We start from the raw sequence: 57,671 nt of genomic DNA, 5'->3' as shown, positions 1-57,671 counted from the left end.
AAATAACATCTATAGTTTAGTGGAAATCGAAAGGACCATTATTTATGTTGAAATTAAAGAACTTAAAACTAAGCACCTTACCTTTAACTAAAAAAATTCATCTTTGGATTATTTTTTTAATTCTATTACCGACAGTTCTACTGGCATTACTTATTCCTTTCACGTCTATTCAGCAACAAAAAAAATTACTTAATGAACAATTACTAGATGAATCGATATTATTAGCTACGGTAGTATCTAATGAAAAGTTTATGGATATTTCTTGGGAAATAGATCAAAAGCTTGATAAAGAAGAGCAAATCCACTTGCTAAACCAAAAGCTCCAAGGGATTTTAGAAATGTTTCCAAACGACAAGATAGGTCGGGGTTATTACTCTATAGCATTAGACTCAATCGTGGCAATTTCTCCTAATTTCTCCAAGGACCTACTTGTCTCCATATCACACGATCATCTGCCCTATTTTGAAGTCTATGACAGCGGAGAAGTCGCTGTAGGTACTTTTGAGACTTCTTTAGGTTGGGATGGTAAGTCTATTACATATGCTGTTGCTCCAATTATCTTAGATGGGCAAATTGTTGGACACAGTTGGGCAACTACTACTCTAGAGCATATCTATTTGACGGCTTTAAAAAATGGCAGTTTTATATTACTAGTAGGTCTGCTCCTTTACGCTCTGCTTTTTTTAAGTAGTGTTCATTTCATAAAAAAAATAAAAAATGAAATGACTGATTTTGCTGAAACAGTTATAAATAAGGGAAAAATAAACTCAGAAGTCAACGTTATGCCTGAGCTTAACCTTGTATTAAATAGGATTCAAAAACATGATGCCTGTCTAAAAGCATTACTTCACATACACACAAATGATGAACAAGATGTCATTACCAGCACTAACTATATTATAAAAGAGATTATGAAAATCACTAAAAGTCCTTTATGCACAATTGGTTACCTTGAAGAAAGTGAAGGAAAAATTATTAATTATATATGGCCTGAAGAAGTTGCCATACAATGCAAATTAAAAGGCACACATGGAAGGCGCTCTCTACGAAATGGAGGTATCTGGACAAAGGTAATTAATGAGAAAAAGCCTTTGCTTATTAACGATTTTGAACAATCTAATAGCAATAAAAGTAGTTATCCCCAAGGGCATGTTGCCATTAATCGGTTGATGGCTTTTCCTGTAATGGAACAAGGAAAAGTTGTTATGGTTTCTATGGTAGCTAACAAAAAAGAAGAATATACAGAAACAGACTTTAAGATAACAGAAGCGATACTTATTGGTCTTTGGAAAGCAATCAAAAGAAAAGAAACAGAAGAAAAATACAAAAAAATATTTAACAATTCTTCAGCAATCATGTCTTTGCGTCGTCTTAGCGATGGAAAAATCATTGAGGTTAACGATCAATATTTAAAAACTCTTTCGTATTCACGAGATGAATTGATTGGCAAGAGTTATAGCGAAATCGAAGGAGAAGACGGTAGCGAAGAAGTCTTCAAAATATTAAAGCATAAGCAACAGATTGGAGAACCAATCAAAGAACAGGGCAATAACATCGAAGTAATACTAAAAAATAAAGCGGGAGAAAGCTTACAAGGGATAGCTTCTTTTGACGTAATTAAAATCGCTGAACAAGAATACTTGCTAACTATTGTTAAAGATATTACTTTATTGAAGCAATATGAAGAAGAACTGAAACGATTAGACAGACTCAACATAATTGGTCAGATGGCCGCCGGTATAGGTCATGAGATTCGAAATCCTATGGCTACTGTGCGAGGATTTTTACAGCTATTACAGCGTAAAGAAAAATATGCTGATGAGAAAGCTTACTTTGATTTAATGGTTACCGAGTTGGATAGAGCTAATGAAATCATTACAGAGTTTCTTTCTTTATCAAAGAAAGAGCCAGATAGTCTAGAACTAAAAAGTCTTAACGAAATATTAACGACAATGTATCCACTTATAGAAGCTTATGCTTTTCAACAGGATAAGCAAATTCGACTAATAGCAGGAAATATTCCACCTATTTATGTGAATGAAAAAGAAATTCATCAACTTTTGCTAAATCTAGTTCGCAACGCTTTAGAAGCCTCACCGTTACGTGGAATTGTAACGCTAAAAACAGAAGTACTGCATGATGAAGTAATCTTGACAGTAAAAGATCGCGGTAAGGGAATCGACCCTACCATTCTTAAAAAAATAGGAACACCTTTTTTTACAACAAAAGAAAAAGGAACAGGCTTAGGATTGGCAGTTAGCTACAGCATTGTGGAGCGACATAAGGGAAAAGTCTTTGTTGAGAGCAGTGAAAAAGGAAGCGTCTTTAAGATCCACTTTCCTCTCCCTGCAAAAGTGGATAAACTTGAAAATAGTGCTTAAAACATACTAGATACTAATTTCTTTTGCTGAAACTCTCAGGGTCTTCTAACTCAGAATAAAGAGGAGTTGGAAGCACACCCATATTCGTTTTGGCAACAAGTTCGGAGTGATAAGGTGGTATAGCATCAGAATCTTCCAACTGAACGGCTTGATCTTGCTCAATGGAATCTTCTAAGCTCTCTGGAGCCTCTTTAATTTCTTTGTGTTTTTTTTCCTCTTCCTTATGCTTTTTGGATTCTTTTGTCATCATAAACATCCTTCCGTCGATGTAAGTCCCTTAATGACCATTGATTGGTTGTCATTAAGGGACCTTTTTTTTTGCTTACTCTTGGTTCTGAGGTAAGTTACGAACTTCTGGCTCTCCTGGGCTCTGGGTGTTAAGTTGCTTTGCTTGGTCATTGTTACGGTTCTTTTTAGCTTTCTTATTCTTCATATCTTTTCACCTCCATTAAAGATGGTAGATTGAAGCGAAACCATGTTTATTATGCCCCGCATGTAGACTCTCTCTGCAATTTTTGAAATAGTCTCAAAGAAGCTTAAAAAAGGATTTTAACCATTAGGTGGCGAAAAAGAAAATCAAATGTAAAAAGCCCAAAGATTAAACTAAAGACTACAAATCAAGTGCTCAAAGACTAGGAGACCGGAAGGTTAGAAGACCTGAATCTAACAAATTCTAACAAAGAATTTAGAGGGGAATTTTTATGACCAAGAAGTTAAGTGCCCTGGCTTTGTCTCTGCTACTCATAGCCACATCTTGGCTAGTCCATATTCCTGTAGCACAGGCTTTTGAGAATTTAGCTATACCAGCTTTTCGTCTTCAAGAGACTACACCTGTTGCTCCTGGCACGACTTATAAGCAATATCAATGGTCTTATGAACAGGGAAATACAAAAATTAATCTTTTAGAAATTGATCTATCGAACCCTTACTTAACAATTGACGTTATTGCAGGGAAAGGGAAGGTTGCAGAAAGATTAAACGTTTCCGCTATGGCTCGTGAACAAGGAGCTGTAGCCGCAATCAATGGAGACTTCTTCAATATGCGAGGCGAAGGTGCACCTTTTGGCCCTATGGTTCGCTCTGGTGAATTGCTCTCTTCTCCCATAAATCATAGTGGCCTTTATGCTTTAGGTCTCTCTAAAGATGGAAGAGCGTATATTGATCTTTTTCATTTTGAAGGTCTCGTTGTTGCACCTGATGGAACTTCTTTTGAACTAACTGGTTTAAATAAAGCTTCTTTTCTTATGAATCCCGATAACCGAAATGGTCACGTAGATCGTTTACATCTCTATGATCATAACTGGGGATCTTTGACTAGAGGACAAGGTAGTGGAATTGACCTTGCTGATACAGTAGAATTATTGATTGATAATAACCTTGTCTTGGCAGTATCAGCAGGCGCTCCTTTTGAATTTGCACCACCTCTTGGTCAAAAAATTTTACGTGGTCATGGACTAGCCGCTCAATATCTGCTTAACCATTTTCAAGTAGGTTCTCCAATAAGTATCGATTATAAGATGATACCTGATCAGGAATGGCAGATGGTGATTGGAGGGCACAGCTTACTAGTGCAAGCAGGAAAAGCTGTACCTTATGCCAGAGAGTTATCTACCTTAGACGGCTTGCGAGCACGGTCAGCCCTAGGAATTTCGCAAGATGGTCAAACTTTATTTGTAGTTGCTGTGGAAGGAAGAACGGAGCAGAGCCTCGGTCTTCGTCTTGGAGATTTGTCTCGTTTCTTTGAACATATAGGTGCTTGGACAGCTCTTAACTTAGATGGTGGTGGCTCTACAACAATGGTGACTCGTCAGCTAGGAGACTGGCAAGCAACAAGGCTTTTTGCTCCCGAACAAGCCCAAGAGCGTTTAGTACCTAATGCGCTGGCATTGTTCGTAAATGCACCGCAAGGAGAATTGAAAGGCCTATTCATTCAAGGACCAGATCTCTTGTTGCCTGGTGAAACAGTAGCTTACACGCTTAAAGCTTATGACAGCTACTATAATCCTGTAGATGGCAAGACGCTTTCAGTGCAATGGGCTTTATCAGACCAACTAGGTGAACTTGATCAGAATAAATTTACGGCGCAACAGGCAGGCGTAGCTAATATTCAGGTACTGGAACAAAGTAATAGTATTACTGCGACTTTTCCTGTTATAATTCTCAGTCAGCAGGATTTACTCGAAATTGCTATCAAGACAACCGTAGAAGCTTTTGAGTTAGGCAAAGCAGTTCCACTTACAGTGCAATTAACAACCAAAGCAGGTCGAACTAGATCTGTAGAGGCCTCTCAGCTACAATGGCAATTTGAAAATGCTCGTGGCGATCTTTCTCCACAAGGTATGCTACGGATCGATCATATCGATGGACCAGAGGCTCTCTTACGTGCCAGCTATGGGAATGTTTCAGCTGAACTGCCTATAGGTTTGCTTATGAAGAAAGAGCCTGAAGAACAATACTTAGCTACAGCAACCGTAACAGGCAATATCGTTAATGTTCGTCAAGGTCCTGGTACTGATTATGATGTTATTGCAAGCATAGCCAAAGGAACTAATCTTCCTTTACTAGACCTTAAACCAGGCTGGGCTGAAGTACTTATAAACGACAGTAGAAGTGGTTGGATTAGCAGGGAATGGAGCGAACAGTTTCTATCAACAGGTGTTATTACCGGCAATATTGTCAATCTACGCTCAGGTCCAGGTCGTGATTTTGAGATATTGACTACCTTGAAGAAAGAAGAAAAAGTATTTTTGCTCAAAGAAAGTGATAATTGGTATAGAGTGATTACTGGTGAAGGCAATAAAGGCTGGATGTCAGCTGATTATGTAGAGAAAAATATTTTGCCATAAAAAAGATAAAAACTAGACATCTTAAACAAAAAAAGAGATACAAAAAAAGAGCCTGAGCAACCTGTTAAGGTTACTCAAGCTCTTTTTTTGCTTCTTAAATCATTCATCAACTTTAACCAGCGATGAAGGTAAACTGGTGTAATAAAGTTTTGTCGTACATGCTCTTTCGCTTGCTGACCTAGTTGCTGTGCCAAAGCAGGGTTTTGCAAAAGCTGTAAGAGAGCTTTCGTTAACTCTTGCACAGTGGGAGCCATAAGACCTGTTTTATCAGGTATTACCTGCATACGAATGCCGCCTACAGGTGTGGAAACAACGGGCTTTTCTTTCCACATAGCCTCTGTCACAGTAAGTCCAAAACCTTCACGACTAGAGTTTTGGACGACAATCGCCGCGGCTCTTTGCAGTACATTGATTTCCAGATGACTAGTCGGTGCTAAGTTAAGAACTCGGATAGTGCTGTGATCTTTAGTTAACTCTTTTAACTCATTGTAAACATCGAGTCCTTCGGGATCATCGTCTGCAGCACCACCAGCAAAAATAAGCTGACAAGGAAAGACTTTGAGCAATTCTAAATAGGCGTGTACCAGTCCGAATGGATTTTTCAATCGATCATAGCGAGAAACTTGGAGAATATAAGGTTGATCTGTAGAAATACCAAGCTCTTCTAGAACCTTTTCTTTTTCCGTGTCTGTTACTTCACGGTTTTTATCACTGAGAGGATCAATTGCAGGCGGTAAGATAAATTGCTGATGAGGAAGATGTTTGGCATATTCATCAAGGTGATAAATAGCGGCATCACAGCGTCTCGCATAGCGACTTAAAAAGTTCCAAACGCGAGGATCAACATCAACAGGATCAATGTGACAATACCAGATCCAATGTCCCCGATGTTGGTCTTTTCTTTTTACCAAACCGAGTGGCTGTTGATCGTGAATAATAACAAAATCAGCAGAATCATCAATCACAGCAAGGTTCTTTTGGGCCGTTTCTTCATAAATCGTAATCATTTCTTCACGAAAATTGATTTTCTCTCCATGAAAAGCATTGTGAAAAGCTTTAGTGACTTCAAAAAAATCGCTTTGAGCTGATAATACATCCCAACGAGCATTAAGTCCAATCGATTTCATCAATGGAAGTAAGCTCTGCAGTATCTCAGCTACACCACCACCGACGAAAGTTGAATTGATATGCTGTATTCCTGCGCCTTGAAGTGGTTCTGCTAGCTTTTCAATTGTTTCTAAGAGAGAGGGATCGACAAGATTTTGATAAGAAGCAAGGGTTCTAGAACGTTCAAGTGGAGACGGGAGATTGATTTGAACCATCATTACACCTCATAGAAAGGATTTGTAAGAACTGAAGGACTTCTTGGGGACTTTGCAAGCAGTATTCAGCATAGGTAAGCTTTGGAATATCAGAAACGAGCACAGTAGTTCCAAGGCCATGGAGGGCTTGAAAAGCATCTTCATCGGTCCTGTCATCTCCCAAATAGAGGGGATGGTACTCAGGATAGCGTTCCAAAAATCTTTTTACACTAGACCCTTTATTAATCCGAGCAGGACGTACTTCTACTACCTTTTTACCTTCTACCATTTCTAGCTTCTCTATTTCTAACAGTCTTTGGATCTTATCTCGATAGCTTTGGAGAACAACAGGTACAATAGAAGGTGAGGCAAGTCGATAGTGGAGTGCAAAAGACGTTTTTTTCCTCTCCAGAAGAAATCCTTCATGGGATCCGATACAGTAGCAAGCTTCTTGATGCAAAATATCTATCCAACCAGCTGGAGAAGCTCCGCTGGTAAGGCTGTATCGATTCCCAAGAAGGTCTTCCATCTCTGCTCCGTGACCTCCTACATAGTAAATCCCTTCTAGAGATAAAAGACTTTTGAGGTCAGCAATATCTCGACCAGATACAAAAGCTATTATTAAGTTTTTTTGTTGGGAAAGTGCTTTTAAGGTGGAGCGAAGGGAACTGCTAGGGCGAGCAAGCTCTGGCTTATCTTGAATGGGAACAACCGTACCATCATAGTCAAGCATTAACAGTAAAGGAGTAGTCTCAAAAAGATTTAAATCTTTCCATAGAGCTAGTGGTGGAGTCAACGAAGGCTTTGTTAAAGATGCTTTAACTGATTGTTGACTCATGGGAATCCTCAGCCAAAGTTGCTTTGGGGCTTACTGTTATGGTTGAGCCCGTGAGCCAAGCTTGCTTTATCCTTTTCCACCACCAACTTATATCTTGCTCTTTTACGCTTTTATAAAGACTATGAAGTCGCCTTTTTTTCTCGCCTTCTGCCATTAGTAAACCTTTGAGAATCTGCTCTGCTGTTTCTTGGGGGCTATAAGGGTTTGCTTGTAAAGCTTCCTTGAGTTGGTTAGCGGCACCAGCAAAAGGACTTAACAAAAGAGTACCTGAATAATTGCCATTAGTGGCTACGTACTCTTTAGCAACAAGATTCAGGCCATCGCGAAGGGGTGTGACAAGGCACATGTCGGCGGCAAGATAATGAGTCACCAAATGATCTTTTCGTAAAGGTCTAAAGAGATAGCGAACGGGAATATGGTCTTCTGTGAATCGTCCGTTAATGCGCCCTACAGTTTCTTCGACTTCTCTACGTAAGCTTTGATAAGCCTTTACTTGCGTTCGACTGGGGACTGCAATTTGAATAAACGTTATCTTACGTTTATACTCTGGATGGTTTTCAAAGAGCCATTCAATAGCTTTTAAGCGCTCAGGAATTCCTTTGGTGTAATCAAGTCGATCAACACCGAGAATTAAATAGTCGCCGCCAGAAGCTTGCTTTAATTGATGTGCTTTTTGCCGGATTTCTGGCTTGCTAGCTAAGGATTCAAAGTCTCGCCAATCGATGCCAATAGGGTAAGCGGCTACAATAATTTTTCTTCCGGCCCAAAAGATAGAGCCTGTGACATGATCTACTTTTGCACCAAGCAACTCCTCTGCTGTTATCAAAAAGTTACGTACATAACTTTCAGTGTGAAAGGCTATTAGATTACAATCGAGTAAGCCTTTCAACAACTCTCTAGCCCAAGGCAAAGTAGCAAAAATCTCAGGGGCAGGAAAAGGAATATGCCAAAAGAGAGAGATTTGTGCTTGTGGTCTTTCAAGGCGTATAGAAGTAGGAACTAATGCTAGATGATAGTCATGAATCCAGATTAAGTCGCGAGGTTGACTTTTCTGGAGCAAAGTCTGAGCATACTTGATATTTACACTGCGATAGTTTTGCCATTGCTCGGCATCGAAGAGAGCTTTTTCAACAAAATTATGACAAAGAGGCCAAAGGCAACTGTTAGATATGCCTTCATAGAAAGCTTCAACTTCTTCTTCAGTCAGAATTACTTCATGAAAAAAAGCATCATTGCGATCTGTGAGAGGGAGGGTTTTTCCCATAATCTCATCAGGTTTACCTAAGCGACCACCCCAACCAACCCAGGCTCCACCTTCTTGGTCAATGATTGGATTAAGAGCAGAAACAAGTCCGCTGACAGAAGGGGTTATTTCTAATCCTTTACTTCCACTATCCCTTAAGGTAAGAGGACCGCGGTTTGAAGCAATGACCAGTCGCCTATCTCTATATGATAGAGGCTTAAGTAATCCCATATATCCAATTCCTCCTTTTCTCAAATATCGCTCAATCACCAGTCCTTTCTCTCAGTACCTCTCAATACTTTTATCATCAAATAATATTTAGAGTCACAAGTAATCTTTGATCATTTTATGCGAAAAAATGAATATCTGTTAATCACTTGAGAAGAATGTTAGGGTTTACAAAAGAGTTATTGCAGAAAAAAGTAAAAAATAAAAGATATAAATATTATTTATAAGTTTTTTGTTGCTAAAGTTCTGAGCGATACAGTATAATAATTATTTCACATAAAAAAAGGAATTGTCAACCTAGACAATTCCGATAGAAACTTAACTATTTTAAAGTTTTTAATAGATATAATAATTATTCAGTAACTTTTCAGCTAAATAATTAAATGAAAAAGACTATTTCATTTGCTATAAAAAGTGCTTTCACCTTTTTGTCTTTGTACAAGCCTTAAAATATATGCAAAAAGGTAGAACTAAGTTGCTTTCATAAAGGTAATAGATTCCTTTGCTTTCATAAAAAATTATTTAGTAATAACAGAGAATCCCTTTCCTATGGTAAAATAAAAAAGTGAATACTAAGATGTAAGATTAACAACATATTTCCAAAAAGGGCAGGTGGTACTCGTAGGTATGGATCTAGAGAGAGAATTTCAACGTACCCTTCACGATTTTAATGAACTAATGATGCAGAACATGTCCAAAATGAGTCAAAAAACATCGCTTACGCATACGCAGTTTCTGCTAATTTATCACATTAGTCACCGAGGGCTTGCTTTGCAAAAAGATATGCGCAAACTTTTTCATCTGACGCAGGGCGCATTATCTACAGCACTGAAAGATTTAGAACAAAAAGGTTTTATTACAAGAACACAAAGCCCTGTAGACCAGAGAGAGTGGGTTATTGCGCTCTCCACTGAAGGTGAAGATTTACTGAAAAAAGTAAGTCTTTCAGCTTTTTCTCCAATGCAAGAGCCTATGATACAAGAGCCGGAAGAGGCAAAAAAATTTATCGAAGCATTGCAGTGGTTTAACAAGTGCTTCGATAAAGACAAAGATAAGCATAAAGATTCTGAGGCTAAAGGTAGCTCAGGTACTTAGTTTCTGTTTTTAAAAGTCTGACAGCAAGTTTCATCAGTATTATTGGCAGGTGTGGCAGACAATTGATTCAAACTAGCATTAGGTGAAAAGCCACCTTGTTGATCGTTTTGTACAACAATTTGCTTAGCGGAGCACAAGTTACCGTTTTCCCAGTAGGTACAAGTGTTTACAGTACAATTTACATCAGGCATAGTAAAACCTCCTTGAATTGCTTTTGAACTTCAACAATCTTAATTTGCTAAGGTACAAAAGAAAATATGCTATCAAATAAAGAGGGAAGAGCTGGGAAATATCCACAGCCCTTCCCTCTTTATTCTGTTACCCCTAATTATTGCATTCTCCGTCGCCACTACAATGACCAAAACCATGATCACAAGCTAAAGCACCGCAACCTGTGTTTAAGGTGGAGTGAATAGTGAAACCTACTTCATCATCGTTATCTTCATAATCTATCGTTAGACCCTGGAGATAATCTTTCGTAATATCATCAGCTACAAAAGAAATGCCCTCTACATCAAAAACAAGATCAGTCCTTTTCGGATTCCACTCAAAAGCTAGTTCATAAGTAGAATGAGTACGATCGAGAGCATAAATGCGCATATGGGGAGCCTTATTTTCTGCCATAATCTCTTTTAGCTTACCTTGTGCTATCTCGGTTATATTGATCAAAATGACCACCTCCCATCTTGATTGTACCTTTTAGGACAGAAAAATCAAGTAAAAAAGCAAACAAAAAAGAAGAGCTTCCCTACTTTACTTAATAGGGAGGCTCTTCTTCAGTTAAAGTAAAAAAAGTACCATCATCGAGAAAGACGCCTGTTCCTTGTGGTAAGGTGCTCTTTTCTGAGGCCTTAGTAGATGTTGATAAGGAATCGTTAGCAGAATCAGTCATTCCAAAGCACTCCCTTAAGACTATACCAAGATGGAGAAGATACTTGGATTGCTAATTATATTACCCATGAATGCTTTGTAATATGCATATATTTTCTCTTAACCATGGGTGAATGCCGCCAAACCCAGCGCGATAATGAACAGAACCATGAGAGACAGCAATTCCAACTCATGGTAAGATAGTTTTAACTTATTGCATAGGGCTTTCAATCGGCTTCACCTCTCTTCCTAAGGGAGAAATAATGATGTACAATAACTATAGCAATAAAAAATACTGCCTTATCTGGCTCTCCCATCTTCCTATAGGTTATTAGACACAGAAAAGGCAAAGAAAGTTTCACAAGAGGAGGCAGTTTTTGTGACAGAGAAGCTCTGGGGTGGACGTTTTCAGAAGGGAACTGACAAGGTGGTAGAGGATTTTCATTCTTCTATTCGCTTTGATCAACGTCTGTACCGTCAAGATATTAAAGGCTCGATAGCCCATGCTAGAATGTTAGGTAGACAGGATATCATTTCTCTTGATGATGCTAGTGCCATTGTCAAATGTTTAGAAGATATTCTTGCTGACATTGAAGCTGGCATTGTGGAATTTGATGTATCTGCAGAAGATATTCATATGAACCTTGAGAAATTGCTTACAGAGAGAGTTGGAGAAGTAGGCAAAAAACTTCACACAGGACGAAGTCGCAACGACCAAGTCGCTCTCGATATTCGTCTTTATCTTCGTGATGAGATAGAAGAGACTTCGGAACTTCTACGAGACTTGCTCAAGACACTTTTAGAGCGAGCTGAGGAAAACTTAGAAACAATAATGCCTGGTTACACGCACTTGCAAAAAGCTCAACCAATAACGCTGGCCCACCACTTAATGGCATACGTGCAGATGTTTGAGCGTGATCTTAGCAGACTTCAAGACTGTGCACGCAGAATGAACTTATCACCACTGGGGTCAGGCGCTCTAGCTGGAACTACTTTTCCTTTAGATCGCGAAGGTGTTGCTGAAGAACTTGCTTTTGATGGGATTACGGAAAACAGCTTAGATGCTGTATCAGACCGAGACTTTGCCATTGAATTCTGTAGCTCTGCTTCCTTAATCATGATGCATCTCTCCCGTTTTTGCGAAGAGATTATCCTCTGGAGCAGTCAAGAGTTTTCTTTTATAGAGCTAGACGATGCCTACGCAACAGGCAGTTCTATGATGCCACAGAAGAAAAACCCCGATGTAGCGGAATTGATTCGCGGCAAAACAGGTCGTGTTTATGGATCTTTAATGGCACTATTAACAGTGATGAAATCCTTACCTCTTGCATACAACAAGGACATGCAAGAAGATAAAGAATCGCTTTTTGATGCTATTGATACTGTAAAAGGTTGTCTTACCGTTTTTACTCCCATGATTGCTACTATGACTGTGCGCAAAGAGCAAATGAAAGAAGGCGCCAAAGGTGGCTTTACGAATGCAACGGACGTAGCGGACTATCTTGTGAAAAAAGGACTCTCTTTTCGGGAAGCTCATGAAATAGTAGGCAAAATGGTCTTTTTATGCTTAGAAAAAGGATTGTCTTTAGATGAACTATCTTTAGAAGATTACCAAAAATGTTCACCTATCTTTACAGAAGATATTTTTGATGCCATAGATGTGGTCCGTTGCGTAAATGATCGCCAAGTTCCAGGAGGCCCTGCTGTACAAGCTGTCTTGAGCTCTATCAAAAAAGCTCAAGAGCGACTAGAACGTTAATTATCTAACATCTGAGAAATTTTTCTTGAAAATTAATTAAATTTAGTTATTGAAGCATTTTCATTTCCATGATATTGTAGAAGTGGAGTGTCCCACGAGTTAACAGGGGGTGAGTCAAGAGTGGCCTACGTAATTTCCGATGCTTGCGTTTCCTGTAGTGCTTGTTTGGATTCTTGTCCAGTAGATGCAATTAAAGAAGGAAACCCTTATACCATCGAGGATAGCTGTATCGATTGTGGATCCTGTGAAGATACCTGTCCTGCTGGTGCAATTAGTGCAGGTTAAGCTTTTTTCTCTTTGCTGTACTTAACATTCGTAGTATAATTATCATGAGAAGGCAGGTGAAAAAAAGAATGGCACATACAATTAACAGTTCTTGTACATCCTGTGGACAATGTGTTGACGCATGTTACGTTAATGCGATCGTAGCTGGTAACCCTTACAAAATCACTGACGATTGTGTAGATTGTGGCGTATGCGCAGACGTATGTCCAGCTGGCGCTATCGAAGGCTAGTTCCTGAGAATTTTTAGTAAGTGCACCGACCCTTTGGGTAAGGTGCACTTACTTTTTTTTATTCAAAAAAAATATTTTTACTAGACGAGAGACCTATTTTTGAATAAGATATCAGTAGTGCTTTTTTGGGGGAAGATTCTCGAAAAAAGTGGTTATTTCAGGAAGTATAGAAGTAAATGTAGAAGAGTCTCTTTTAGTAGCTGTGCTCTGTAGAACGGGAAGGACGGTAGAAAATGCTTCAATGGCTTATGCTGGGGTTATTTGTAGCCATTTTATTAGGTAGTGGCTATGTAGCCATGAGAAAAACTAAAACTGTAAATGATTTTTTTCTGGGCAATCGTAACGTAGGTCCGTGGATGTCAGCATTTGCTTTCGGCACGACCTATTTTTCGGCTGTCCTTTTTATTGGTTACGCCGGTAAAGTTGGTTGGGGCTTTGGTCTCTCTGCACTCTGGATTGCTGTAGGGAATGCGCTTATCGGTTCTTTATTGGCTTGGTGGATTTTAGCGAAAAGAACAAGACGCATGACCGTGCGTTTGAATGCTCGTACTATGCCAGAATTCTTGGAAGCTCGCTATGGAAGTAAGAACTTAAAAATGTATAGCGCTATCATCATCTTCGTCTTCCTAGTGCCTTATTCTGCTTCTGTCTACATGGGCTTAAGTTACCTTTTTCAAGAAGTCTTAGGCATGGAATACCTTGTGGCGAACCTTTTGATGGCCGGTTTAACAGCCCTTTTCCTCGTTATGGGAGGTTACCTAGCTGTAGCTATTACAGACTTCATTCAAGGTATAGTTATGCTCTTTGGTGTAGCCATGATGTTGTTCTTCGTCTTTAACCATGAGAAGGTAGGCGGCATATCAGAAGCTATCACTAGGCTTAACGAGATTAACCCCGCTCTAGCGTCGCCTGCTCCTATGACCTTGCCAGCAATTATTGCGCTCATCTCTTTAGTCTTGTTAACATCCCTAGGGACTTGGGGTCTTCCTCAGATGGTGCAGAAATTTTATTCCATCAAAGACGAAGCTTCTATTGGTCGAGCGACCTGGGTCTCTACTGTTTTTTGTATCATAATCGGTGCAGGAGCTTATGGTATTGGTGCTCTTTCACCACTTTTCTTTGAGCAGATTCCTCTTTTAGACGGACGGCCTAATCCTGATTTGATCATTCCTCAGATTTTGACAGAAACCTTACCTCTTTTTGGATTGACAGTAATCCTACTACTAGTACTATCTGCTTCTATGTCTAGCTTAGCTTCACTAGTTCTTGTATCGGCTTCCGCCATTGCTATCGATTTTGTAGGTATTGTTAAACCTCAATGGGGTAAAGAGTATGGCGTTTTCATGATGCGTGCTCTCTGCATTATTTTTGTAGCTTTATCGCTTATTATTGCTATTGCTAAGCCAGCTATTATTTTAGATTTAATGGCTATATCTTGGGGAACAGTAGCCGGTACTTTCCTGGCACCTTACTTATATGGGCTTTTTTGGCGCAAGACGACCAAAGCAGGTGCCTGGGCTGGCGCCTTAACAGGTCTAACTATTTCTGTGGGCTTGTCTTTCATTGCTCCTCTCGTTGGATTTACCGAAGTGGCAGGGATCAAATTAGAGACGCCTCTAGTTGGAACTCTGGCCATGTTGATTTCCTTGGTTGTTGTGCCTGTGGTAAGTATATTTACAGCACCACTTTCAGCAGAAAAAGTAGATCAAGCATTCGGAACAGATGAGCAAGGAAAGTCAAAATATAAACAGCAAGCGATCGGGGAGGAGATGAGCACGTGATATGGAACGCCGAGGCCGAATGTATGGAACGGGAGGCCTTGAAGCGACTACAGCTACAAAGGCTAAAAGAAACGCTCCATCGCGTTTACGACAAAGTGCCTTATTACCGCCAGCGTTTTGATAAGGCGGGAGTACATCCCGAAGATCTCAAAAGCCTAGAAGATATCAAGATTTTTCCTTTTACAACCAAAGATGACTTAAGAGAAAACTATCCATTTGGTCTCTTCGCAGTACCAAAAAAAGATATAGTACGTTTGCATGCTTCTTCAGGAACAACAGGCAAACCTGTTGTTGGAGCATATACCCAAAAAGACCTAGAAAATTGGTCTGAGATGATTGCTCGAATTGTTACTATGGCTGGTGTGACTAGCGAAGATACGGCACAAATTGCTTTTAACTATGGTCTTTTTACTGGTGGCTTTGGCCTCCATTATGGTTTAGAAAAAGCAGGTTGCACCATCGTACCTGCTTCTGCTGGGAATACACAGAAACAACTTATGTTGATGCAAGACTTTGAGACAACTGTCTTGGTATGTACTCCCACTTACGCTTTACATATGGCCGAAGAAGCTAGAGAAATGGGTATTGATCCCACCAAGCTTCCACTGCGTATCGGTCTCTTTGGGTCAGAGCCTTGGTCGGAAGGCATTCGACGACAAATAGAGAAAGACTGGTCTATTCAAGCTACCGACAATTATGGGTTAACTGAACTTATGGGTCCCGGTGTAGCTGGTGAATGTGGCGCACTTGATGGACTACATATCCAAGAAGATCACTTCTTCGTAGAAGTGATTGACCCAGATACGGGAGAAGTAAAAGGTCCTGGTGAAGAAGGAGAACTGGTCTTCACTAGCTTAAGCAAAGAAGCTTTTCCTGTTATTCGTTATAGAACGAAAGATATCAGTATGCTCAATGATTCACCTTGTTCTTGCGGACGTACTAATGTACGGATGAAGCGAGTTACAGGGCGGACTGATGATATGCTAATCATCCGCGGCGTTAATGTCTTTCCTTCTCAAATTGAGAGTGTGCTCATGGAGATCAAAGGTGTGGCACCGCACTATCTCTTGATTGTGGACAGACAGGGTTATCTAGACACACTAGAAGTTCATGTGGAACTAGAAGAAGCTTACTTTCAGGATGCCTATCGTGAGCTAGAAATCTTAACTGCGAACATAAGGCAACAACTGAAAAATGTCTTGTCCGTCAGCGCCAAAGTGCGTCTTGTCGAACCACGATCTCTAGAAAGGACAGTAGGTAAGGCCAAGAGAATCATTGACAAAAGACCCAAGGATTGAGGGAAGCCTTTCGAGGAAAACCTCTGGTACAATCATGTTGGAAAAACTAATTTTGGAGAAGTAGGAAGGGCGGGGACTTGACTTTGAAAGCTTTACTAACAGGAAATGAAGCTATCGCTCGGGGCGCTTATGAGTATGGTATCTCTGTAGCCGCGGCCTATCCAGGAACACCGAGCACTGAAATTCTCGAAAATATTTCTAAGTATCCAGAGATCTATAGTCAATGGTCCCCTAATGAGAAGGTGGCCTTAGAAGTTGGCGTTGGTGCTTCCATTGCTGGCGCTCGTACCCTTGTGGCAATGAAGCACGTAGGGGTGAACGTCGCGGCAGACCCTCTTTTTACAGTGGCTTACAGTGGTGTTCGCGGCGGATTAGTACTAGTATCAGCCGATGATCCTGGTATGCATTCATCACAAAACGAACAAGACAATCGTCATTATGCACCTTTTGCAAAGATTCCTATGTTGGAACCTTCCGATTCTCAAGAAGCAAAAGACATGGTCAAGTTAGCTTTAGAAATATCAGAAACTTTTGACACCCCTGTCTTATTGCGCATCACCACAAGAATTGCTCACTCCCAAAGTCTAGTAGAACTTGGCGAGCCAATGGAGCGAGTAGTAAAGCCTTACGAAAAAGATGCCAAAAAGTATGTTATGATACCAGCTCACGGTCGGACCAGAAGGGTTTTCATTGAAGAACGTGATGCTAAGCTTGCCGCTTTCTCAGAGCAAGTGTCTGTTAACTTTACAGAGATGAATGATCCCTCTTTTGGTCTGATTACCTCTGGTGTTTCTTATCAATATGTAAAAGAAGCTTTCCCAACAGCTTCAATATTAAGGTTGGCAATGACCCATCCTATTCCGAAACAAAAGATTACAGACTTTGCCAGCAAAGTAGATACACTTTTCGTAGTAGAAGAACTAGAGCCTTACTTAGAGACTCAGATTAAAGCGCTGGGCATCAAAGTAATTGGTAAAGAGCTCTTACCTCCTTACGGTGAGCTTTCCGTAGCACTATTACAGAATAAACTGGGTGCTTACCTGAACATATCTGCTCCAGTTGCCGCAACTTCCGAGCAAGAGGCTACTTCTGAAGCAGTAATACCTTTTAGCGCTCCCGTTCGACCACCTGTAATGTGCCCCGGTTGTCCTCACCGCGGTGTTTTCTATGTCATTAAGCAGTTAAAGCTTGTCGTCTCTGGAGATATCGGTTGTTATACCTTAGGAACCATGCCACCGCTTGAAGCCATGGATACTTGTATCTGTATGGGTGCTTCCATCTCAGGAGCTCTCGGTATGGAAAAAGCTAATCCCGAATTAGCAGGTAGACTCGTTGCCGTTATCGGTGACTCTACCTTCATGCATTCCGGTGTAACAGGCTTAATGGATATTGTGTATAACAAGAGTGCCGCTACAGTCATCATCCTAGATAACTCCATTACAGCTATGACAGGACATCAATATCATCCAGGCACAGGAAAGACCTTGATGAACGAAGATGCACCGAAAGTAGACTTTGTTGCTTTAGCTAAGTCTCTAGGAATTCGTAGAGCTGTAGAAGTTGACGCCTTTGATCTAGAAAGAGTCAAAGAAGTCATCAAAGAAGAAGTAGCCGCTCCAGAGCCATCGGTTATCATTACCCGTCAGCCTTGTGCACTTATGCTAAAAGGACCTAGTACACCTGTAGTCTGTACAGACTGCAAAAGCTGTCGCGTCTGCTTACGTCTAGGCTGTCCTGCCCTTTCTTATGATGAAGCAGGCCAGACCGTCGTTGTCAACGGAGCGCTTTGCACAGGTTGTAATGTCTGCATTCAAGTATGTAAATTTGATGCACTGCATAAGGGAGGGGCCTAAGATGTCAGGCGTATTGAATATACTCTTTGTCGGTGTAGGTGGCCAGGGTGCCATCTTAGCTTCCAAGATTTTATCACATGTAGCCTTAAGCAAAGGCTGGGATGTAAAGCTATCGGAAATTCATGGTATGGCCCAACGAGGCGGTTCTGTAGTAACCCAGGTTAGAATGGGTGAAAAAGTATACTCTCCTACTATTGAACAAGGTGAAGTAGACATTTTTGTCGCTTTCGAGCGTTTAGAAGCTTACCGCTGGGCACACATGTTGAGAGAAGATGGTAAAGCTATCGTTAACGATCAGGCTATTGCCCCCCTAACAGTGCTTATTGGTGCGGCTAAATACCCAGAAACGATTCTTGATGACTTGACAAAGTGCATGAAGAACTTAGTTATCGCACCAGCTTTAGACTTAGCGCGAGAAGCTGGCAATGCCAAAGCAACTAACGTTGTCTTGATGGGTCTCTTAGCGGCTACGATGGATATACCCTTGGAAAAGTGGATTGAAGCATTAGAAGCAAAAGTACCAGCTAAGCTCTTAGAAGTTAACAAAAAAGCTTTTATGGCTGGTTATGAATTTGCACAGCAACAAGCTTAATAGAAAGAGCTTAAGAGTTAATAGATAAAAGAATGCGATTGTAGCCTTTAGTGGTTACAGTCGCATTCTTTTTGCCAACCTAAATAAGTAGTCAATAAGTAAAAATCAAATGTATGTATAACCGAGAGCAAGCGAGGTGGTGTTTTTATTGGCTTGGTTTTATCTATTTATAGCTGGCTTATTCGAAATTACTTGGGCTATAGGACTAAAAGTATCAGAAGGCTTTAGTCGTTTGTGGCCTTCAGTGGGAACTATCATAGCTATGATCTTAAGCTTTAACTTTTTAGCGAAAGCTCTTGTCACGTTACCACTGGGTACTGCTTATGCCGTATGGACAGGCATAGGAGCAATTGGTACAGTTATTCTAGGTATTGTACTTTTTGGAGAATCACGGGAGCTATCTCGTCTTTTCTTTATCTTATTAATACTAATCGGAATTATAGGATTAAAAGTCACAACACCAACATCTTAATGGTAGACCATGGAAGGTATGAGGGAGCTCAGTCATTCATAGCTATGAATGAAGCTTACTCTAATAAGGGCAAAGCAATGGCGAAAAAGGGGAGAATTAACCCATGTCCAAAAAAAGAGTACTCTTTCATCTGCGTGACTTGGTCTTAGCTTCCTTTCCAAGTGATTCTCATGGTAGAACTATTCCAATCAAAGAGAAGATACTAAAAATAAAAGCCTTAAAAAGACAACCTTATTTATTAGAAGCTGAAGAATTAGCAATCATAGAAAAGGAAGAAAAAACTACTTCTTCTTCACCTTATCAGCGAGATGCGGCTGTAGCATATGCATATCGACATTGGAACAATCCTAATCGCGCTTATCCTTTTTTTGGTGATCCTGGCGAAGGTGGCGATTGCACTAATTTTATTTCCCAATGTCTCTATGCTGGATCTATGCCTTGGGTAGAAGGACCACTAGAGCGATATACTTGGGCCCAATACTGGTGGTGTAAGCCTGGTGCAACAGATCGAGATGGGGATCGAAGAATAACATTAACCTGGAAGGTAAGTTCAGCTTTTCGTAATCATTGGTCCAAAAGAGCTACCCAATACTCTGTCCATACACCAGAAGAGATGGTTGCTCAATGGTCGCAATGGTGGGAAAGACTGTGGCGAGGCGATGTAATTCAACTTACCTTACCGGATGGCCGTCCTTATCATAGCCTTCTAGTTGTAAAGTATATTGATGAGGACTTTCATTTGGCAGCTCACACCTATGACACCATCGATCGATCCCTTTATGGAACTATTCAATCTTTCCTTGGCACAGGCCGCAAGATTATAGTTTATCGCATATGATCGATAATTCACATAAGCAAGGTAAAGGAAGGGTTTTTCCCCACCTATGACGAAGATAAAGAAGGAAAGTGGACAAGCACCATTTTTTGGATTAGAATGGGTAGGAAATCTCTTTGACTTTCAGGAAACTTGATTTAGTGACGAGGAGGAAAAAGAATTACATGGCTAACTACAAATTTGCTCAAGTGCCCGCACAAGGCGAAGCCATTCAGTTTGAGAATGGAACGTTACAAGTGCCTGACAAGCCAATTATTCCTTTTATTGAAGGTGACGGAACAGGTCCAGACATCTGGAATGCTTCCCAAAAAGTTTTTGACGCCGCTGTTGAGAAAGCTTATGGAGGCCAACGTGCCATCGCCTGGATGGAAGTCTATGCAGGTGAAAAAGCAAAAAATGAATGTGGTGAATGGCTTCCCGAAGAGACAATAGAAGCATTTAAAGAGTTTCGTGTGGGGATTAAAGGACCTCTGACAACACCAGTAGGAGGCGGTTTCCGTTCTCTGAACGTGACTTTGCGACAAGTTCTTGATCTCTATGCTTGTGTACGCCCTGTGCGTTATTTTAATGGTGTACCTAGCCCTGTAAGAGAGCCTGAAAAAGTAGACATGGTCATTTTCCGTGAGAATACGGAAGATGTTTATGCAGGCTTAGAGTGGCAAGCAGGTGCTGAAGATACTGAAAAGGCTGTTGCCTTTTTCCGCAACGAATTAGGTGTAAAAATACTTCGCGATGGTACAGCTCTCGGCTTAAAACCGATGACTGATTTTGGTAGCAAACGTTTAATTCGCAAAGCTATCCAATATGCAATTCAGAATAATCGCAAAAGTGTAACCCTCGTTCACAAAGGTAACATTATGAAGTTTACTGAAGGTGCTTTCAAAGACTGGGGTTATGAACTGGCGAGAGAAGAGTTTGCCGATCAAGTAATCACAGAAGATCAATTGTGGGATACCTACGAAGGTAAAGTGCCTGAAGGTAAGATCGTCCTTAAAGATCGCATAGCTGATAACATGTTCCAACAAGCCTTGTTACGCCCTAATGAATACGACGTTTTAGCTTCTCCTAACTTAAATGGAGACTACCTCTCTGATGCACTAGCGGCACAAGTAGGTGGCTTGGGCATGGCGCCAGGTGGTAATATTTCTGACCAGTATGCTGTCTTTGAAGCAACTCATGGTACGGCACCAAAGTATGCAGGTCTGGACAAAGTTAATCCAAGCTCTGTCATCCTCTCCGGTGTTATGATGTTAGAACACTTAGGATGGCAGGAAGCGGCTGACTTAATCATCGCAGGTATAGAGAAGTCTATTCAGGAAAAAGTAGTCACATACGACCTAGCTCGGAATATTGAAGGTGCAAGTGAAGTAAAAGCTTCAGAATTTGCACAAGCTGTAATCGAGCGTATGTAAATTGAATCGACCATAAGAAAGGGGTTCTAAAGCAATATGGCTCGTAAAAAGATTACCATCATTGGTGCTGGTAATGTCGGTGCAACTTGTGCTCACTGGGCAGCAGCGAAGGAGCTTGGTGACATAGTATTACTAGACGTTGTGGAAGGCGTTCCACAGGGTAAAGGCCTTGACCTGATGGAAGCATCCCCTGTCGAAGGTTTTGATTGCTACATCAAAGGTACTAATGACTATGCCGATACAGCTAACTCCGATGTGATAATTATCACTGCAGGAATTGCACGCAAACCTGGCATGAGCCGCGACGACTTGGTGGCAACAAATAGCAAGATCATGGCAGACTGCGCAACCAAAGCGGCACAAGCGTCACCGGAAGCTCATATCATTGTCGTCTCCAACCCCCTTGATGCAATGACTTATGTGGCTTATAAATGCTCTGGATTCCCAGCTCATCGTGTATACGGTATGTCTGGTATCTTAGACTCTGCTCGATTTAAGACTTTCATAGCTATGGAAATGGGATGTTCCGTAGAAGATGTAACGACTTTTGTGCTAGGTGGACATGGCGATGACATGGTACCGCTAGTAAGCTATACCTTCGTTGGTGGTATTCCCATTCGTCAACTTCTTCCTGAAGACAGAATCCAAGCTATGGTTGACCGCGCCAGAAAAGGCGGTGCAGAAATCGTTAACTACCTAAAAACTGGCTCTGCTTACTACGCACCAGCGGCCTCAACAGTACAAATGGCAGAAGCTGTTCTTAAAGATAAAAAGCGCATTCTACCCGTGGCGGCTTACTTACAAGGTGAGTATGGTAACGAAGGTCTTTACACCAGCGTACCTGTTATGTTAGGCGCTAATGGTGTTGAAAAGATTTTTGAGATTGAGTTGACTAATGAGGAGAAAGAACTCTTAGCTAAATCAGTTGACTCTGTCAAGAATGTAATGGCTATTACAGGTTACTAATACAAGTTATAGCAATACAAGAAGACGTAAAAAAAGTGGATCCTTTGCGAAGGAGTCCACTTTTTTTACGTCTTAAAATAATACCCCTATGTAAAAGCGATTTTAAAAAAGAAAAATACTTAATGAATAGTTAGACAAACCTATAAAGAAAAAGCTACTAAGACAAAGCAAGCTCACAATAGGTACAATTATCACTCTGACTTTTCAAAACGGTAATTTCGGTAGGTGAAAAGACACTTTCATAGAGACCAGCAATTACAGCACGATGAAGTCTACAAGTTAGAGAAGATTGCTCAATAGCTACTTCCCGAAAAGGACAATTAGTCATTCTAATCATCTTACCCTTATCTTGCTTAGTAATAGTAAGACCTACACCTTGTCCTGCTAAGATTTGAACGAGCAGATCGTCCTTCGCAGAATCATCGGGTGAAATAGATGATATATTACTGTAATTGTTTAGAGCCTTTTGACTTAAAGTTTGGCCATAACGATAGCCAACTTTTTCTACTACTTCAGGTGCATCACTGAAAGAAAGGAGACTTTCTAATAAGAGTCGAGAAAGAAGCTCATATCTACGAGGAGGAAAGGTTAATGATAAAGCTTTAGTGCAGAGGCTATAAACTCTACCAGGACGACCTGGTGTAGCTTGATGATCCCAGTTAGAATCAAGTAGGCCAATCTCCTCTAATTTAGAAAGGTGAAGACGAGCTACGTTAGGATGAATAGAAAACTCTTTGGCAATCTCTTTAACATTACAACTTTGGTTGCGGTGATTGACAATAAATTGATAAATTGAAAAACGAGTCCGATCAGCAAAAACAGCACTTACTTTCTGGGCGTCTTCAAACACCCGAATCACCTCTATTCTCAAATGTTAAGCAACATGGGGACAGCAAAATGCAACAATAATATATTTACCATAACCATTATAAAGTAGAAGATTATATGGGAAAAGCAATATCATATTATTCGGAGTGAAAAACATTTTTGAGACCTAAGCACTACATACTTTCCATACAAAACCAGTGTTTTTTGCTGATTTATATTTTATAATTATTTGTGCCAAGTTATTGCAAGTAACATAGAAGCAAATTAAAGGGGTGTACTTTGGTGGCTTTTGATGAAAAAGGATTCTATAATATAAAAGCAGTAGAGAATATGACAGGCATTGCCGCAGGAACCCTTCGTGTATGGGAACAGCGTTACAGGGTAATCAGGCCAGAAAGAAATAGAGCAGGTTACCGCGTATATTCACAAGAAGATGTGCAAACGATTCAATGGTTAGCACAACAAGTAAAAAACGGTGTAACTATAGGGCAGGCTGTAAAGATGTTACATCAGCGAGATAGTCTTTTACCGATTAGTCCTATTCTCGACACCGGAAAAGATATAATAGTAGATATCAAAGAAAGAATTATTAAATCCCTTAATGAATACGATGAGCAAAGCGCTGGTTTTGCTATGGAAGAAGCATTAAGTTTATTTAGCATGGAAAGAGTGGCCCTTGATATTACCCTACCAATCTTACATGAATTAGGCGAACGCTGGGCTCGTCAAGAAATTACAGTAGCGCAGGAACATTTTGCATCAAACTTCTTTCGCGCTCGTTTAGCAACTATGTTGGGAGCTTTACCTGTTAATAGAGACAGACCTACAGTAATGGCCGCTTGCGTACCTAATGAACAACATGAAATAGGTCTTTTGATTTTTTCAATTTATATGAGACGAAGAGGCTTTAGAGTTATCTATTTAGGCCAGAACCTTCCAGTTGACGACTTGCTAAGCTCCTTCGATGAATTACGCCCTCTTATTGTAGCCCTATCAATAGGAAAACCAGAGTCTTATGAACTCTTATTAGAATTTAGAGAGGCCCTATTAGAGCGAGCTGAAGCAATCGATTTGAACTTGAAGCTAGCTATTGGTGGTCGTGTTATTGACTTTTCTACAGAGAAGCAAACAGAAATTGGAAATGCTTATCCAGGAAGAAGTATTAATAAGTGGGATGAATGGTTACGTAACTTGAATAAGTAGTATGGTGAACAGTGACTAGTAAATAGAAGTACTTTTTGGTTGAACCAAAATGGAAAGGATGGATGGGTTCATTGGAACAAAGAGAAAGAGTAGCTCTTGTAGGAGCTGGTCGGTTAGGTGCTCTAGTGGCCAAGCGATTACCACGAGAAACAGATCTAATTATCATTGATACAGAAGAAGTAGTTGCTCGTGACGTTGCCGCCTTCACTAAGGCTGACTACAGTACAGCCCTCAAAGATATTGAGGGTGCAACAATAGCAATTCTCACTGTACCAGCACCAACTGTAATTCCTCTCTTACAGACCCTACAGTCCCAAGAAATTGGTCGGGACACTCTCTTTCTTAACATGGCCACAACCATTACTGCAGAAAAAATACAAAAAGCAGCTATTGATTTATCTGTGTTAAGCGTAAAAGTGATTGGCCACTTTCGCGAAATGGAACTAGGTGAAAGAGGCTTATTCGTCCTTGATGAAACAGATGCGGAAACTTTCCAGAGAGTATCGAGCTTACTAGAAGAAGTAGCACCTTCTGTACAAGGTTTTTCTGATCAGGTTGCTTTAATCAACAGCATTTCTGCAGAAGAAGGAATACGCACTGCTCTGCGTGTAGAGAAAAGACTTCGACAGGCAGGTGTGCCCGAAGAGTGGATTGGAGTAGCCTTGCGAGTTCCTACCGCAGGAACGATGAAAGCCTATTCGCTTAACGACTTAGGTCCTTTTGCTAGAGACTTAGTGAAAAAGATTGGACCAACAGTACAAGAAGATTAAACAAAGAGAAGAAGCTTATGAAGTATAGCAAAAGAAAGCTAAGATATGAGAAGATAGACGCCTATAAAAAGGTGTCTATCTTTTTTTTACACCTTGTGCTTGACACCGCAAGGAATTAGCATCCAAAAAAGGAATTGTTGCAGGAAATTGAGAATATAAGGAGAATACTAGTTTGGTCAGTAAAAGAGTGTATGCAGTATTTTTCTGGCAAATAGACGTTGCTTAAATCAAAGGGGATTCAAAAAATGTACTAAGTAGATAAGGAGTCAAGACAGAAGTGAAGACAGCAGAAATTCTCATTTTAGGTGCAGGCTATGGCGGCATTATGACGACATTGCACTTGCAAAAATTGCTTTCCATTCAAGAAGGCAGAATTACACTGGTCAACAAGCATCGCTACCATTACCAGACCACCTTGCTTCATGAGAATGCAGCAGGTACGGCCCATCAGGACAATAATCGAGTTAACATTGATGAAGTAATTGATACGAAGAGAGTTAACTTTGTACAAGATGAGGTTTGTGAAATTCAAACCGCAGAGAAGAGAGTCCTTTTAAAAAGTGGAAAAACCTTGCTCTACGACTATCTAGTAGTCGCCCTAGGGTTTGAACCAGCTACTTTTGGCATACCTGGCCTGAAAGAACACTCCTTTAGTATTCGTAGTATTAATGAAGCCCGTAAGATTCGTGAACATATCCAATGTACCTTTGCACGTTATCACCATGAAAAACGTGACGAAATGCTAGCCCTCGTTGTAGGTGGTGCTGGATTCACAGGAATAGAATTTGTTGGTGAACTCGTAGAAAGAGTTCCTGTTTTATGTAAAGAATACGATATCGATCCAAGCAAAGTTCGCATCATCAATATAGAAGCAGGTCAGACGATACTTCCAGGTTTTGCACCTGAGCTTGTAAACTATGCATATAACTATTTGAAGAATCGTGGTGTAGAGTTTTATCTAGGCAGAATGATAAAAACCTGTACACCCGATGGGGTCATAATTGCTCAGGGCGATGATGAAGAAGAAATCAAAGCAGACACAGTTGTCTGGACCGGAGGAGTTCAAGGAAATTCTCTAGTAGGTCAATGCGGTTTTCCAACTGCAAGAGGACGTGTAGAAGTAAGAAAAGACTTACGAGCACCCCATGACGATCATATTTTTGTAATTGGTGATTGTGCTGTCCTATACGATGAACAAACAGGTCGCCCTTATCCGCCGTCAGCGCAAATAACTATACAACAAGCTGAAGGCTGTGCCGAAAACATTAAAGCCTTACTCAAAGGTCAGCCTCTTAAAGAGATAAAGCCTGAATTCAAAGGTACAGTCGCTTCCCTAGGTAGTGAAGAGGCCATCGGTATTGTCTTTGGCAAGATTATAGTAGGGACGAAAGCCGTTATCATGAAAAAAATCATTGACAATCGCTATCTTTACATGCTAGGTGGTTTTAATCTCCTCTTAAAAAAAGGAAAATTCAAATTGTTTTAGCACAAAAAAACTGCATTGAGCCGCTAATGCTCAATGCAGTTTTATATTATTTTGCTTGGCCCATTCTCTAGCCATTGCCTCAATTTTTGCATCTAACTTCTCTGGATCTTCTTCTGTCGTTTTTAGCTCCGGTAAAGGCGCAGGCAACTTCCAAGAATCGGGAGGCCAGACGCCACGACGAATGCCTTCTTTGATTTCTGAAAGGTAGAAAAGAGCCATCTATACAAACCTCCTTGTAGGAAACTAGATTATCAATCATCCCTTTGGCTTTGGCAGTATGGTCCAAAGCTGAAGGACAGAGTACTATTTTTTACAAAATTTGTATAAAGATATATCAATATCAAGAAGCAGTAGCATTAAGTTACTGCTTCTTGATACCATCTACAGTGGTCTGTGGTGAATTACCAGCTACAAAAGATTTACAGCAAGTGGACATGCAAGTGTTGACAGGGGTGGGAGTTAGATTCTGAGACATATTGGCGTCAACATTATCAGGCTGATTAGCACCGAACTGATCGGAAGCAACAAGAATCTCATTAGCTACACATTTGTTTCCTTGCTGCCAGTAATGACAATTATTAACGGTACAATGGATGTGTTGTTGAGTCACTAGAATACCTCCCTAAGTACTTCTTAATTTGGCGGTACAGAATAATCTTCTGTTGTACTGACGGTAGTATTCGACAAGGAGCAAAACTTTAATCATTAGATCCATAAGGAAGAGATTCTAGCCACGATTCAAGAAGAAGACAGCTAAGACTAACAAAGCAATTCCCAGGGCAGTATTCCAGCTTAATTGTTGACCTAGCATAAGATAGCTAAAAAGAGCAATAGAAAGCATGTAAATAGCAATTTGAATCCCCACGACTACAGCAAGAGAGCCAAAAATTGCTTGGCCTTTAGTGAAGGCAATAAAGAGCAAAGTATTAGCAATAAACATAACTGGAAAAGTATATAAATTATACTTACCTACATCTAGCCAGTTAGGATCGATATATTTAGTCTGGAGAGTTACAACCAGGGCAATGAAAAGACTTCCCAAAAGTAACAAGAGCAGAATTTGTCCCAAAACGGCACCACCTTATAACCTCTATAGGCTATCATTATGCCATATTTCGATTTTTAACAAGACTATTTTTTGGGAAATTTCTAAAAAAGGTCCCAAAAACGACTTTATATAAACTGTGGAAAAGGGGATAGCTTACCTGTGGATAATGTGGATAAAGCTGTGGAAAGCTTGAAGTAGCAGGGCTAAAATATGTGGACAAGGGTGTAGATAACTTGTGACTTCTATCGACAACAAACTCTCAAAAGTGAGCGAATATACAAAAATAAAGATACAATTTGACGAAAAAGGGAGACCTCCATGTAAAAATCAATACAAAAGAGGTCCTTTTCCAGTTATGCCATAGGAGCTTTCATGTATTTACTTTCTTCCTCAGATGAGTTTTCCACATAAACAGTTGTAGTTGGGAAAGCAACAGAAACATTGTTTTCTTCTAGAATCTGCATGATTTTTAAGTTAACATCTTGCTTGACAGCTAAAAATTCACCCCAGACAGTTGTTTTGGTGAAAAAGTATAGAAAAATATCAAGGCTACTATCATTGAAGCGGTCAAAAGTAACGAAAATGGTTTCTGGATGTACCTCTTCATGTTCTTGAAGCATCTTTTTAATGTCTTCTACACAGCGTTCCATTTGTTCCCGAGTAGTACTGTATGTTACACCAACATTAAAAGTGATTTGACGCTTACCCATGCGAGACCAGTTCGTTATAGCGTCATTCACTAGTTTAGAGTTAGGTACTGTCACAAGAGCCTGGGAAAAAGTACGTACTTTTGTACTTCGAAAAGTAATTTCTTCCACAGTGCCTTCCACACTAGACGATTTTATCCAATCTCCGATTTTAAAAGTTTTATCTACAATAATTATGATACCGCCGAAGATGTTAGACAGTGTGTCTTGTGCTGCCAAAGCAAAAGCCAAACCGCCAAGACCAAGACCAGCAATTAGACCATCTACCTCATAACCCCACTCCTGAGCAATAATGCTTAAAGCAAACAATATAGTTATAAAACGCAAGATTTTCGACAAAAAAGGAATTAGAATTTCGTCAAACTGAACGTCTAGCTTTCTCTCAAGATTCCTGAATATGCCAGTGTAAATATCGCCGAGGTTGTATACCCCCCAAGCAATTGTAACAATAATAGCTGAACGGAAGAACCGCAAAAGTAAATCTTGATAATTAGGTAATAAAGCTGTATAAGTGAGAGAAACATAAATACCGATAATGACGAAAAAGAACTGTAAAGGCTTTTCGAAAGCAAGCAAGATAGGAGCAACAAAATCAGTTTCAGTCTTTTTAAGTATTCTTAGCATCAACTGGAAAATATAACGAGAGAAGATTTTACGAAATACAAGAAATAAAAAGAAGATTGCTAGAGCTAAGGCAATGTCTTGTAACCAGTAGTTAACCATTTCAACATTGATATAAGAGAAAATATAATCCATAGTAACCCCCTTGTTTTTTCTCCTTTCAGGAATATGTACTCATAATTCTTTTCCTATGTATAGTAACATAAAAATCATTATTCTGCTTACATGGTCAAAGAACTGGACAAGTATTGAAAAAATTCCCATCGAAAAAGGTGAAATAAAACTTAAAAAAATAGCAAATATATGGTATAATGTCTTTCGGTGCCCGATGCGAGAAATGCTTTTTTAAAGAGATAAGGAGGTTGTGGTGAATGTTCAAACGTATCGGTTTGTTTTTGCTAGTAAACTTTCTCGTTTTGCTTACAATCGTAATTATGACTTCCTTGCTGGGCGTTGGAGGATACATCACTGCCTATGGCATTGATTATGGTTCTCTCCTCGTATTTGCAGCTATTGTAGGTTTCTCTGGTTCATTCATTTCTTTGGCTATATCCCGCTGGATGGCTAAAAAGATGATGAACGTACGAGTCCTCAATCCGAATGGGAATCTAACAGCTCAAGAGCATCGTATAGTTCAACTCGTTCATGACATGTCTCGCCAATCTGGGATTACTAAAATGCCAGAAGTAGGTATTTATGATTCTCCAGAAGTAAACGCTTTTGCTACAGGTGCCACCAAAAACAGCTCACTCGTAGCAGTATCTACGGGTTTGTTATCTCGCATGGATGACAACGCTGTTGAAGGTGTTCTCGCTCATGAAGTGGCCCATATTGCCAACGGCGACATGGTAACAATGGCACTAATTCAAGGTGTAGTAAACACCTTTGTTGTTTTCATATCTCGCATCGTCGCTTACTTTGTATCAACCTTAGTGCGTGAAGAGTATGCCGCTATCGCGCACTTCGCCGCTATTATCTTCTTCCAGATCTTCTTCTCCATTCTGGGCAGTATCGCAGTTATGGCCTTCTCACGCTATCGTGAGTTCCATGCCGACCGTGGTGGCGCTACGTTAGCTGGTAAAGAGAAGATGATTCACGCTTTGCAATCTCTAAAGCAAAACGTACAACTTGTTGATACAGACCAGCAAGCACTTCAAACCATGAAAATTAGCGGTGGCTCTAAGAGCTGGACTAAGCTATTCTCCAGTCACCCTGACTTGGACGACCGTATTCGCAGTCTTCAGTCTATGTAAAACAATAAAAAGAATCACCCTGTTAGAGAGCAAAAGCTTCTCTAAAGGGTGATTTTTTTTGTAAAGCTAGAGCTCTACAGGCTTACAAAGGGTCTTGCTCTTTTGTGCTACCCTTCCACATTTCTTACAATAAAATTGAGCATTCGTAACTAGAGCTTTGAATTCCTCAGGCTCTTTTTTTATAAGATCATTTTTTAGTAGCTTACAAAGTGGTTTTTGCTTCTCGCCCATAAAAAATGCCTCCTTCCAAAATTTTTCTCAAATTAATTAAAAACAAATGGAGAGAATTGGAGAACTTTTTGATAAATAAAGAAGGAAGAGATAGTAGAAAAAGCGAATAAATAATGCGTACACATTCTCAAGGTCTTTTTTTCTCCAAGGAGGGAAGAATAGATGAAGACACGGGGATGGCTGGTAGTGTTATTTTTCTTACTAATACCTTTAGTAAGTGGATGCAATTTCCAAACATTAGCCGGAGAGGCTAATTGGACAGAAGAAAAGAAGCAAGTAGAAAAAGAAATCGACCATACGCTACAGAGCCAAGAAGAGATGGAAGAAGAAGTTAATAACGTTGAAACCTTAGAAATCCATGAAACTACTATAGCAGACCAAAGTAAGGAAAAACAAGAGAACCTAGAAACGGTAGAGGAAGAACTTACGGAGGGAAGTCAGAAGGAAGCATTAGAAGAAGAGCCAGTCATTGTAAAGACAGGTGAGCAGGAGGAAGCTTCTTCTACCCAAGAGTCAACAGAAAAAATTACTAATAATGAAGTAACAGAAGGAAAGGATCTAGCACTAGAGAATACAAAATCCACTGAAACATATATTGGAATTATTCAATATTACTATGCCCCTGTTTGTGAAGACTGTACGGCACAATCTAAAGAATTAGAAAAATGGCTTCAAAAGTGGGATGAAAAGTTACAGCAAGTAATCATTGAGAAAATTGATGTAGGACGTACTGATCCTAGGATTGCCAGTGGTGAAATGCAAGTAAAAGGGCTTCCTTTTTTTATTCTAATTGATGATTATGGAAACTTAGCTACTACAGCCTCAGGTGTTTTAACGGTGCAGGATCTTGAACAGTTAATCACACATCTAGAGAAACAATAAACTTATCTTAGCAAATTATGTACAGCACTTGCTGTAGAGGCAAAAAGAGGAACTGAAAATAGCAAAATTAATCGCCCAAGAGGACATAAAGCATGAGTAGAATCACGAAATTTATAGTAGAACACAGAGAGTCATATGATAAAAAAGCAAGGCTCAAAAATAATCAATGATAGCAGGTGCTAGAAAGGACCGTGGCATCCTTTCTCACTGGTTCAAGTCCAGTTCATTGATTGTACGGTACCACCTTCGAAGAATGAAGGTGGTTTTTTCTTGTATTTTTTTAGTAGACATATAAATACTGAAACATTTTAGAAAAATAAAAACATAAATAATATGATTTATCAGAGGAGCACTCTATATACTGGTAGAATAAGAAATTAAATAGATAGAGAAGTTACCAAATGATAGGGGAGTCATCGCATGTTTGAATTTTTTCGAACCAAAAAAGAAGAAGAGAGTGCTCAAAAGCCGTCTGATAAGTTAAAAGAACAAAGAAGCAAAGATGAATTAGTAAGTGCGATGAAAGAATTTCGTCAAGGCGATCTTTCTTTACGAATTCAAGCAGATCAGTTGGAAGAATCATTAAGACCAATGGCGGAAGAGTTAAATGAGATTTTCGACTATACCTCTAAGCTGATCGTATCTTTATCTCTAGATATGACTCACCTTGTCTCTTCAGCGTTACAAGAAGGCAAAGACCTCGATGCACTAGCTGAGCAATTTGAACAGCAATCTATTAATATAGAGCAAATATCAACAGCAACTGAAGAATTGACAGCATCAGTAACTGAAATTGCAGGTTCAGCAACCACAACGTCACAGCAAGGTAATTTAGGTCGTGAAGGTATTGATAAAACTTCAAAATCCATGGAAAAAACAAGCTTAGCTACTAGTAAGGCTCAAGACAGAATGAGCGAGCTTGATGGACAAATGCAAAAACTAGAGCAAGTTACGGCCAAAATCAACGATCTTGTATCTATTGTCAAAGACGTAGCCGATCAGACTAATCTGCTAGCTTTAAATGCTGCTATTGAAGCGGCACGAGCAGGGGAGCATGGACGAGGCTTTAGTATTGTAGCTGATGAAGTTCGTAACCTGTCAGAACAGACACGACAATCGGTAACAGAAATTACTGATCAAGTTACAACGATTCATCAACAAGTAAAAAGAATCGAAGAGAGTATGGAGTCCATGGAGGAATCTTTCTCAGATAGTCTTCGTTCAGCCCAAGATGCCAAAGATAGTGCTCGATCACTTGTGGAAGTCTTTCACATCATTGATTCTGCTACAAGTAATTTGGCCGCTGTAACTGAAGAGCAGTCAGCGGCTTTTGAACAGCTCAGCGCCAGCTTAGAAGAAGTATCTCAGGGCGTGCAAGTAATTAACAAGGATTTACAAGGATGTAACGAAAATCTTTATCAGGTTATAGCAGAAGCCGACAGTGTTCGCCAACGTATTAGTCAGTTGAAAGTACCTTTTAAACCTCAAGAGATAGTAGAACTGGCCATTACAGACCATTTGTTATGGAAATCAAGAGTAGATTACATGCTAAAAGGGATTGTCCACTTAGATGAAAGTAAAGTATCCAATCATAAAGTTTGTCGCCTAGGGAAATGGTACTTTGGACCTGCCCGTCAGATTTTCGAGCAGGTAGAGTCTTATCAAAAACTAGATGAACCTCATCGACTCTTCCACCAAGCTTGTGCTGAAGCAATTAGGTTATATCAAAGTGGTGACAAGTTAGGAGCTAGAAATAAAGTAGAAGAAATTGAAAGCTATTCTAATCAAGTTCAGCAATTGCTAAAACAAATGAAGCAAGCCCTTTAACATGACTTAGTCCTTTTTTTATATTGATAAATCTTAGCTGATTAACCTGAGCTTTATAACTGCTCAGGTGTTTTTTTGCGTGTCCAGCGATCTTTGTCTCGACAATTGTACTTATCCATAGTTTTTATAAAAATCTCGTTTAAGTTGTAACCTTGTCGATTGGCCAAACATATAAGGATAAAAAGCAGATCACCCATCTCCAGCTCCATATCGCCTTCTTCTTCATCGGGCTTTTTCTTTTTAGGACCATACTGATGAGAAACAACTCTAGCCAATTCACCTAATTCTTCGCAAAAACGGATTACTAATGTAGGTGGATCAAAATAACCTTCTTCAAATTGAGAAATATAGTCATCCACTTGCTGTTGTACTTCTTGCATAGTCAAATCTTTCATAAACTTTCATCACCTCTCTTTAACCATAGCGAGGGATAGGAATTTTGTCTAGTCAATACTATTTTGTTGTAAAGCATTTATTTTTCTATCAATAAGGTCCATTAACTTTGAATACAGTAGGAGTATAGCTTTTTTTTCATATGCAAACCTGAATTTGGATATGAACAAGTGTATTTCAATCACTCGATTGCGCATAAGGTAGAACTAACCATCTCTGGTTAGTAGCAGGAGGGAGAGATAGAATGGAGTTTCTAGACAAGCTAGAAGTTTTTCGTCAGCGGGAAAAAGAACTGGCCTGGGAGGGTACTTTTCGCGATTATCTTAACTTAGTAAAAGAAAATCCAGAAATTACTCAGCTATCTCATGCACGAATTTATAACATGATAGTTTCTGAAGGCGTTGAGGAAGTAAATGGCGTGAAACGCTATAAGTTTTTTTCATCAGAAATCTTTGGTCTCGATCGGACCTTAGAAACATTGGTTGAAGAATATTTTCATTCCTCTGCTCGTCGCACAGAAGTTCGAAAAAGAATACTTGTCCTTATGGGACCAGTATCAGGTGGTAAATCAACGATAGTAATGATGCTTAAGCGAGGCTTAGAAAAGTTTAGCCGCGCTAATCTAGGAGCTATCTACTCGATTAAGGGCTGTCCCATGCATGAAGAGCCTTTACACTTGATTCCCAAAGAACTTAGAGCAGAGTTTCAACGTGAATATAACGTCTATATCGAAGGAAACTTATGCCCCCATTGCCGTATGCGTCTCAACACAGAATGGGGTGGAAAAATAGAAGAAGTGCCTGTAGAACGACTATTTATCTCAGAAGAAGATCGAATTGGTATAGGTACTTTCAGTCCTTCTGATCCCAAAAGCCAAGATATTGCAGACTTAACAGGATCTATTGACTTTTCGACTATCTCCGAATTTGGTTCTGAATCAGACCCACGAGCTTATCGCTTCGATGGAGAATTGAATAAAGCCAACAGAGGCATGATGGAATTCCAAGAAATGCTAAAAGCTGACGAAAAATTCCTATGGCATTTGCTTTCTTTGTCGCAAGAAGGTAACTTCAAAGCTGGTCGCTTTGCCTTGATTTCGGCAGACGAATTAATCTGCGCCCATACAAACGAAAATGAATACAAATCCTTTGTATCTAACAAAAAGAATGAAGCTCTGCTATCTAGAATGATCATCGTAAAAGTGCCTTATAACTTAAAAGTAAGCGAAGAAGTAAAGATATACGAAAAACTTATCGCCCAATCTGATTTAAAACATATCCATATAGCCCCTCATGCTTTACGAGCGGCCGCTATATTTTCCGTCCTTTCACGACTGAAAGATTCGAAAAAGCAAGGCATGGACCTGCTGAAAAAAATGCGCCTCTATGACGGCGAAGATGTGGAAGGGTTCAAACAAAAAGATCTTCTTGAACTACAAAACGAAGCGAGCGATGAAGGTATGAGCGGCGTCGATCCACGCTATGTTATTAACAGGCTTTCTTCTGCTTTTATCCGTAAAGACACAGTCTGCATCAATCCCCTAGATGTTCTAAGAGCCTTAAAAGACGGTCTCGATCAGCATCCTTCTATCAGCAAAGAAGAAAAAGAGCGCTACCTGAACTTTATTGCAGCTGCTCGTCGAGAGTACGATGAGCTAGCTAAGAAAGAAGTCCAAAAAGCTTTCGTCTACGCTTACGAAGAGTCGGCACGCACAATTCTTAACAACTACCTAGACAATGTCGAAGCCTTTTGTAATGGTGTCAAGATCAAAGACCCCATTACAGACGAGGAATTAGATCCAGATGAAAAGCTCATGCGCTCCATAGAAGAACAGATAGGTGTCTCCGAAAATGCCAAGAAAGCTTTTCGGGAAGAAATACTAATTCGCCTTTCTAGCTACGCTAGACGTGGGAAAGCTTTTGAATACACTTCTCACGAAAGACTGAAAGAAGCAATTGAGAAAAAGCTTTTCTCAGACCTAAAAGACGTTGTAAAAATCACAACTTCTACTCGTACACCTAACGCCGAGCAATTAAAGAGAATCAATGAAGTTACAGCACGGTTAATGGAAGACCATGACTACTGCCCCGTATGCGCCAATGAATTATTGCGCTACACAGGATCATTGCTCAATCGTTAGGGGGCGAGCTATATTGACAAAAGATTTTATCGTATCACGCGATGACTGGTCTTTACATCGCAAAGGCCAGATCGATCAAGCTCGTCACCAGGAAAAGGTTCGGGAAGCGATTAAAAAGAACTTACCTCACATCATTTCCGAAGAAGCAATTATCATGAGTGATGGTCGCAAAACTGTAAAAGTACCGATTCGCTCTTTGGAAGAATATCGCTTCCGCTATGACTTTAATAAGCAAAAACAAGTAGGTCAGGGAGACGGTAAGACCAAAGTAGGCGATGTATTGCGTCGAGAAGGCACTTCCCCTACGTCAGGTTCAGGCAAAGGTCCTGGTGCAGGCGATCAACCAGGCGTAGACTATTATGAAGCAGAAGTAGATATTGAAGAAATTCAGAAATTGCTTTTTGAAGACTTAAGCTTGCCTAACATGGAAGAAAAGAAAGTACCCGAATTAGAAACTCAGTCGTACCGCTTTAACGAAGTGCGCAAAAAAGGCTTACAAGGTAACATCGATCGCAAACGTACCCTGCTAGAAGCCTTAAAGCGCAACGCTCGACAAGGCAAACCAGGCTTCTTTCCTGTCTTACCTGATGATATGCGCTATAAGACCTGGGAAGTTCATAATGAACGTCACTCTAATGCTGTCGTCATAGCCTTAATGGATACTTCAGGCTCTATGGGCAACTTTGAAAAATATATTGCCCGTTCCTTCTTTTACTGGATGACGCGCTTTCTGCGCACTAAATACCAAGCAGTCCAAATCGTTTTTGTGGCTCATCATACAGAAGCCAAAGAAGTGACTGAAGAAGAGTTTTTTACCAAAGGAGAATCAGGTGGTACTCGATGTTCCTCAGCTTATCAACTGGCCCTTAATATTATCAACGAAAAATTCCCCCCACATGATTACAACATCTATGCTTTTCACTTTTCTGACGGTGACAATCTTTCTAGTGACAACGAAAGCTGTGTTCGCCTTGTCAATCAACTGTTAGAACGCACTAACCTTTTTGGCTACGGTGAGATAGTACGTTCTCACTTCTCTAGTACCTTAATGAACGCTTTTCGCAAAGTACAGGACAAAAAGTTCTCCTCTGTTACTATTCGTGATCGCAGTGAAGTCTACGATGCCTTGAAAACTTTTTTCAAACCAGGAGAAGCAGGTCAAGGCTAGTAGAAACTTCAATAATGATCTTTTTCATTTTGGCATACAATAAGTTCAATTATTTCAATCAATTTTTAAGTTAAGCAACTTTGCAAGGGGAGTGAAAGACCATCTTAGACGCATTCTGGGAATCACGAGGCAAAGAGCGGCAAATGCAAAAAGCCATAGAAGCGGAACAACAGAAATTAAAGGTCTTGATCAATGAAGTACGTGTGCATCGTCGTTTCCTAAAATATTGCAAAGAAAATGGTGTCCCTTTGCCAAAGGCGACGGAAAAGCTGATTCAAGATGAAATTGACAAGTTAGTAAGCAAGAAGAAAATACTCGGATACTCCTAGATAAAAGAAAACCCCTCATCTCCTAAAGTGGAGTGAGGGGTTTTGCTCTGCGTTAAAGTTACATTTTTTGGCGAGTCTCAAGAGTATCCATGAGCATCATAGCCCCTTCAGCACGAGTTACTACTTCTGACGGCCCATAAACTTGCTCATCCCAGACAGGTAGCCCTAGGCCCCAAGCTAAAGCAGCATAGCCTTTGAAATTAGTAGGGAAAGTATCCTGATCTCCAAAGGGAACTTGAAATATCTGCTCTAGCTGAGCTATTTTTTGAAGCGAAAGCAGATCAATCATAGCACGCGTCATGATTTCTCGATCAACTTGATCAGTAAGTGTAACCTCATCTCCTAGAAGACCTCTTTTCTGAGCGCCTTTGAGGAGTTCTTCGTCATTAGCGAGACCTTCGTAACGGTAAGGGTTTTTTACTTTTTCAAGAGCCTGCAGGAGCGAAGCTACTGATAAGGCTTCATCTGGTTTGAATTCATCGCCATAGTCTGTAAAGATCCCTGCTTTTCCAAGCTGACGAATCTCCTTTTCCGCAATATGGCCTTTGATATCTTTGAAGTTTCCATCAAAAGGTTCTTCAATTTCCTTGCCCTGCCAGTCTAGAGGTTTCCCTGTCTTGGCATCGATGATTTCTGAGAAAGGACGCTGAGTAGAACCCTTAGGCTCATAAACAAGGAATAAGCGTTGTTGTGCTAAAGCTGTGAAGGTAGAAAGATAACGGAGCTCAAGAGGGTAGGATTGCAAATAAGCGGAGTGGGCTTCTTCCTGCTTTAGGATACCTTCGGGAGAAGGCAGTTTTGCCGAAGTCCAGTTTAGATTGTACTGCACTATAGTTTGCTCTAGACTGTCAACAACAACTTGAATACCGTTTTCCGGGAAAGGAATATCATGGGCCATGCGCTGGTAGAAGAAGGTATGATAGCGATCTTTAGTGCCAACTACATTAGTAGGTCTTTCTTTGTATTCTACTTGTCGAAAACGTTCCGGCTGGACTTTCTTAAGAAAGTCTTCAGCAATTTTCTGTGATTCTTCCACAGTCTTATTCTGTTCCTCGCCTAGTTCTTTTTCATGATAAATGGTGCGGTAATAGTTTAATACTTCTCCTTTTTCTGCTTGTACAGTGGCACTTATATACTCACCTTTACCATCGGCAGTGATCCAATAAAAATTCCATACATAGCTATTTTCCAAGGGAATAAGACCGGCTTCACGGAGAGTATAAGTACTAGGTAGATCAAACCATTTTTTTAATGCTTCAATTGCCTTATCTTGTGTCAAAAGGTTAGCTTGTTTTTGAATTTTCTCTAGTTCTTGTGGTGTAAGTGTGTAGGAACTCTGATCTTGAGCCATCTCAGGGCCCTTTCTTAGACCTTCATCGAGACCTATCATGCCGGCTCCCTTTTCATAATAATCTTCTGAGGTAGGAAGAAAAGGTTGTCCTGTGATGGCGTCAATTTTGCCGAATGAGGGATGGGTCAAGCGGTATACGAGTTGTACTTCTCCTACCTCACCAGAAGATAGAGGTCTAAAACGTGCAGGTTGTTGATATTGTAATTCCAGCAAGCCTGCTTCAGAGAAAATCTCACGAGCTTTTTGCATAGAGACGGCATCGTTGGCAGAAGGCATTTCTGTTTCTGTCCATGTCAGCTCATAAGACTCTATCCAACCTTTTTCCCCATCTACTGTGATACGCACACCATCATGGCTTACGGGAATTCCTGATTTTAGTCGTTGCCAAGAAAAGTGATAACTCTTTTGATGAGATATTTCCAGCCAAGGAAAAGCATCTTCTTCAGAAGCTTCTAGCTTTAGTTGACTTACATAGTTAGGCGCTACTTTCTGCAGAAATTGAGCCGCTTGTTGCTGTGCTTGTTGCTGTGTTAAAGTGCTTTGGCTTCCTTCTTCATAAGGTGACCAACGATAGATTCTCAGTAATTGGTTACTGTTGCTGTCCATATTAACATGGATAGAGCCTTTACCAGATTCCTGCTGACTCCAGTTAAGAGCCCAGACTTCTCTATTATTACTCTTCTCGAAGCTGTAACTAAATTCACTGTACTCCTCAGGAATTTCTAAGATCTTCTTAGCCGCTTGTATAGCACCTTCAAGAGAATGACTTTGCGACTTTTCAAGATCTATGTCTTCAGATGACGAGGACGCTGACTCTTCTATCATTGTTTGTGCAGGAAGAGCTCTTTCTATAGCTAACGCCGCTCCAGAAGGGGTGATAGAGAGCAAAAGGCCTACTGATACAGAGCAGGCAAGAAAGGAAAAGATTTTTTTTCGCATCTATGATGCCTCCCGCAAATTCAAATTCATTTTTGCTTACTTTAGGAAAGTTTGCCAAGAAATCAAATTATCCTTCTAAGAAAGAAATTGTTTTTGAAATTAATTTCACTAATTAATAGAATCTAGCAGGATATTGCACATAAGCCGTGGAAGATGTTCTTCAAACCATAGAAAAAGATAATGCAAAGCCAAAAGCAGACTAGGGAGTATGAGGGTTTAATTTTAAGTAAATGTGTGGTGGCTATGATGGATCCTGCAATATCAAAAACGAGGATAGAGCTGGATGATATAAACCTAGCTTTGTTAAATATGCTTGGCGGAGCTCTGTTGATCTTGGATCTGCAAGGACGATTTGTTTTTCTTAATGCCATGGCTACGCAGTTATTAGGTTGGTCAACAGAAGAAATATATGGTCATGATATGGAAAAAATTTTTGGTGGCCCCTTAGATTCAACACCTCTGAAAGCTATGCTCACTGCTCAGAAAGATGGTATATCAGAATTCTACAGAGATAGAGATAGTTTTTTTATTCGAAAAGATAGAGAAACCATTTCTGTAGCTTATGTAGTGACACCTCTTTATTGTGAAGAAGAAAGAACTGGTTTGATTGTTCAATTTCGAGATATTAGAGAGGAAAAAGAACAGGCAAACAAATTGCGAGAAGCCAAAGAATTTGCAGAAAGTTCTAATCGAGATAAAAGTAAGTTCTTAGCTATTATGAGTCATGAGATAAGAACTCCTATGAGTGGAATTATTGGCATGACTGATCTTTTACTAGAAAGTTCGTTAAACAAAGAACAGTATGAGTATGCCCAAGCAGTTAGAGACTCCTCAACCATGTTGTTACAAATCATTAATGATATTTTAGATTTTTCCAAAATCGAAGCTTATCATATGCATCTAGAAGATAAAGAATTTGATCTACCTACTTTACTGGAAACGATTATCTACTTGCTTTCTTCTAAAGCCCAGAGGAAAGGTTTGAAGTTAAAAGTAGACATCGATCCTAAAGCGCATCAAGTATTGTGCGGCGACCCCATAAGGCTTCGTCAAATTCTCTTTAACTTGCTGGGTAATGCAATTAAATTTACGAAACATGGTAATGTTATCTTGAGAGTAGAGGTAAAGAAAGAAGCAACAGATAAAAGCGTCATCGGATTTGAAGTTTCTGATACAGGCATGGGGATCAGGAAAGCTCATCAAGACAAAATCTTCCTGCCTTTTTACCAAGCAAATGACGTAGGCAGTCATCATAATGGAACAGGCTTGGGGTTAGCGATCTGTCAGAAGTTAGTCGTCTTAATGGGTGGCACTATTGATGTAGAAAGTGAAGAAGGCCATGGTACGACTTTTAAGTTCGCAATTCCTTTTGGGAAATGTAAAGAGAAAGATAATAGAAAAACAACTGAAAGTATAGAATATGAAGAGTATCTTAGCAAAGAAAAATATCAAGCTTTCCGAGAAAAAAATAAAAAAAGTGCAGATCAGAGCATAAGAATTTTATTAGTCGAAGACAATTTAATTAACCAACGTTTAGTTACCTGTCAGTTGAAAAAACTAGGTTACCAAGTGGACTCTGTGTTCAATGGTCAAGAAGCACTTCAAGCATTGTTGAAGCACCGGTATCACTTAATTCTGATGGACTGCCAAATGCCTGTCATGGATGGATATGAAACAACAAGAAAAATACGTCACTTAGAACAAGGAGAATCACACATCCCCATTATTGCAATTACAGCTCGTGCCATGAACGGTGATCGTGATGAATGTATTGATTCGGGAATGGATGATTATTTAAGTAAACCCTTTAACGTGCAACAACTGAAAGAACGACTCGATAAATGGTTGGCCCTTGAGCAGAGATAAGAAATAAGATGATTGAAATGTTATCGACGATCACATATGATGGATGAAGGAAGAAGGCTCTTCTGAAGGTATAGAGGCAGAAGGGCTTTTTTTATTTACATGGGAAAGGCAGTGCATAAGAGCCTTGGACAAGTCGCTTACACTATTAATACGAAGTGGTCGCATCTTAATGGAATCAGGGGCAGAGATTTATAGAGTTGAAGAAACTATTGTTCGGCTAGGCAAAGCTTTACACTTAAAAGAAGTGCAAAGCTACTGCACGCCTACAGGATTGTTCATAGGCTACACCCATGATGAAGAGCCTCGCACAGCAGTGCGGCGTGTTTTTAAACGAGCCATAAATCTGCGTAGAATATCGGAAGTAAACGATTTGGCTCGTCAGTTTTCACAAGGGAAAATGTCTGTAGAATCGGCTCTTCTACAACTTGAAAATATAGAAAAGCAGAAAGAACCTTATCCCTGGTATTGGCAAATTTTCTGTATTTCTTTAGTTGCCGCCATTTTAGCTTTACTCAACGGCGGTAAAGGCTTGGAATTTGCTGTGGCTTTACTAGTAAGTGGGCTACTTAGATTTTTCATGTTTAAATCTAAATTCTTTATGAATACACCTTTTCTTCGAGAATTTGCGCTAGGTGCATTTGGTATGGTCTTGGTATTATTGACCAAAACAATGCTCGATGTGCAAATGGTGCCCATTATGATTGGCTTATTACTATCAGCTTTTCCTGGTGCCTATATGGTTAACTCTGTTCGAGATATCGTAGCTGGTGATCTGCTTGCTGGAGCTATCCGTGGTCTAGAGGCAACAGGCTTAACAGTAGCACTCTTTGGTGGCGCAGGTATGGTCTTAGCCACCTTAGGAAATGGCTACATTGAGGAAGTAACAACCAAAGCATCCCATGGTTTCGCAATGGAGATGCTTTTTGGTTTTATGATTGCGGCCTTTTTCTCCATGGCCTTAAATACGCCTCACAATACCGTTTTAGCTTCTGGTTTGGCAGGGCTGATTGGTCGCAGTGTTCTAGTTTTAACTATATTACTAGGCAGCACGCCTATTATGGGTATGTTCTGGGGAACTTTAGCTGTCGTAATTTTAAGTGAAATAATGGCACGGTACTACAAAGTGCCTGTTACCTTGTTTGTCATAGGAGGCATTATACCTCTCCTACCAGGACTTTTCTTTTTCCAAGCAACTTATACTCTAGTACAAGGCGACTATGTTAGGTTGATTGAGCCTTTTGTCCAAGGTGCTATGGGTATTATATCTATTGGCGCCGCTGCCGCCGCTATAACAGGCTTAGTTCGCTTTTGGAAAACATCTAGATGATTTATAGAGGGTTTTGAAATAAACCTGTCGAATAAACCAATTGTCACAAAGTAGAAGGTTTGTAAAACATGTAAGCCTTGCAAGCTATAAGTTGATGGTCAATGAGAGAAGGGATAAAGATGCAATTTCCCGAGAAAAATAAGGTTTTATCAAATCGATATAAAGCAGGAGACATTTTAGATATAGATGTTTATACACTCACAGGACGCTTGCTGATTCCCAAAGATACAGTACTTACGGAGACTATTTTTCAACAAATACTAAAATGGGAAGATACGGGCGTTTTGGCAGGGAAGAAGAGGCGAGATAACAAACAACCAAACTCTCTTAACCATACCTCCAAACAAGCACAAAATCAGCTCCTTTTTCAGCAATCTATAGAAACTGTGCGCGATGTTTTTCTAGACTTTCGAGAAGGCCATGGTTTTAACGAACAGAAGATAAGGCATACCACAAACAACTTGGTAACTCAGATCGTACAAGATGAAAAGGTAGGACTTCGGCTTTCTAGATTATGGGATTCTGATGACTACACCCTCCATCACTCAGTAGATGTTTGTTTGCTTAGTACTATGATTGGACTTAATCTAGGATTAACAGAGTCGGAATTACAGGTGCTGGCAACAGGTGCGATTCTTCATGATATTGGTAAAATACATATCCCCTTAGAAGTGCTTAACAAGAAAGGTAAGCTAGACGAAGAAGAGTATCGCTTGATCAAGAAACACCCAGAAATAGGCATGTCCTTATTTGAAGAGCAGAATTTATCTCTTTCTCATGAAGAATCATGTTGTATTCTTCAGCATCATGAATGGTGCAACGGAGAGGGTTATCCCTATAAATTAAAATACGCCAAAATACATCTCTATGCACGAATTATTGCAGTAGCAGATGTTTACTCTGCTCTGACAACGAATCGTTCTTATCGAGGACGTTTAGATCATATACGTGCCACTGATATACTTACCAACCAGGCTCGTGATCATCTTGATAAACATATTGTTTTCGTTTTTCTTGATAGATTGCGCGATCTCATGCTTAATACTCGAGTTCGTCTTTCTAACGGTGTAGAAGGCTACGTGGTTCAGTTTTACGATAATGCACCGCTACAGCCTACTGTTTTAGTTACTGAAAACGAAGGGGGAGAAAAAATTGTAAGCCCCTATTTGATACATTTAAAAGAACGGACCGATCTAATGATTGAACGAGTGCTTTACGGAAATATTTAACATCAAAAGCATGTTGACTTTATAACAAGATCAATATATACTATAAACAAGAGGAGCGGCCAACTGGCTGTAAACGATACCTGCACTTGCAGGGGAATATGAGGGACGGCAGGACGTTTGGCTGGTCCTCCGGAGATTATGGTTTATTGGACCAGGGAAAAGGGTCTGCTTTTATAAGCAGACCCTTTTCCTATTTTATGCTTGGGTAGGTGAATTGTTTGCGCCAAAAGATATTGATCATCAACGACTCTTCTTTAGAGGGAAGAATTATGCTCGATCTACTTTCCTGTCAGGGCTATCACGTTAATGTTGCTCGCAATGGTCATGAAGGTCTTTCTATGGCCAGAAGCTTTGATCCAGATCTTATTATCTGTGATCTAGTGTTACCAGGATTAAGTGGTTTAGAGTTAGTGAACCAGCTAAAAGAAGATTTGAGCACGAAAAAGATAGAAATTATCTTTGCTTCTGGAAGTAACAACAAAGAAGATAAAATAGAGGCTTTTAAGCTAGGCGCTTTTGACTACTTACTCAAGCCACTAGACTATGATGAAATGCTAATGCGTTTGGAACTTGCTTTGCGTTATAAAAGATCAATTGACAAATTAAAACGAAGAGAAACTATAATTAGAGCAGATTCGCTTCGAGACTTCCTTACTGGTCTTTACAATCGTCAGTATCTAGACCAAAAAATGACGGAAGAACTAGCACGTGTAAAGCGCTATGGCAATACCTTTTCTATCTTGCTTCTTGATATTGATTTCTTTAAGCAGATTAATGATACCCATGGTCATCTTATAGGAGACAAGATCCTTATTCACGTTGCAGGACGCTTACAACTGAAAGTGCGCTCCATCGATACAGTTTGTCGTTTTGGTGGGGAAGAGTTTTGTGTTATTGCACCAGAGACAGATATTACAGGTGCTAGCCATTTGGCTGAAAAGCTTCGCAAGATTTTAGGGCAAGAACCTGTTGCTATCTCGAAAGAGCTAATGATTCCTGTCACAGCAAGTTTCGGCATTGCAGAATATAAAGGAGTAGACGATACTATACAATCCCTGTTAGAAAGAGCTGATCGCGCACTATACAATGCTAAGAAAAAGGGTCGAAATCGAGTAGAGATAAATTGACTTTTACATAATATCAAAAAAACAATTACCAAAAAGAGACTACTGATTGATAACGTCAGTAGCTTTTTTTTATGAAAAAAGCTGTTGACTTAAGTGGTTATTAATACTACTATATAGAAGTAAACGAAAATCAATCTCAAAAGAGAAGGAAACTTATTTTCGTTTACAACAAGCTCTTTCCAGTAAGTCTACATAACAATCGAAATTTCAGGAGGTTTTAAGACCAATGAAAAAATCTTTGGGAAAAGTGCTCGCAACTGCTTTTCTAGGTACAGCACTACTTGTATCAGGTTGTTCATCATCACAACCAGCCACGACAACAGGCTCGGATGCTTTAGAGGAGACGAAAGAACTAGTTATCTATTCAGCTAGAAATGAACGGTTCGTACAACCACTACTCGATAGCTTTGCAGAAGAAACAGGAATTGAAGTAAAACTGCTTTCTGCAGGTGAAAGCAGTGTCAACAGAATCATGGAAGAGAAAAACAATGTACAAGCTGATGTTTTCTTCTCTAACGATACTGGTGCTATGGAATACTTGCGCTTAGAAGGATTACTGCAAGGCAATACTTCTCAAGCTTTGAATATTATCGATCCAATGTACAGAGCGGAAGATGGTTCTTGGGTAGGACTATCTGCGCGGACACGTGTACTCATGTATAACAAAGATTTGATCTCTGAAGAAGAAATACCCAAGACGCTTTGGGAGCTTACTGATCCCAAGTGGGCAGGAGAATTCATGATCACTCGCGGTGGTAACAGTTCGATGGTTGCTCATATTGCTGCCCTTCGTGCTGAGTGGGGTGATGAGAAGACTAAAGAATGGATTGAAAAGGTCCGTGGAAATGCTGGTGCAGTTGTAAACGGTCACGGCGATGTCCGTCGCTCCGTTGGCGCTGGTGAGTTTAAGTTTGGTCTTGTTAATAATTATTATTTCCATCAGCAATTAAGCGAAGACAAAGATAATAATGTTGGCGCTATCTATCCTGACCAAGGTGCTGACGGTATGGGCGCATTTGTAAACGCCGCTGGTGTTGCCTTAATCAAAGGTGCTCCTAACGAAGCGAATGCGAGAAAGTTCATCGACTGGATCTTAGAAGCAGAACAACAAAAATTCTTTGCTTATGAGAGCATGGAAGTACCTCTGAATCCAGCTGTAGAAGCTAATCCAATTGCTATGAGAATCGATGAATACAAAGTTATGGATATGCCACTACAAGAGTTAGGTCCTGTCTGGGTAGACGTGAAAAAGCTTATTGAAGAGGCCGGTCTAGACTTAGATCTTTAGAATTAATAATCAATAATTGATAGCAATGTGATAGAAAGTTGACTCACAGACTCATAAAAGTCTGACTTCTTAGGGGTTGTAAGACATGAATAAAGCACCAATAGAAATGATGAAAGAAGTCAATACCAAGCAGGAGCAGGCTCGATATACTCGAGCCTTTTCTGGTTTTTGGCTTAACCTGTGGAAAGGTAACCCGCCTGGGACCTTTCTTTTACTTGTTTCCTTGCTTACAGGCCTAGCTATGCTAGTGCCTCTTTCCTACGTTTTTATCCGAGGCATTCAAGGGGGCGTTGATCGTTGGCTGAACTTGCTCGATACACGTATCCCTATTTTGTTATACAACACCTTGAGCCTTACAATTGTCGTAACTTTTTTTGCCATTGTTATTGGCCTATCTCTAGCTTGGTTAGTCATAAGAACAGATCTGCCTGGACGCAAGACCTGGCAATGGTTGCTCGCTTTGCCTTTGCTTATCCCGCCCTATGTAGGCGCTATTACATATATCATTATTTTTGGACCACGCGGTTGGGTACGAGACTGGTTGGGTGCTCCTTTATTTAACATCTATGACTTCTGGGGCGTCGTTTTTGTCCTTACCATGTTTACTTACCCTTATGTCTACTTGATCACTTCGGCCGCTTTAAAGCGATACAACTTAAATTATGAAGAAGCAGCGCGGGCTGCTGGCCTTTCTTATAGACATGTATTTATCAAAGCAGTATTCCCCTTGTTGCGACCTGCTATCGGCGCCGGTGCTATTTTAGTTGCTTTGTACGTCCTCTCTGATTTTGGTCTTGTCGCTATGATGCGCTATACCACTTTTACAGCGGCTATCTATTATCAGATGGGTAACTATGATCAAGTGGCCGCCGCTATTTTAAGTGTCGTTTTAATCTTGATCACCCTCCTTTTTATCTGGGCCGAAGCAAAAACGCGAGAGAAACAGCGCTTTTACCAGTCCAAAGGGACACCTCGCCAAGCTCCCTTGATTGAGCTAGGTTGGTGGAAAGGTCCACTTCTTGCCTATGCTTCAATCATTTTTGGCCTTGCTGTCTTTGTCCCATTGTCGGTACTTGCTTACTGGGCTTCTGTCGGCCTCACAGAAGGTGTAATCGATCAACGATTCTGGGGCTTTGCGTGGAACAGCTTTTACATGGCCGGCATGGCTAGCTTAATATGTATGTTTCTAGCTCTCCCTGTGGTCTATATGAAATCGCGTAACCCTTCTATTGTCAGTACTGTGGTAGATAAGCTAGCTTACGCTGGTTATGCTCTGCCCGGTGTGATCGTTGCTCTCGGCATTATCTTTTTGTTCAACCAGTACATTCCCTTTCTTTACGGAACAGCGGCGCTAGTCATTACAGCTTATGTGATTCGCTTCTTACCTCAAAACATGCAAGCGGCTGATGCGGCTTTGAGCCAAGTATCTCCGCGCCTTGATGAAGCGGCTCGTATCTCAGGTTTTCGACCTTGGCAAGTAATCGTTAAAGTGATCTTACCACTTGTTACACCAGGTCTGCTCGCTGGAGGTGCTCTTGTTTTTGTCAGCGCCATGAAAGAACTGCCCGCTACTTTGTTACTGCGCCCTCCTGGTATGGACACGCTAGCTGTTCGTATCTGGGTTGATGCTAGCGAAGGATTTTATCAAACTGCGGCACCAGCGGCTTTGCTTTTGATTTTACTTTCCATCATTCCTCTGCGTTGGATGTTGAGCAAGTATTAGGGTAGAAAAAGGAAGGTGACAGCTTTGTTTGATATAGAACTATTATCGGTAACCAAAAAGTACGCAGGAACAGAAAAAGCGGCAGTGCAAGGTCTTTGTCTGTCCGTAGAAAAAGGTCAGATATTGACCCTCCTAGGCCCTAGTGGCTGTGGAAAAACTACAACTTTACGTCTCATAGCTGGCTTCGAGCGGCCTGATCAAGGAAAAATTACTTTGCGTGATCGTGTGGTCAGTCATCGCGATAGCTGGATTCCACCAGAAAAAAGAGATATTGGCATGGTTTTTCAAGATTATGCCCTCTTTCCGCATCTGAATGTAATAGATAACGTCGGTTTTGGCTACCGAGGCACTGACAAAAAAGGCCGAGTCCAGGAAGTACTACAAGTGGTTAACTTGCAAGGTTTTGAAAAGCGTTTTCCTCATGAATTATCAGGAGGTCAGCAACAGCGTGTTGCTTTAGCTCGTGCATTAGCGCGAAAACCTGTAGTTATCTTACTTGATGAGCCTTTTAGCAACCTTGATGCTGAACTGCGTGTACAGATGCGTGTAGAAGTAAAGGAGATTATCAAAGATGCTGGTGCTACAGCCGTCTTTGTAACGCACGATCAAAAAGATGCTCTGGCCATCTCCGACCGAATTGTAGTGATGAAAGATGGCGTAATTCAACAAAGTGGCACACCGAGAGAGATTTATCAATATCCAGAGACTCCTTTTGTGGCTACTTTCGTCGGTCAATCTAATTTATTGCCTGGACAGATAGGTGACGATGGGCAGTCTGTAATAACAGAGATTGGTCAAGTTCCCTGTAATCATACTCACAACTTAGCAAGAGGGGAAAAATGTTATATCTCCATTCGCCCCGATAGCTTAGAAGTAGACCCTGAAGGTTCTATTGTAGGGAAAGTAAAACAATGGACTTATACGGGAGAATCGATTGATGCAGTAGTAGATACAGTAACCCAAAAAGGTACAAATCAAGAATTGCTCGTGCATATTCATCCAGAAAAAATTGTTCAACAAGGTGAAATATTACGTTTTAAGGTGCTTCCCAACTTTGTAGCTGTACTTCGTTCTGATAGAGAATTCTCATAAAGAATATAGAAAGCCTTACTTCGGATTTGTGCTGAAGTAAGGCTTTTTTTGTTAAATCTCAATTATTACCAGATTGTTCAGACAGAGACAAACATATCTTTGAGTAACAGCCTGATAATTTGGTGGAGGTAGATACTCATGAATTCCCATAAAAGTCCTATTGATCGGGATATAGATCGATTAACTCAATCGATCCCTAAAATCATGAAAATTGCTGGTGATTTTGACCTAGATTTTTACGAGATGCGCTTTGAAATTGTACCAGCCGATGTGCTCTATACTTTTGGTGCTTATGGTATGCCTACTCGCTTTGCTCACTGGTCTTTTGGCAAGACTTTTCAGAAGATGAAAATGTCCTACGACTACAATCTTTCGCGAATCTATGAATTGGTCATCAATTCCGATCCCTGTTATGCTTTTTTGCTAGAAGGTAATCAACCTATTCAAAATGAAATGGTTAGCGCTCATGTGCTAGCCCATTGTGATTTCTTTAAGAACAATGCCGCTTTTGCTGGTACATCAAGATTTATGGTGGAGTCTATGGCTTCATCAGCTGAACGTATACGGCGCTATGAAATAGAGCAGGGGAGAGAGAAGGTAGAAAAGTACTTAGACTCAGCCTTGGCCCTTCAAGAACATATTGATCCATTTTATAGAACAATCCAAGAAAAGAAAGACAAAAAGGATTATCACAAGTCTGAAGGTATTTATGATGATCTCTTTCAACTAGATAAACTACTTGCACAGGACAAAGAAAACCATGCTTTGGTTGCAGATAAGGAATCAGAAAAAGAAGAGCTTACAAATGATTCTGATAAAAACTTAGTTAAAGCAAAAAAAGATCTACTGCTTTTTCTAATGGTGAAAAGTCCATTTCTAGATGACTGGCAGAGAGATATTCTCTCTATCGTTCGTGATGAGATGTTCTATTTCTGGCCTCAGATTAGGACTAAGATCATGAATGAAGGTTGGGGTTACGTAAGTGAAGGTGCTTAAATGAGTTAATAATATCATTCTTGAAAGAACAATTTTGTGGAAAATATTTGCAATTAATAAGATTGGGTATATAATAGATCTATAAATTTTATTGGGGGGAAGCAAATGCCTGTCATATCCGAGTTTTACGGGATCAAAATACTAATGTATTGGAACGATCATATGCCAGCGCATTTTCACGCTGAATATGGTGGACACAAAATCCTCGTAGATATTAAGAACGGCTCGGTTATAAAAGGAGTATTCCCATCTAAACAATTAAAGCTCGTCTTAGCATGGTGTGAGATTCACAGAGATGAATTAATGAAGAACTGGGAAAATGCCATAAAACATATGAGTATTGAAAAGATAGCCCCGCTTATGTAGATGGAGGTGGACAGATGTTTCCGAAAGTTGTACAAGTGGTTCCGACGCATAACTATAGGGTGTACCTTTATTTTGAAGACGGAAAAATTAAGCTATTTGACGCATCGAAGCTTATAGAAAAGGGAGTCTTCCAACAGCTTCAGGATATTGATGTATTTAAGAGTACTTGTACTGTTATGAATCATACATTGGCTTGGGATCTTTCAGGTAAGTTTGATCCTACTGATTGTTTAGACTTAGACCCTGAAGAACTTTATAACTCTTGTCCAGATGTGGAAGAACCGAGTTTCTTACTTGAAGAAGCTCTTAAAGCGAAAGGCTGACCCTGATTCGGGTCAGCTTTTTTTTCAGTTTAACGTGCTTATTTGACAAAAGGATTTGCAAAGCATGTAGTAAAAAATTACATTTACGTAATACCTGAGGTTTTTGATAGTAGACTTTTTGCCAATTTATGATCTTTTTTATCGAACTCTAACTTATGGTTATCATAAACAAGATTGTACTTTATGAAATGAGCTTTTGAATTATCTTCCAATTGATTCCATAAATCAAAATATTGAAAGAATTATCATTCCGCCCAACCACCGAAGACCGTTTACAAGCCTGTCCACTTGTCCATACTAGTGAATAGGACAAACCCTATATAACACTAAGGGACAAGCCCTTCAGGCATGGATACTCATACGGTGATTATGCGTGCACGGGTTACTTCTTGTCCAGGGCTTACCACCATTAGAGTTGCTTGGGAGATGTTTTTCAGCAATGGACCGACAACCGATTCCTGAGAGGTATAGAGAGAAGATTTGTTTTACTATTTCTAATTTATCGGCTTTTGCTTCTAGCTTGCCAGTCCGTTTATTGTACTCATAACCAAATGGTGCTTTTCCTCCAGTCCACCGGCCCTTTTTTAGTAATGCTTCTAAGGCATCTCTTGTTCTTTCTTGGATCCGGGCCGCTTCGAAAGAAGTTAGCCCATCTTTAAGCAGGCGTACTAAGATATCTGACTCATCATAAATGATACGAGTTGAGGTGATGACAATTGGTTTTTTGGCATCTCTTAAAAAACGCCGGATATTTTCATGCTCGATTACGTCACGGGCGAGCCGATCCTCTTTATAAACGGCAATAAAATCAAACTTATTGTCCAGAGCATCTTGGAGAACTTTTCTTAAAAATTTGCGTTTGTCCATTTTTTTCTTCGTTGATGAAACAGCTTCGTCTGTATACTTTTGAACCAGATTACATTGGAAGTCTTCAACAAAGCTCATAACAGATTGTAACTGAAGGGAGGAATCTTGTTTGCTCGTAGAATAGCGACCATAAAAAGCACAGCGCATACCAGGCTTAATGACTTCATGGATTGAGGTCAAAGGAATGAGCCTCCTTTAAACCACCGTAGGGATGGCGAAATGTAAAGTCTACATGGTACCGATCGAGGGTTACCTGATAAAGAACCTCTTTTAGATGATCTTTGAACCCATGTGTTTCTTTCATGTTAGATACCAACTTCTAAAGCTCTTTACTCTTTTCGGGGAGTTCGTTTAAAGAAGCAATCTCCGCTTCGACTTTTTCTTTAGACTTTTTCAAATCAACGATTTTGTCATAAATGGTTAAGAGCTTGTCTTCTACAGCCATTCGCTCTTTTGGTTCCATTTCTCCAAAAAGGTAATCTTGTGTGTTGTAATTTAATTGCCTCGTAACTTTGCTCAGTTGTCTTTCAAGTTGCGTCAATCGAATCTTGAAGGTCGTATAGTTACGGAAACGATACCTTTCTAATAATTTAGGATAATGGGTTAAAAAAAGTGATTTCACATAGATGAGAGATGATTCAATGACAAAGTCTTCAACTGCCTTTTTTTCAATTCTTTGATTACAAGAAGAGCATTTATAAAAGTGACTGATTGCTTGCCCCCTTCGCCTGCCCAGGCCGACTAGAAGTTGTTTACAGGGTTTGCAATATAATAGGTTATTTAATAAGAACTCTGCTTGAGGCAAGGGAGCTCGCTTTTTTGTAGGGCTTTGTTCCAAAAGCTCTTGTACTTTATGCCAATCGTCATCTTCTATAATGGCTAGTTGGGAGTACTCTTGTTTTAATTGTGGTAGACCTCTTATGTTGAGGAAACGGATGCCCACGTAGGTTGGATTTTGAAGGAGTTTTCGTACAGAAGTGCCAGTCCATTTCCTTTGGGGCCATTTTTCCCTGGCATAAGTAGAGATCTCTCGAATGGTTTTTCCTTCTATAGCCAAACGATACATGGCACGAATTAGTTCAACTTCATCTTCATTTTGTCTAATTGTATTGCCGTTATCTCGATCGACGGAATAGCCAAAAGGGAGAGTACCAGGATTCTTTCCAGCCAAAAAATCTGATTCAATGGATGCTTTGATTCTCTCGACAATTTGCTGGCCTTCTCTTTCCACCATGGCGGCCAACAATATTTCAATGAGTTCACCAACAGGGCTGTTTTGGATGGGCGGTTCATCATCAGAGGTAAATATGACGTTTACATTTTTGTCACGGAACAGTCGATAGAGCTTAATATATTGAATGGCATCACGAGTCAGCCGATCTCGCTTATAAACCAACAGATTTTTTATTTTGTTCTGCTCAATTTCTTCAATTAAATGTTTAAGAGCTCGGCGATCGTCAATGCGACTTTTTCCGGAAATCGCATCATCTTTGTATTCTTCATCAATGATGAGCCCTTCTTGTATAGCCTTGTTATAAGCTTTATGTTCTTGCATGGCCAATGAATGCTCTTGAATATTCGTTGAACGGCGGTAGTAAGCGACTGTTTTCAAAATATCACCTCTTGTCGGACCTACTCGATGAATCTTGAACATTTAGGGTTAGTAGTTTTTTCGAAACCATTTCAATCCACAGTGCAAACCACTTTTCGACTGCTTCTGGATCATGTTTGTAAGTAATTTCGTTGATAGTTAGTTCTTGTGATCTAGAATTCTTTTTGCCTTTGTTCATCTGATTCTTTCACCTTTCGGAGGGTTTTAGAAATTGCATAGTAAAATGTCTTTTGGAAATCGTGTGCGTACGCTACGTGAAAAAAGTGGTATTAGCCTGAACAAAATGGCTAGAACGTTAGAAGTCTCAGCGGGTTATTTAAGCAACCTGGAAAGCGGTAAAACGGAGAATGTAACAGTTCATTTCCTTGAATCCCTTCAACAGAATCTAGGTCTGAACGCTTGTCTAATCTGTGGGCAAAAGAAAGAAAGTGCTCTAATTCATGACCTAGAACCAGAACTTCAACTGAGGATACAGCGTATCCAAGAGATTCTTTTTGACATGGCCAAGTCGAACCCGAAGCAAGTAGAGTATCTATTAGGGTTGCTTGAATGTGGTCTTGGAGGAATGAATCGAGAGGACAGCGTAGAGAGTCCAGAAAATGATTTGCCCCGGCACCATTAGAATGCTGGGAAAGACCTGATAATATTCATGGTTGTGAACGGGTACGTAGAGAAATGAATAGCGAAAATGATTAGAGGCAGGATAAAGTCACTGCCTCTTTTTCGTTTTATTGTAGGACAGTTGTTTTTGCTTGGTTTTACTGCGATAAAAGTATTGTTATTGCCTTACGCTTTTGCTTTATCGGCCTTCGATTGAATCGTAATCGTAAACTTTTCGGCCATCTCTTTGCCGAGTTTGTCTTCTAGCATGGTTCTGAGGGCAGCTTGTTGAAGGGAGCGGTTCCAATCGATTAGTTTTTCAGCGAGCAGATTTCTTTGTGTTGTGTCAAGTTCAGAGACAGATTGAAAGGAAATCTTCTGACTGTTTAGGGTTGTTGTAAACTTCACCCGAACTGTCATCCTCGTACCCCTCCTTGAGAATAACCCTATGCAAGTGTCAAGGAGGGACAACCCTCTTTTTTGTCCAAAAAAAGGCTCGTGATATGAAGGTTCTACTACTAGGAAAAAGAAAAAGCGCTCCTTCCTTTGGATACGGTTGCATATACATAGATACAACCTTTGGCAAGGAGACGATCTGTCTTAATGAAGCAACAAGAAGGCAAAAAGGTCCTTTTATATTGTCGTGTGTCGACAGATGAACAAGCCAAAGAAGGCGTGTCCCTTGATGAGCAAAGGACACGCCTAAAAGCCTATTGTGTTGCTATGGGTTGGAAAGTAGAGATTGAAGAAATTATTGACGATGGTTACTCGGCCAAAGACATAGATCGACCAGGGTTAAAGAGACTGCTTTCTCAAGTAGAGAAAGGGACGGTTTCTCGTGTTCTGGTAACGAAGCTGGATCGACTGAGCCGCAGGCTATTAGATTTACTGAAGTTGATCGATTTATTTGGACAGCATGAAGTGTCCTTTGTATCAACGAGCGAATCTTTTGATACGGAAACGCCGTCAGGACGATTGACCCTGCAAGTACTCGGAGCTGTGGCAGAGTTTGAAAGAGAACGTATTCGAGAGCGAGTTATTGATAATATGGCTCATGCAGCCAAGTCGGGAAAGTGGTTAACGCAACATCCCTATGGGTATAGGCTCGTGGAGAAAGAACTGGTGGTACATGAGCGGGAAGCGATAGTGGTTAGAAGAATCTATGATATGTTCTTAGATCAAGGCATGGGGTACTTCGCCATTGCCAAACAGTTAAATGAAGAAGGGATATCTTCTCGTCAAGGAAAAGAGTGGTCTATCCGATCGGTAAAGCTGGTCTTGACGAACCCCGTATATAAAGGAACTTTAGTCTGGAATCGAACCGATTCAAGCAAAAAGAAGCGTAAGCAAAAAGAAGAAGGAGAATGGATCATGCTCCCTGGTGCTTTGCCTGCCATTGTAAGTGAGGAAAAATGGGACAAAGTCCAAGAAAAAATCAACGACAAACCAAAGGTTCCCTCAAGGGCGAAAACGAGCCCTCATCTTCTCGGTGGCTTGTTGAAGTGTGGTAAGTGCGGTGCTTCTATGACAATCAGTTGGTCAGGTTGGCCAAAAAGGCATAGGGTATATCGGTGTTCAGCTTATAAAAATAAAGGTACTTGCGAAAGCAAGCCCTATAGAGCCGATGAAGTTGAAAAGTGGTTTGTAGAAGGCCTGAAAAACCTTGTTGATTCAGTAGAGCATAGGGTCCGGGAAGTGGTCATCAGTCAGGTGGAGGAAGAAAAAAGTCAGAAAAAAGAGCAGAAGTTACGGGCTGCAAAGTTACGGTATGAAAGAAAAGTGGAAGCTTATACAGCAGGGTTGATTGAGCTAAGTGATCTGGTAGAAGAGAAAAGTCGGCTGGATGAAGAGTTGAGGAAGGAGCAAGACAGTGGCAGTGATATTGATGAGGTGGTTGTCAATCAAGTGATTAATGAATTGAAGGAGAAGTGTGCCAATTTTATCGATAGCATAGGTGTTTTGCCTGTGCCAGAGTTGAAGCAACGGTTGTTGTTGATTGTTGATAGAGTGGTTTTATTGGGGGAGAAGGAGATTGAGATATCGTTGGTGGTGTAGTTGCATACTAAATACTTTAAGGTTTTTCTGAACTTTACACTGTAAGATCTTCGATTGAGTAATATAGGCTATAAACAGAATTTTTACTACAAGCCCTAGTGATATCTAACTATCCCAGTCATCCAATCAAGCTCTATAAACTTCGGATTACTATTTATTCCATTCTGATCATTTAGGTAAATTCTTCCAGTAAAATCAGCTAATACACGGTTGTCAAAAATACCGGGATAAGCGTTATGTCTACCCATTAAAATTGCTGTGCCTCCGGTGTACCATTGTGCAAGTGTTGTGTTTGTATTGGAGTTTAGAAGATGACCGTTAAAGCTGCCATGGTGAGAAATACAATAATAGGAAGAGTTACTTACAGCACTGTGGTTTATCTTTTCCCATCCTTTAGTTTCCAAGTCACCTGGAAATAGCAATGACTTCTTATTAAAATTCAATTTATATAGAACAGAGGCATTGTTTATTTTGTTTCCAGGAACAGTTTCTTCACCGGTATTAATTTTCTGTCCCCTTTTCTTAATTATTTTGTCGGGGTAAACTATTTCTAAAATATTATTACCATTGCTTTTAATTGGGTTAATAATTTTTATTTTATTCCCCATACTTTTTAGTTTTGTCAATAACAAATTATAATTTTGGCTTGACCAAGAAAAGTATAAATTAAGCCAAATTTCTCCTTCCGCGAAGTATTTGTTTTGAATTAAGTATAGGGCACCGCTAAAATGATCGTAATGCATATGGGTAAATAATAGCTTGCTTATCTTAATATCTCCTATTTTATGTTTGTCCTTAATGTATCTTATGCACTCTTCAAAATTATTGGTGTAGTTTTTGTAACTGTCCATGAAATCATATAAGGAGCAATCAATCACCCAAATTTCGGAGTTGTTAAGCACAATAATACTTAGATTTCCGTGTCCAACATAAACATGATATGTACTTACAGATTTCGAGTCGTATACTTTTTCGGGAGTATAACTGTTTTCTTCGAAATTTGAACTGTAAAGACTGTGACGTAAGATATTATTATAAATTACTTCCTTACGAGCACGCACGTCATTGTTTCCATTTAGAAATTCTTTATTTTTAGTATCGTAAAAGACGTATTGTCCCTCGTATACTCTATTAACTTTAATACTATCAACTATTGTTACAGGAAGAAAATGTTTTTGATTTTCTTCTATGTTATGAGTGTAATCAATTGGTTGGTGTTTGAACAAAGTCATATATTTTACACCGTTAACTTCATCCAAACCATCAATTGAATTAACAAAATATAAATCACTGTAATTCAAAGTTAACGCCCCTATGGATACTCCGGAGTAAAACGAGCCACTATTCCGGAAGATGAGCCACTAACGGTAAAGTGCATTATTTACGGCATATCTCACAAACACGCCAGCAAGATTGTCCATCCGAGCCAGTCAGCTGTAAATGGCAAGGGGGCTTCGCCTGCCTCTTCGAGGCCCATTGACAGCTGTCAGTCTACGGGTACGGCATTCATTTGGTGTGAGGTCTTCCCGCTTTATTGGACACCACTAAGTGTGGATTTCTCGGTCTTTCGTAGAATTACATAAAGTATCTTTATTCGACGTCGTCACCGCCACCCGAAGGGTCTCATACAGCCAGTCGCCAGTCAAGGGCTAGGGCTTCGCCGTCGCCTTTCTGTATGAAGGATGCATCAATTAGGCGGTCGACGACAGGGTCTGCGTTTTTGCTTTTCCCTTGCTACT

At 40.1% G+C, this 57,671-nt stretch carries 54 protein-coding genes; 35 read left to right on the top strand and 19 right to left on the bottom strand.

Annotated elements, in window-relative coordinates:
- Positions 1 to 44 precede the first annotated feature (44 nt).
- A complete protein-coding gene (locus F9B85_RS13450) occupies positions 45 to 2,381 on the top strand; it encodes an ATP-binding protein (protein WP_151621744.1) in 2,337 nt (778 codons plus the stop codon).
- A gap of 13 nt (positions 2,382 to 2,394) precedes the next feature.
- Here F9B85_RS13450 and F9B85_RS13445 read toward each other — a convergent pair whose 3' ends face one another.
- Complete coding sequence (locus F9B85_RS13445) at positions 2,395 to 2,631, bottom strand: hypothetical protein (protein ID WP_151621743.1); 237 nt, start codon at positions 2,629 to 2,631, stop codon at positions 2,395 to 2,397.
- 451 nt (positions 2,632 to 3,082) lie between these two features.
- Here F9B85_RS13445 and F9B85_RS13440 point away from each other — a divergent pair, with 451 nt between their 5' ends.
- Positions 3,083 to 5,227 (top strand): phosphodiester glycosidase family protein, encoded by a 2,145-nt coding sequence (locus F9B85_RS13440; RefSeq protein WP_151621742.1) that lies wholly within the window; start codon positions 3,083 to 3,085, stop codon positions 5,225 to 5,227.
- 74 nt (positions 5,228 to 5,301) lie between these two features.
- Here F9B85_RS13440 and F9B85_RS13435 read toward each other — a convergent pair whose 3' ends face one another.
- From F9B85_RS13435 to F9B85_RS13425, 3 genes are read right to left on the bottom strand one after another with little or no spacing between them, the layout of a single operon-like run.
- Positions 5,302 to 6,549, bottom strand: a complete 1,248-nt coding sequence (locus tag F9B85_RS13435; RefSeq protein ID WP_151621741.1) for a glycosyltransferase — start codon at positions 6,547 to 6,549, stop codon at positions 5,302 to 5,304.
- Positions 6,518 to 7,366, bottom strand: coding sequence for a trehalose-phosphatase (gene otsB / locus F9B85_RS13430; protein WP_151621740.1), 849 nt, complete (start codon positions 7,364 to 7,366; stop codon positions 6,518 to 6,520). The genes F9B85_RS13435 and otsB overlap by 32 nt, the downstream gene beginning before the upstream one ends.
- Positions 7,347 to 8,840, bottom strand: a complete 1,494-nt coding sequence (locus F9B85_RS13425; RefSeq protein ID WP_151621739.1) for an alpha,alpha-trehalose-phosphate synthase (UDP-forming) — start codon at positions 8,838 to 8,840, stop codon at positions 7,347 to 7,349. Before F9B85_RS13425 ends, otsB begins: the two co-directional genes overlap by 20 nt.
- Before the next feature lie 624 nt (positions 8,841 to 9,464).
- Between F9B85_RS13425 and F9B85_RS13420 the strand changes: the two genes are divergently transcribed.
- The gene (locus F9B85_RS13420; RefSeq protein ID WP_151621738.1) at positions 9,465 to 9,932 is read left to right on the top strand and encodes a MarR family winged helix-turn-helix transcriptional regulator; all 468 of its coding nucleotides are present in this window, start codon (positions 9,465 to 9,467) and stop codon (positions 9,930 to 9,932) included.
- Here F9B85_RS13420 and F9B85_RS13415 read toward each other — a convergent pair.
- The 3 genes from F9B85_RS13415 to F9B85_RS14960 all read right to left on the bottom strand — a co-directional run bounded on the left by F9B85_RS13415 (position 9,929) and on the right by F9B85_RS14960 (position 10,824).
- Positions 9,929 to 10,123: a DUF1540 domain-containing protein gene (locus F9B85_RS13415; protein ID WP_151621737.1), complete on the bottom strand. Its 195-nt coding sequence runs from the start codon at positions 10,121 to 10,123 to the stop codon at positions 9,929 to 9,931. The genes F9B85_RS13420 and F9B85_RS13415 overlap by 4 nt on opposite strands.
- Positions 10,124 to 10,256: 133 nt before the next feature.
- Complete coding sequence (locus tag F9B85_RS13410; RefSeq protein ID WP_151621736.1) at positions 10,257 to 10,601, bottom strand: HesB/IscA family protein; 345 nt, start codon at positions 10,599 to 10,601, stop codon at positions 10,257 to 10,259.
- Between the two features lie 88 nt (positions 10,602 to 10,689).
- Positions 10,690 to 10,824: a hypothetical protein gene (locus tag F9B85_RS14960; RefSeq protein ID WP_279237795.1), complete on the bottom strand. Its 135-nt coding sequence runs from the start codon at positions 10,822 to 10,824 to the stop codon at positions 10,690 to 10,692.
- A 357-nt stretch (positions 10,825 to 11,181) separates the two neighbouring features.
- Here F9B85_RS14960 and argH point away from each other — a divergent pair, with 357 nt between their 5' ends.
- From argH to mdh, 11 genes are all read left to right on the top strand, one after another.
- Positions 11,182 to 12,561 (top strand): argininosuccinate lyase, encoded by a 1,380-nt coding sequence (gene argH / locus F9B85_RS13405; RefSeq protein WP_151621735.1) that lies wholly within the window; start codon positions 11,182 to 11,184, stop codon positions 12,559 to 12,561.
- Positions 12,562 to 12,681: 120 nt separating this feature from the next.
- Positions 12,682 to 12,846, top strand: coding sequence for a DUF362 domain-containing protein (locus F9B85_RS13400; RefSeq protein WP_151621734.1), 165 nt, complete (start codon positions 12,682 to 12,684; stop codon positions 12,844 to 12,846).
- Positions 12,847 to 12,914: 68 nt separating this feature from the next.
- Positions 12,915 to 13,076 (top strand): 4Fe-4S binding protein, encoded by a 162-nt coding sequence (locus F9B85_RS13395; RefSeq protein WP_151621733.1) that lies wholly within the window; start codon positions 12,915 to 12,917, stop codon positions 13,074 to 13,076.
- 233 nt (positions 13,077 to 13,309) lie between these two features.
- Positions 13,310 to 14,857 carry a sodium:solute symporter family protein gene (locus tag F9B85_RS13390; protein WP_151621732.1) on the top strand — a complete coding sequence of 516 codons (1,548 nt, stop codon included), beginning with the start codon at positions 13,310 to 13,312 and terminating at the stop codon, positions 14,855 to 14,857.
- The gene (locus F9B85_RS13385; protein ID WP_151621731.1) at positions 14,854 to 16,155 is read left to right on the top strand and encodes a phenylacetate--CoA ligase family protein; all 1,302 of its coding nucleotides are present in this window, start codon (positions 14,854 to 14,856) and stop codon (positions 16,153 to 16,155) included. The genes F9B85_RS13390 and F9B85_RS13385 overlap by 4 nt, the downstream gene beginning before the upstream one ends.
- A gap of 83 nt (positions 16,156 to 16,238) precedes the next feature.
- Entirely contained in the window at positions 16,239 to 18,008 is a 1,770-nt protein-coding gene (gene iorA, locus F9B85_RS13380; RefSeq protein WP_151621746.1) for an indolepyruvate ferredoxin oxidoreductase subunit alpha, read from the top strand.
- Position 18,009: 1 nt separating this feature from the next.
- Positions 18,010 to 18,600 (top strand): indolepyruvate oxidoreductase subunit beta, encoded by a 591-nt coding sequence (locus tag F9B85_RS13375; RefSeq protein ID WP_151621730.1) that lies wholly within the window; start codon positions 18,010 to 18,012, stop codon positions 18,598 to 18,600.
- A gap of 148 nt (positions 18,601 to 18,748) precedes the next feature.
- Entirely contained in the window at positions 18,749 to 19,072 is a 324-nt protein-coding gene (gene sugE, locus F9B85_RS13370) for a quaternary ammonium compound efflux SMR transporter SugE (RefSeq protein WP_151621729.1), read from the top strand.
- 103 nt (positions 19,073 to 19,175) lie between these two features.
- Complete coding sequence (locus F9B85_RS13365) at positions 19,176 to 19,910, top strand: amidase domain-containing protein (RefSeq protein ID WP_151621728.1); 735 nt, start codon at positions 19,176 to 19,178, stop codon at positions 19,908 to 19,910.
- 161 nt (positions 19,911 to 20,071) lie between these two features.
- On the top strand, positions 20,072 to 21,319 hold the full coding sequence (gene icd / locus F9B85_RS13360; protein ID WP_151621727.1) for an isocitrate dehydrogenase (NADP(+)): 1,248 nt from the start codon (positions 20,072 to 20,074) through the stop codon (positions 21,317 to 21,319).
- Between the two features lie 36 nt (positions 21,320 to 21,355).
- Positions 21,356 to 22,285 carry a malate dehydrogenase gene (gene mdh / locus F9B85_RS13355; RefSeq protein WP_151621726.1) on the top strand — a complete coding sequence of 310 codons (930 nt, stop codon included), beginning with the start codon at positions 21,356 to 21,358 and terminating at the stop codon, positions 22,283 to 22,285.
- A 157-nt stretch (positions 22,286 to 22,442) separates the two neighbouring features.
- Here mdh and F9B85_RS13350 read toward each other — a convergent pair whose 3' ends face one another.
- Positions 22,443 to 23,135, bottom strand: coding sequence for a helix-turn-helix transcriptional regulator (locus F9B85_RS13350; protein ID WP_170270549.1), 693 nt, complete (start codon positions 23,133 to 23,135; stop codon positions 22,443 to 22,445).
- A 260-nt stretch (positions 23,136 to 23,395) separates the two neighbouring features.
- Between F9B85_RS13350 and F9B85_RS13345 the strand changes: the two genes are divergently transcribed.
- The 3 genes from F9B85_RS13345 to F9B85_RS13335 all read left to right on the top strand — a co-directional run bounded on the left by F9B85_RS13345 (position 23,396) and on the right by F9B85_RS13335 (position 26,572).
- The gene (locus tag F9B85_RS13345; RefSeq protein WP_151621724.1) at positions 23,396 to 24,316 is read left to right on the top strand and encodes a MerR family transcriptional regulator; all 921 of its coding nucleotides are present in this window, start codon (positions 23,396 to 23,398) and stop codon (positions 24,314 to 24,316) included.
- Between the two features lie 71 nt (positions 24,317 to 24,387).
- Positions 24,388 to 25,086, top strand: coding sequence for a hypothetical protein (locus F9B85_RS13340; protein ID WP_151621723.1), 699 nt, complete (start codon positions 24,388 to 24,390; stop codon positions 25,084 to 25,086).
- 277 nt (positions 25,087 to 25,363) lie between these two features.
- On the top strand, positions 25,364 to 26,572 hold the full coding sequence (locus F9B85_RS13335) for an NAD(P)/FAD-dependent oxidoreductase (protein ID WP_151621722.1): 1,209 nt from the start codon (positions 25,364 to 25,366) through the stop codon (positions 26,570 to 26,572).
- Positions 26,573 to 26,602: 30 nt separating this feature from the next.
- Here F9B85_RS13335 and F9B85_RS13330 read toward each other — a convergent pair whose 3' ends face one another.
- From F9B85_RS13330 to F9B85_RS13315, 4 genes are all read right to left on the bottom strand, one after another.
- Positions 26,603 to 26,791 (bottom strand): hypothetical protein, encoded by a 189-nt coding sequence (locus tag F9B85_RS13330; protein WP_151621721.1) that lies wholly within the window; start codon positions 26,789 to 26,791, stop codon positions 26,603 to 26,605.
- A gap of 142 nt (positions 26,792 to 26,933) precedes the next feature.
- Entirely contained in the window at positions 26,934 to 27,182 is a 249-nt protein-coding gene (locus tag F9B85_RS13325) for a DUF1540 domain-containing protein (protein WP_151621720.1), read from the bottom strand.
- Positions 27,183 to 27,299: 117 nt separating this feature from the next.
- A complete protein-coding gene (locus F9B85_RS13320; protein WP_151621719.1) occupies positions 27,300 to 27,641 on the bottom strand; it encodes a hypothetical protein in 342 nt (113 codons plus the stop codon).
- Positions 27,642 to 27,973: 332 nt separating this feature from the next.
- On the bottom strand, positions 27,974 to 29,083 hold the full coding sequence (locus F9B85_RS13315; RefSeq protein WP_151621718.1) for a mechanosensitive ion channel family protein: 1,110 nt from the start codon (positions 29,081 to 29,083) through the stop codon (positions 27,974 to 27,976).
- 236 nt (positions 29,084 to 29,319) lie between these two features.
- Here F9B85_RS13315 and htpX point away from each other — a divergent pair, with 236 nt between their 5' ends.
- The gene (gene htpX, locus F9B85_RS13310) at positions 29,320 to 30,201 is read left to right on the top strand and encodes a protease HtpX (protein WP_151621717.1); all 882 of its coding nucleotides are present in this window, start codon (positions 29,320 to 29,322) and stop codon (positions 30,199 to 30,201) included.
- Positions 30,202 to 30,267: 66 nt separating this feature from the next.
- Here htpX and F9B85_RS14490 read toward each other — a convergent pair whose 3' ends face one another.
- Positions 30,268 to 30,432 (bottom strand): hypothetical protein, encoded by a 165-nt coding sequence (locus F9B85_RS14490; protein ID WP_170270547.1) that lies wholly within the window; start codon positions 30,430 to 30,432, stop codon positions 30,268 to 30,270.
- Between the two features lie 162 nt (positions 30,433 to 30,594).
- Between F9B85_RS14490 and F9B85_RS13305 the strand changes: the two genes are divergently transcribed.
- Complete coding sequence (locus F9B85_RS13305; RefSeq protein ID WP_151621716.1) at positions 30,595 to 31,314, top strand: thioredoxin domain-containing protein; 720 nt, start codon at positions 30,595 to 30,597, stop codon at positions 31,312 to 31,314.
- 420 nt (positions 31,315 to 31,734) lie between these two features.
- Positions 31,735 to 33,141 carry a methyl-accepting chemotaxis protein gene (locus F9B85_RS13300; protein WP_151621715.1) on the top strand — a complete coding sequence of 469 codons (1,407 nt, stop codon included), beginning with the start codon at positions 31,735 to 31,737 and terminating at the stop codon, positions 33,139 to 33,141.
- A gap of 53 nt (positions 33,142 to 33,194) precedes the next feature.
- Here the strand turns inward: F9B85_RS13300 and F9B85_RS13295 are convergent, their stop codons facing one another.
- Entirely contained in the window at positions 33,195 to 33,536 is a 342-nt protein-coding gene (locus F9B85_RS13295; RefSeq protein ID WP_151621714.1) for a nucleotide pyrophosphohydrolase, read from the bottom strand.
- 242 nt (positions 33,537 to 33,778) lie between these two features.
- Here F9B85_RS13295 and F9B85_RS13290 point away from each other — a divergent pair, with 242 nt between their 5' ends.
- The 3 genes from F9B85_RS13290 to F9B85_RS13280 all read left to right on the top strand — a co-directional run bounded on the left by F9B85_RS13290 (position 33,779) and on the right by F9B85_RS13280 (position 37,171).
- Complete coding sequence (locus F9B85_RS13290) at positions 33,779 to 35,674, top strand: PrkA family serine protein kinase (RefSeq protein WP_151621713.1); 1,896 nt, start codon at positions 33,779 to 33,781, stop codon at positions 35,672 to 35,674.
- Positions 35,675 to 35,687: 13 nt separating this feature from the next.
- The gene (gene yhbH, locus F9B85_RS13285) at positions 35,688 to 36,842 is read left to right on the top strand and encodes a sporulation protein YhbH (RefSeq protein WP_243138233.1); all 1,155 of its coding nucleotides are present in this window, start codon (positions 35,688 to 35,690) and stop codon (positions 36,840 to 36,842) included.
- 143 nt (positions 36,843 to 36,985) lie between these two features.
- The gene (locus F9B85_RS13280; protein ID WP_151621712.1) at positions 36,986 to 37,171 is read left to right on the top strand and encodes a hypothetical protein; all 186 of its coding nucleotides are present in this window, start codon (positions 36,986 to 36,988) and stop codon (positions 37,169 to 37,171) included.
- Positions 37,172 to 37,229: 58 nt separating this feature from the next.
- Here F9B85_RS13280 and F9B85_RS13275 read toward each other — a convergent pair whose 3' ends face one another.
- Positions 37,230 to 39,461: a YcdB/YcdC domain-containing protein gene (locus F9B85_RS13275; protein WP_151621711.1), complete on the bottom strand. Its 2,232-nt coding sequence runs from the start codon at positions 39,459 to 39,461 to the stop codon at positions 37,230 to 37,232.
- A 243-nt stretch (positions 39,462 to 39,704) separates the two neighbouring features.
- Here F9B85_RS13275 and F9B85_RS13270 point away from each other — a divergent pair, with 243 nt between their 5' ends.
- From F9B85_RS13270 to F9B85_RS13225, 10 genes are all read left to right on the top strand, one after another.
- Positions 39,705 to 41,327 (top strand): ATP-binding protein, encoded by a 1,623-nt coding sequence (locus tag F9B85_RS13270; RefSeq protein ID WP_170270545.1) that lies wholly within the window; start codon positions 39,705 to 39,707, stop codon positions 41,325 to 41,327.
- Between the two features lie 124 nt (positions 41,328 to 41,451).
- Positions 41,452 to 42,654 (top strand): threonine/serine exporter family protein, encoded by a 1,203-nt coding sequence (locus tag F9B85_RS13265; RefSeq protein ID WP_207707126.1) that lies wholly within the window; start codon positions 41,452 to 41,454, stop codon positions 42,652 to 42,654.
- 119 nt (positions 42,655 to 42,773) lie between these two features.
- Entirely contained in the window at positions 42,774 to 43,883 is a 1,110-nt protein-coding gene (locus tag F9B85_RS13260) for an HD-GYP domain-containing protein (RefSeq protein WP_170270541.1), read from the top strand.
- A gap of 218 nt (positions 43,884 to 44,101) precedes the next feature.
- Positions 44,102 to 45,010, top strand: coding sequence for a diguanylate cyclase (locus tag F9B85_RS13255; RefSeq protein WP_151621707.1), 909 nt, complete (start codon positions 44,102 to 44,104; stop codon positions 45,008 to 45,010).
- A 226-nt stretch (positions 45,011 to 45,236) separates the two neighbouring features.
- On the top strand, positions 45,237 to 46,298 hold the full coding sequence (locus F9B85_RS13250; RefSeq protein WP_151621706.1) for an extracellular solute-binding protein: 1,062 nt from the start codon (positions 45,237 to 45,239) through the stop codon (positions 46,296 to 46,298).
- 85 nt (positions 46,299 to 46,383) lie between these two features.
- A complete protein-coding gene (locus F9B85_RS13245; RefSeq protein WP_151621705.1) occupies positions 46,384 to 48,021 on the top strand; it encodes an ABC transporter permease in 1,638 nt (545 codons plus the stop codon).
- Positions 48,022 to 48,045: 24 nt separating this feature from the next.
- Positions 48,046 to 49,113, top strand: coding sequence for an ABC transporter ATP-binding protein (locus tag F9B85_RS13240; RefSeq protein WP_151621704.1), 1,068 nt, complete (start codon positions 48,046 to 48,048; stop codon positions 49,111 to 49,113).
- A gap of 138 nt (positions 49,114 to 49,251) precedes the next feature.
- Positions 49,252 to 50,109 carry a SpoVR family protein gene (locus F9B85_RS13235; RefSeq protein ID WP_151621703.1) on the top strand — a complete coding sequence of 286 codons (858 nt, stop codon included), beginning with the start codon at positions 49,252 to 49,254 and terminating at the stop codon, positions 50,107 to 50,109.
- Positions 50,110 to 50,214: 105 nt separating this feature from the next.
- A complete protein-coding gene (locus tag F9B85_RS13230) occupies positions 50,215 to 50,475 on the top strand; it encodes a DUF4160 domain-containing protein (protein WP_151621702.1) in 261 nt (86 codons plus the stop codon).
- 14 nt (positions 50,476 to 50,489) lie between these two features.
- Positions 50,490 to 50,798, top strand: coding sequence for a DUF2442 domain-containing protein (locus F9B85_RS13225; protein ID WP_151621701.1), 309 nt, complete (start codon positions 50,490 to 50,492; stop codon positions 50,796 to 50,798).
- Between the two features lie 342 nt (positions 50,799 to 51,140).
- Here F9B85_RS13225 and F9B85_RS13220 read toward each other — a convergent pair whose 3' ends face one another.
- On the bottom strand, positions 51,141 to 51,845 hold the full coding sequence (locus F9B85_RS13220) for a recombinase family protein (RefSeq protein WP_151621700.1): 705 nt from the start codon (positions 51,843 to 51,845) through the stop codon (positions 51,141 to 51,143).
- 139 nt (positions 51,846 to 51,984) lie between these two features.
- The gene (locus F9B85_RS13215; RefSeq protein ID WP_170270540.1) at positions 51,985 to 53,277 is read right to left on the bottom strand and encodes a recombinase family protein; all 1,293 of its coding nucleotides are present in this window, start codon (positions 53,275 to 53,277) and stop codon (positions 51,985 to 51,987) included.
- Between the two features lie 211 nt (positions 53,278 to 53,488).
- Here F9B85_RS13215 and F9B85_RS13210 point away from each other — a divergent pair, with 211 nt between their 5' ends.
- Complete coding sequence (locus F9B85_RS13210; protein ID WP_151621698.1) at positions 53,489 to 53,899, top strand: helix-turn-helix domain-containing protein; 411 nt, start codon at positions 53,489 to 53,491, stop codon at positions 53,897 to 53,899.
- A gap of 164 nt (positions 53,900 to 54,063) precedes the next feature.
- Here F9B85_RS13210 and F9B85_RS13205 read toward each other — a convergent pair whose 3' ends face one another.
- A complete protein-coding gene (locus F9B85_RS13205; protein WP_151621697.1) occupies positions 54,064 to 54,297 on the bottom strand; it encodes a hypothetical protein in 234 nt (77 codons plus the stop codon).
- Between the two features lie 183 nt (positions 54,298 to 54,480).
- Between F9B85_RS13205 and F9B85_RS13200 the strand changes: the two genes are divergently transcribed.
- Positions 54,481 to 55,932, top strand: coding sequence for a recombinase family protein (locus F9B85_RS13200; RefSeq protein ID WP_151621696.1), 1,452 nt, complete (start codon positions 54,481 to 54,483; stop codon positions 55,930 to 55,932).
- Between the two features lie 95 nt (positions 55,933 to 56,027).
- On the opposite strand, the gene F9B85_RS13195 is transcribed toward F9B85_RS13200, so the two are convergent.
- Entirely contained in the window at positions 56,028 to 57,233 is a 1,206-nt protein-coding gene (locus tag F9B85_RS13195) for an MBL fold metallo-hydrolase (protein ID WP_151621695.1), read from the bottom strand.
- Between the last annotated feature and the right edge of the window lie 438 nt (positions 57,234 to 57,671).

This window comes from Heliorestis acidaminivorans (assembly GCF_008933955.1).
Classification (GTDB): Bacteria; Bacillota; Desulfitobacteriia; order Heliobacteriales; family Heliobacteriaceae; genus Heliorestis; species Heliorestis acidaminivorans.
The sequence above is the reverse complement of the archived record's forward strand: the minus strand, read 5'-3'. Positions and strand labels throughout refer to the sequence as shown.

Bases quoted from the DNA above. Each gene is read 5' to 3' on its own strand.
- F9B85_RS13450 (WP_151621744.1), top strand. From the start codon at position 45: ATGTTGAAATTAAAGAACTTAAAACTAAGCACCTTACCTTTAACTAAA.
- F9B85_RS13445 (WP_151621743.1), bottom strand. From the start codon at position 2,631: ATGATGACAAAAGAATCCAAAAAGCATAAGGAAGAGGAAAAAAAACAC.
- F9B85_RS13440 (WP_151621742.1), top strand. From the start codon at position 3,083: ATGACCAAGAAGTTAAGTGCCCTGGCTTTGTCTCTGCTACTCATAGCC.
- F9B85_RS13435 (WP_151621741.1), bottom strand. From the start codon at position 6,549: ATGGTTCAAATCAATCTCCCGTCTCCACTTGAACGTTCTAGAACCCTT.
- otsB (WP_151621740.1), bottom strand. From the start codon at position 7,366: ATGAGTCAACAATCAGTTAAAGCATCTTTAACAAAGCCTTCGTTGACT.
- F9B85_RS13425 (WP_151621739.1), bottom strand. From the start codon at position 8,840: ATGGGATTACTTAAGCCTCTATCATATAGAGATAGGCGACTGGTCATT.
- F9B85_RS13420 (WP_151621738.1), top strand. From the start codon at position 9,465: ATGGATCTAGAGAGAGAATTTCAACGTACCCTTCACGATTTTAATGAA.
- F9B85_RS13415 (WP_151621737.1), bottom strand. From the start codon at position 10,123: ATGCCTGATGTAAATTGTACTGTAAACACTTGTACCTACTGGGAAAAC.
- F9B85_RS14960 (WP_279237795.1), bottom strand. From the start codon at position 10,824: ATGACTGATTCTGCTAACGATTCCTTATCAACATCTACTAAGGCCTCA.
- F9B85_RS13395 (WP_151621733.1), top strand. From the start codon at position 12,915: ATGGCACATACAATTAACAGTTCTTGTACATCCTGTGGACAATGTGTT.
- F9B85_RS13390 (WP_151621732.1), top strand. From the start codon at position 13,310: ATGCTTCAATGGCTTATGCTGGGGTTATTTGTAGCCATTTTATTAGGT.
- F9B85_RS13375 (WP_151621730.1), top strand. From the start codon at position 18,010: ATGTCAGGCGTATTGAATATACTCTTTGTCGGTGTAGGTGGCCAGGGT.
- F9B85_RS13365 (WP_151621728.1), top strand. From the start codon at position 19,176: ATGTCCAAAAAAAGAGTACTCTTTCATCTGCGTGACTTGGTCTTAGCT.
- icd (WP_151621727.1), top strand. From the start codon at position 20,072: ATGGCTAACTACAAATTTGCTCAAGTGCCCGCACAAGGCGAAGCCATT.
- mdh (WP_151621726.1), top strand. From the start codon at position 21,356: ATGGCTCGTAAAAAGATTACCATCATTGGTGCTGGTAATGTCGGTGCA.
- F9B85_RS13330 (WP_151621721.1), bottom strand. From the start codon at position 26,791: ATGGCTCTTTTCTACCTTTCAGAAATCAAAGAAGGCATTCGTCGTGGC.
- F9B85_RS13315 (WP_151621718.1), bottom strand. From the start codon at position 29,083: ATGGATTATATTTTCTCTTATATCAATGTTGAAATGGTTAACTACTGG.
- htpX (WP_151621717.1), top strand. From the start codon at position 29,320: ATGTTCAAACGTATCGGTTTGTTTTTGCTAGTAAACTTTCTCGTTTTG.
- F9B85_RS14490 (WP_170270547.1), bottom strand. From the start codon at position 30,432: ATGGGCGAGAAGCAAAAACCACTTTGTAAGCTACTAAAAAATGATCTT.
- F9B85_RS13305 (WP_151621716.1), top strand. From the start codon at position 30,595: ATGAAGACACGGGGATGGCTGGTAGTGTTATTTTTCTTACTAATACCT.
- F9B85_RS13300 (WP_151621715.1), top strand. From the start codon at position 31,735: ATGTTTGAATTTTTTCGAACCAAAAAAGAAGAAGAGAGTGCTCAAAAG.
- F9B85_RS13295 (WP_151621714.1), bottom strand. From the start codon at position 33,536: ATGAAAGATTTGACTATGCAAGAAGTACAACAGCAAGTGGATGACTAT.
- F9B85_RS13290 (WP_151621713.1), top strand. From the start codon at position 33,779: ATGGAGTTTCTAGACAAGCTAGAAGTTTTTCGTCAGCGGGAAAAAGAA.
- F9B85_RS13280 (WP_151621712.1), top strand. From the start codon at position 36,986: ATGCAAAAAGCCATAGAAGCGGAACAACAGAAATTAAAGGTCTTGATC.
- F9B85_RS13275 (WP_151621711.1), bottom strand. From the start codon at position 39,461: ATGCGAAAAAAAATCTTTTCCTTTCTTGCCTGCTCTGTATCAGTAGGC.
- F9B85_RS13270 (WP_170270545.1), top strand. From the start codon at position 39,705: ATGATGGATCCTGCAATATCAAAAACGAGGATAGAGCTGGATGATATA.
- F9B85_RS13260 (WP_170270541.1), top strand. From the start codon at position 42,774: ATGCAATTTCCCGAGAAAAATAAGGTTTTATCAAATCGATATAAAGCA.
- F9B85_RS13250 (WP_151621706.1), top strand. From the start codon at position 45,237: ATGAAAAAATCTTTGGGAAAAGTGCTCGCAACTGCTTTTCTAGGTACA.
- F9B85_RS13245 (WP_151621705.1), top strand. From the start codon at position 46,384: ATGAATAAAGCACCAATAGAAATGATGAAAGAAGTCAATACCAAGCAG.
- F9B85_RS13235 (WP_151621703.1), top strand. From the start codon at position 49,252: ATGAATTCCCATAAAAGTCCTATTGATCGGGATATAGATCGATTAACT.
- F9B85_RS13230 (WP_151621702.1), top strand. From the start codon at position 50,215: ATGCCTGTCATATCCGAGTTTTACGGGATCAAAATACTAATGTATTGG.
- F9B85_RS13225 (WP_151621701.1), top strand. From the start codon at position 50,490: ATGTTTCCGAAAGTTGTACAAGTGGTTCCGACGCATAACTATAGGGTG.
- F9B85_RS13205 (WP_151621697.1), bottom strand. From the start codon at position 54,297: ATGACAGTTCGGGTGAAGTTTACAACAACCCTAAACAGTCAGAAGATT.
- F9B85_RS13200 (WP_151621696.1), top strand. From the start codon at position 54,481: ATGAAGCAACAAGAAGGCAAAAAGGTCCTTTTATATTGTCGTGTGTCG.